This is a genomic window from Yersinia sp. KBS0713, assembly GCF_005937895.2.
Taxonomy (GTDB): Bacteria; Pseudomonadota; Gammaproteobacteria; order Enterobacterales; family Enterobacteriaceae; genus Yersinia; species Yersinia bercovieri.
Window position 1 is genome coordinate 3,446,879 of sequence record NZ_CP042173.1, and the last position, 57,671, is coordinate 3,504,549.

Below are 57,671 nucleotides of genomic sequence, written 5' to 3' on the forward strand. Positions count from 1 at the left end.
GATAGATTGATGTTATTTTTAGGAATACCCTCGATAGGCTGGCGATAATAAGAGCCCCACCCTTGATCAAAAAATGCCGCAAATGTGACTTGATTATCGGTCCCTGCCCATAAAGGAAGCGGGGGCTGCCAGCGCACGCGTAATTCAGTCGTAAAAAGCGTCCCTTTATCCACGGCCCCCTCACCAATACCATAGGCACGAACAGCCAGTGGCCCTCCCAGTAATAGCTTTTGGGAACTATCAAGATTCTTACTGGCCATTTGTCCGGTAAATTGGTTGAAGAATGAAAAATAAGCGCCAAAACCTTGATCATGACCAACACGATAATTAAAGCGGGCAAAAGTACCGCTAATTCCGGTAAGAGAATTTATACTTTGGCTAAATTCATCATCCAGCGAGAGATGCCCTGCCGTGCCGAGTAAATAGAAATCACTCACTCCCTGGGGTAACGCGCTAAATGAGCCATTAATATCAAACGCACTTGCATTAATATTACGTTTTTGCTCCGGAATAAGAATAAGTGAATCACGCATTCTGGCCTGATAATAACCGGCATTCGCATTAATACGGGCAGCAGATGTTCGTATCCACGGATGGAGCAAGTTAATACCCCAGGTATTAGAGTGTCCACGGGCATCCAATATCTCAAAAGGCCCCTTCAACGTATAATCCAGATAGCTATAATTTAGTGCTGCACGGGTTCCATAAGTATTAATAGGAAAGTTATAATCCAACAAACCATTAAAAACATCAGCGGAGCTGGATAAAATCAAGTCAGTCCGTAGTTGGTCACCCCAGCCAATCAGATTATTGAGTGCACCTCCCGCTAATAACCGATTGTGACCAGAATAATCATTGCCCTGATTATCAATACCAAAATATCCATTTGCTAATTGGCCTGGCATAATATCGGCATAAATTCGTGTGGTTCCCGACTGAGTTCCTGGTTTTAATGAGAGAGAAGCATCAACCCCAGGTATCTCATTTAAAATAAGCGCGGTACGCTCCAGGCGGGATAATTCTGCCGGAGATGCAGCACAATCTTTTTCACCGAAGAGTCCCATCTCTTGACTACAACTATTACTTTTAATCACAGCTGTTGCAAATTGCGTATTCAATCGACTCTGATTATTTACCTCTGGGTTATCTAATCTGCCTGAAATAATGCGGACTAAAATGGTTCCATCACGAACAGTTTGTGGCGGCAATATTGCCTGGGCCGCTACCCACCCTTTTTGGCGATAAAAACGCGTTATTGCCAATGTCATATTCTGCAAATCAGAAAAACTTAATAGTCGGCCTAACCAGGGGCTGACGATAGCCTGTAGATCCTTAAGGCTAGAGTTCATTAACCGTATTTCGCCCTCAAACCTAATCTCGCGCAGCATGAACTGACCTGACGCAATAGGGCTATCTAATGGAAGGGGTGGCGTTAATGGCGGTAACTGTATTTCCGCTTCATGTGGTGCAACTTGCGGTTCGACTGTCGTTTGTCTAATTTCATTTCCGATTGCCCCCGAATTCGGTACGTTGATTATTTTAGGTGCGGCAACTAGTGGTGAGATAATAAAAATTGAGAAGCAAAAAAAAACAACAATAAACAAAATAGTATTGAGGTTGAGCTTTACCTGACTTAATGATCTCTCTGTAAAGTGAAAATATCGCATAAAATAAGCCCATTTAAAATAAGAATAGCACCAGATAAAATAATACTACTCACAATTATTTAGCACTGGCCCAAAGTATTAATTATTTTTTAATTAGCAAACACATTAAGCAACATATTTAAGCCATAGAAATAAAGTCAATTTAATCATGATGAATTATTACAAAAACATGACTTTTACCTTGCTACTTAAGACTAATTGGCTAGGCTTATTTATCACAAATATTTATTTGAGTTAAATATACAACTATTAATATGGAAAAATAATAAGTTCTAATTTTAAATGAAAAATGAAAAATATTTTTATATATTATTAACTGATTAATCATATAACACATTGAAAAAACTAAGATATAAAATAGATGTTAGGCCATGTCTATAATTTGCCTAGTGAACTTGATATGCAAATAAGTTATTAAAAAAAATAAATAGGGGGAAATAATATTAAAAAACAAAATTATTGTTTTTATAAATAAGGAGGAGGCTATATTAGCTTTAATTTAAGCAGTCGCAATATAAAACCCCGCATTATTATGCAGGGTATTTATATTATAATGAAGATGCTGAAATATTACTCAGGAAAATATTTTAATTATCCATTCTGCCTAATGCGAGCAATAAAATCATCAATGCTACCAATGTGTGGTGCAGCCAATATCAAGGTAGATCCCAGACTCAGCGCATGGCGTTGGCATGCTCTGCGCATCTCATCATCAGCAATGCTATCCAGATCTGCCACATGGGCCAAACCGATGGTGCGCCTGATTAATTCACTGCCGCAATACCCCACCGCATCTTGCCATACCTGCTGTAGAAACTGCTGTGCATACCCTTGTATCGCCAGTGCTGAGTCCTGGGTTTTCTCCTCACTTAACGCCACAAAACGGTGAGCGAAGGTTTGCCAAATCAAATGGATATCCTTCAGGCGCTGCTCACGCCCCGCCGCCGCATCCCGCGGGCCTGCTAATCCGGGTAATCCGCAGTAATTGAGCAGTAAATTCCCCAGCGCAGTGCCGATATCAAACCCGATAGGGCCATAGAAACCAAATTCAGCATCAATGGTTTTTAGGCGGCCATCAGCAACGAAAATGGAACCGCTGTGAATATCACCATGCAGCAACGCCTCAGCCTTGCTAAGGAAACGATGTTTGAGCGACGCCACCGCCAATTTAAGCGCACTATCCTGCCGCAGCGCCAGCACCTCAGGTAAAAGTGCGGGGTCGAAATTATTGCGCTCATGGTCTATATAGGGATCGGTAAAGAAGAGATCTTCGGTGATTTGGCATAGCTCAGGGTTGGTATAGCGGCTCACTGCCGCCTTTTTGGCTTGCGCCGACTGATAAAAATCTGAGGTATGGAAGAGGGTTTGCGCCAGATACTCGCCCAGTTGCGAAGCCGCCTGCGGGTAATATTTTCCCTGAATCAGTTCACTACGCCAGATTTCGTGGTCGGATAGATCTTCCTGCACCATGACCGCCAGTTCCGCATCGTGATGCAGCACATTAACCGTGTGTTGTGGGCAAAATTGGCGGTGTGTCAGCAGGGTTTCGGCTTCAATGCGGGCGCGATCCAAGGTTAGGGGCCAGGACTCACCGACACAGCGCACATAGGGCAATGCCTGCTTGACAATCACCCGACTGACGCCCGCGGCATCACGGATTTTAAACACCAGATTGAGGTTACCATCCCCAATTTCATCTGCTGTGACCAAAGTCAGTGGATCAGCCACTTGACCAAATTGGCGAGCATATTCAACGGCATTCGCAGCAGTAAAGGTATAGTAGCGCGACATCTTTAACCTCTTGTTCTATCCTGATTCTGATCCACTCACCGCCAACCATTTGCTGAGCCGTGAAATTATTCTTTAGTTAGGCGTAACAATATTTACCCAAATTTATTGGTGGTACAGCTAGGCAGCAAACGAATGAATCCCGCTGAGCTGACTCGAGTCAGTGATTCGGATGAGTGAGAGCGGCTAACAACGCTGTAACTGCAAAAAAGAAGGGTATAGACGTCTATACATCCGTATGGCATGTTGGCAGAATAAGAACCCAGATGCAATAACGCAACATGGATTTAACTGATAATGCAGATGCTTAACAAGCTTGATTTACAGACAACCAGCTTAAGAATTGTTGATAACCAACTTTGGATACTTGACCAGCAAGCACTGCCCCAACGTCAGGAGTGGCTGTCAGCCGATACCCTAGAGTTGCTGATTGAGCATATTCAGACGCTGCGCGTCCGTGGCGCCCCCCTGATTGGCCTCTCCGCCAGCCTATTGCTAGCCTTGCTGGCAGAGCGCGGCTTATCGCAAGCGCAACTTGAACAGGCGTTGATTGCACTGCGGGAGTCGCGCCCGACCGCCGTTAATTTGATGAATAATCTGGCGCGGATGCAACAGGCGCTATTACAACCAAATTGGGTCGAGGCCATGACCCACGAGGCATTGCGTCTGGTGGATGAAGACCGCGAATTGTGTGAGCGCATTGCTCAGAATGGCGCGACATTGGTTAAATCGGGCAGCAACCTGCTCACCCACTGTAACACTGGCGGGCTAGCAACTGCGGGCATCGGCACCGCTATTGGCGTATTACTGCGCGCACATCAGCAAGGCAATATTCGTCAGGTATGGGTTGATGAAACCCGGCCTTTATTGCAAGGCGGGCGCTTAACCGCCTGGGAGTTGGGTGAGCTGGGCATTCCATATCAATTAATTTGTGATTCGATGGCCGCTAGCCTGATGGCTCAGGGCAAAGTGGATGCAGTTTGGGTGGGTGCGGATCGCATTGCCGCCAATGGTGATGTGGCGAATAAAATTGGCACCTACAGTCTGGCGGTATTGGCTCACTACCACCGCATCCCTTTCTATGTGGCCGCCCCCCACACCACCCATGATCCCGCCTGTCCTAATGGCGCGGCGATCCCCATTGAGCAACGTGCTGCCAGTGAGGTGATGGGCGTTACGGGGAGTTTTGGCAGTTGCCAATGGGCTCCAGAGAGTGCCCCGGTGTACAACCCCGCATTTGATGTCACTCCGGCGGCATTAATCAGTGGTTGGGTACTAGACAGCGGCGTTATCACGCCAGAACAAGTGGCCGCAGGCTTTTTCCAGCCTCAGCGCTAACTAGCCGCTGCTCTCTGGTTGATAAGAGAGTAACGGCAAAATCCGGGGCGATTAAATAGGTTTTATCTCTTTATGCTAAATGGGGATAAGCATCGGCTATTTTATCGCCAGTAAAATGTGCCACCCAACCTTCTGGATTATCAAATAGCCGAATCGCGGTGAAATTCGGCGCTGACCCCATATCAAACCAGTGGCGAGTATCCGCTGGCACTGACAGCAAATCACTCTTTTCACATAAAATTTGGTAAATTTTGCCATCGAGATGCAAGCAAAATAGCCCGCAGCCCTCAACGAAGAAACGCACTTCATCTTCGCCGTGGGTATGCTCGGACAAAAACTTCTCGCGCAACAGTTGGCGCTGCGCATTGTCGGGCCGCATGCTGATCACATCCCAGCTCTGATAGCCCTTTTCCGCCACCAGCCGGTCAATTTCATGCTGATAAGCCGCGATCACGGCCTCAGGCTGCGGGTTCTCACCCAGCTCACGATCCGCCTGCCAGCGCTCAAAGCGCACACCAATCGCCGCCAGTTGCTGCTGAATTTCATCCGCATCACGGCTCTGCCACAGTGGCTGGTCGGGCTGTTGATCACTGAAAATCGTTAATCCGCTCATGCTGTCATATCCTCTGCTCGCGATTTAAAGTCGTTAAATCAATCTGATCGAAACGGTTTACTTGGGGGTGATGGCTCTCGCTATCGGGGAGGTCACGAATTAACTGGCAGGTGTGCCAGCCCGCCAGTTGTGCCGCATCCAGCTCCTGACGAATATCGGACAAGAACAGCAAAGCTTGCGGCGCGATAGCTAACTGACTGGCGATATTCTGATAAGAGCCGATCTCACGCTTGGCCCCGACATGGGTATCAAAATAGCCACTAAACAGTGGGCGTAAATCCCCCGCATCACTGTAACCAAACAGCAATTTCTGCGCCGCGACCGAGCCGGAGGAGTAGACATACAGCCCCACGCCCTGCTGTTGCCAATCAGCCAATTGCTGAGCGACCTCCGGGTAGAGATGGCCGCGAAAATCCCCTTGCAGATAACCGGTGCGCCAGATGATGCCCTGAATGGTTTTCAGCGCGGTAGACTTGCGATCTTCATCCATAAAACCGTGTAAGGCGACAGCCAGTGTTTCAATATCAGCCTCCGGCTGCGCCAATTCGCGGCGTAAATCCGCCAGCGCCGCAGCAATATCTACATCCTGCTGATGCTCAAGCAAAAAGGGTGTCAGCCGTTGGCGGGCATAGGGGAACAGCACTTGATGGACAAAACGGATGTCAGTGGTAGTACCTTCAATATCGGTCACAATCGCCTGAATCATTTGGCCTCCACTTTTTGCACGTTAACTTCTAGCAGCCGACGTTGCAGTTCACACTGGAACAGAAACTCCAGCCCTTCTAAATGGCGGCGAGCCTCAGCCACACTCGCCCCCCAGCAATAGAGGCCATGGCCACGGACCAAAAAACCATATTGCAGCGGGCGGTTGTCTGCCAGCGCTGCAACTCGTTGCGCCAGAGCGGGAATATCCTGGTCGTTATCAAAAATCGGGATCACTACGCTATCCAAGTGGCTGCGCTGGCCCGATAACGATTTTTGCATTTCGTAGCCTTGTAACACTAATTCATTGCTGCGCTCAACCCGTGATAGCACCGTGGCATTCACCGAGTGAGTATGTAGCACAGCATTGATTTCAGGATACAGGCGATAAAGCAAGGTATGTAGGCCGGTCTCCGCCGAGGGGGTGCGACCACTGGGAACATGGTTGTTCGCGGTTGCCACCAGCAAAAAATCGTCGGCGGTCAGGCTACCTTTATCTTTACCCGACTCCGTCACCAAACATTGAGCTAAATCCAGCCGCAGGGACATATTACCGCCAGTCGCCGGGCACCAGCCCTTTTCACCGATCCAGTGGCAAGCGGCTAACAGCGCGCCAAGTTGTACATTTTCTGTCATTGCATATCCCTGTTTTGATGTTGGTGTGCCGTGCTATGTTGCCACGGCAATCAGCCCGACGATAATGCTAAGCACATTTTTATCTATGCTTAGCAAATTACATCATTTAGCCGTTTATACATCTAAGCGTCTTGATTGCCAAATCTTAACATCGTGCTATATTTACGGCAACATACAGCTGACAGCAACATGCCGCATCAGGAGTCGTCCCTGCCATGAGTAACTTATCTCTTATTCCAGACAGTAAATTGCCGGCGCAAAGCACCACAATTTTCACGCAAATGAGTGCCTTGGCGCAAAAATATCAGGCGATTAACTTGTCGCAGGGGTTCCCTGATTTTGATGGCCCAGACTACCTAAAACAGCGATTGGCCTATCATGTCAACCAGGGTGCTAACCAATATGCCCCCATGACCGGCGTGGCACCGCTACGCAGTGCTATCGCTGAAAAAACGGCTCACCTCTATGGCTGGCGGCCCGATGCTGACAGCGAAGTCACCATTACCACCGGTGCCAGCGAAGCGCTATTTGCCGCCATTACCGCGTTGGTTCGCCCCGGCGATGAAGTTATCTGCTTTGATCCGAGCTATGACAGCTATGCGCCAGTGGTGAAACTGGCGGGCGGCATCCTCAAGCGCATTGCGCTCAAGCCTCCGGCATTTGCCATTGATTGGGCGGAGTTTGCTGATCTGATTTCTGAACGCACGCGACTGGTTATCGTCAATACACCGCATAACCCGTCGGCGACCGTATGGCGCGCCGCCGATTTTGAGCAGTTGTGGCAAGTGATTGCACAGCGCAATATTTATGTGCTGAGCGATGAAGTGTACGAGCACATCTGCTTTAGCGCCTCGGGCCATGCCAGTGTCCTGGCGCATCCGCAATTGCGCCAGCGGGCGATCGCCGTTTCATCATTCGGTAAAACCTTCCATATGACCGGTTGGAAGGTGGGCTATTGCGTCGCCCCCGCCGCCATCAGTGCTGAAGTGCGCAAAATTCACCAATACCTGACCTTCTCAGTTTGTACACCAGTGCAGCTTGCGCTGGCCGATATGCTGAATGCCGAGCCTGAGCACTGGCAACAACTGCCCGAGTTCTACCGCGCCCGCCGTGACCGCTTTATCAGCGCCCTGTCCAGCAGCCGCCTGAAGATCTTACCAAGTGAGGGCACCTACTTCCTGTTGGCCGATTACAGCGCGATTTCAGATCTCAATGATGTTGAATTCTGCATATGGCTAACTGAACAGGTGGGTGTGGCCGCGATCCCCTTATCGGTATTCTGCGAAGCCCCCTTCCCCCACAAACTGATCCGGCTGTGCTTCGCCAAACAGGAGGCGACGCTGGACGCCGCAGCGGAGCGATTATGTCAACTTTAAAACTGACGCTGCTGCAACAGCCACTGGTATGGCTGGATGCGCAGGCGAATCTGCGACACTTTGAGCTGCTGCTAGCGCCACTGCACCAGCGCGATGTGATTGTGCTACCAGAGATGTTTACCAGCGGTTTTGCCATGAATGCGGCTGACAGTGCGCTGCCGGAGAGCGAAATCGTCGCCTGGCTAGCTCACTGGGCCAGCCAAACCGAGGCGTTGATCGGCGGTAGTGTAGCGCTGAAAATAGCTGGCGGTGCCGTTAACCGTTTCTTGCTGGTCGAGCCGAGTGGCAGGGTTCATCACTACGATAAGCGCCATCTATTTCGCATGGCCGGTGAACACCACTATTATCAGGCGGGCACCGAACGCAAAGTGGTGGAGTGGCGCGGCTGGCGAATTCTGCCGCAAATCTGTTATGACCTGCGCTTTCCGGTGTGGGCGCGCAATCAGCAAGATTATGATTTAGCGCTCTATGTGGCGAACTGGCCAGCCGCCCGCACCAAACAGTGGCAAACCTTGCTGGCGGCCCGGGCGATAGAAAATCAGGCTTACGTCGCGGGCTGTAATCGCGTCGGCGATGATGACAACGGCCATCACTATCAGGGCGGCAGTGTGATTCTGGATATGCAGGGCGAGGCGCTGGCAGAGGCAGAATCGGAACAAGCTGCACAATTAGATGCTGAATTGTCTTTGGAGGCCTTGCAAGCCTATCGCGAGGCATTCCCCGCCTGGCGCGATAGCGACAAATTTTTACTGCGGTAATTTTTTACTGCGGCAGTGATTAGCCCCGGCCCCATCAGCAGCCGCGCCGGTGGGTTAATCTGGCTGAACAATGAAATCTGTTGCTCTGAACGCAGCGGCGTTTCTGACATAAAAATCGGCCGCAAATCATCCCACTCATCAGCAACAACAATATCTCACTCCGCAACAATATCTCACTCCACAACAATACGAAATGTGCTATCTCGAAATGAAATGACTCAAATAGCAATTATCCCTTGGTTTATCATTCTTAATTATCTAATACTGTTCGCCTTCTCAATTTAAGAATAATTCCTCATGACACAAAAAACCGAAAACGCCGGTTTAAGCCCCGCATTGATAGTGCTGATGTCGGTCGCCACCGGACTGGCGGTTGCCAGCAACTATTATGCCCAGCCACTGCTGGAAACCATTGCGCAAGCCTTTAATCTCTCGGTCAATCAGGCGGGGTTTATCGTCACGGCAGCCCAGCTCGGTTACGCCGTCGGGTTAATGTTCCTGGTTCCACTAGGGGATATGTTTGAACGCCGTGGACTGATTGTCGGTATGACCCTGCTGGCGGCAGGTGGCATGTTGATTACCGCGATGTCACAAAATCTCACCATGATGATTGTCGGCACCGCCCTCACCGGCCTGTTCTCAGTGGTGGCGCAACTACTGGTGCCGTTGGCGGCGACACTGGCAGCACCGGAAAAACGTGGCAAAGTGGTCGGCATTATCATGAGCGGCCTGTTGCTAGGGATTTTGCTGGCACGAACGGTGGCGGGCGCGTTGGCCTCAATTGGCGGCTGGCGCACCATCTATTGGGTCGCCAGCGCCCTGATGTTTATCATGGCATTGGTGTTGTGGCGCTACCTGCCGCGCTATAAGCAACACTCCGGTTTGAATTACGGCCAGTTGCTCGGTTCCATTTTCTCCTTATTTATCCGTACTCCAGTTCTGCGCACCCGTGCGCTACTCGGCGCATTGTCATTTGCCAACTTTAGTGTGTTGTGGACCTCAATGGCCTTCCTGTTGGCCGCACCACCATTCGGTTATTCCGAGGCGACTATTGGGCTATTTGGTTTGGTGGGCGCGGCTGGCGCATTGATGGCCACCAGAGCCGGACAGTTAGCCGATAAGGGAAAAGCTCGCATCACCACCAGCGTCGGTTTGGGATTACTGCTGCTGTCGTGGATACCGATCGCCTTGGGACAACACTCTATCATCGCGCTGATTATCGGGATTGTGGTGCTGGATTTGGCGGTGCAAGGGGTGCATGTTACCAACCAAAGCGTGATCTATCGTATGATGCCGGAAGCTAGAAATCGGTTAACTGCGGGCTATATGACCACCTACTTTATTGGTGGGGCCTTGGGTTCGCTGATCTCCGCCGCAGCCTATCAACACGCGGGCTGGTATGGGGTGGCCACCGCCGGTTTGGTGCTGTGTATCTTGAATATCACCACTTGGTTGGCCGGCAAACGATTTGATCCGCCCGCTGATCAACGGGTCGAGTGATTACGGTTAGTTAGTTAGCTAACTAATAATCAATAGAGATATAAATTTGGGTTATAGGGTATTAAGACAATTCCCACTCTGTTAATGTTACATAACATGTTTTTTTACTCTGTGATCCAATAGTTATGCCAAGCCAAATCACCGATGCCCCGCCGGCGACTCAGCCGGCCGCCACCTTTATCGAAGGGATTACCGATAGCCTGCCCATCGTTATCGGCTATCTGCCCGTGGCATTCGCTTTTGGCCTCAGTTCGGTAAAACTTGGCTTTACCCCGTGGGAAGCTATTTTCTTTTCTTGCATCATATATGCCGGAGCCAGCCAATTTGTTATCACTGCGCTATTGAGCGCCGGAATGTCATTGTGGGTTTCAGCACTGACCGTGATGGCAATGGATATTCGCCATATCTTGTATGGCCCCGCACTTAAGCACCGTATTTTGAGCAAACTCTCCGGCAAAAAGAGCGCCCTGTGGGCCTTCGGCCTGACCGATGAAGTCTTTGCTGCCGCCACCACCAAACTGATGAAAGAGCAACGGCGCTGGAGCGAAAATTGGATGCTCGGCATCGCCTTTACCTCTTGGCTCTCTTGGGTGGCGGGAACCGCTATCGGGGCGATGTTTGGCAATGGCCCGCTGGAGAATTTCCCGGCAATTGAAGCTTCGCTCTCCTTTATGTTACCGGCGCTGTTCCTCAGTTTTCTGCTGGCCTCATTTAAGCGCCAATACAGTTTGACTGTGATCGCCTCTCTAAGTGGCGCATTACTGGGCGTATTGCTGTTCTCAATTCCGGTCGCCATTTTGGCTGGCATTGGCGGCGGCTGTCTGGCCGCCCTGCTTCAACCCGCCCCCGCAGCGGTCAGCGAACAACCCGAGAGTAGCCAACAGGAGTCAGCACCATGAATATGGATGTTCTGATCATTGGGTTAGTGGTGGGGACGGTAAACTATCTATTTCGTTATTTGCCTCTGCGCTTAGGGCCAGCGCGCAAACCAGCGGGCTTGCAGCGGGGGAGAGTTTCACTGCTGCTCGACAGCATCGGCATCGCCTCTATTTGCGCCTTGTTAGTGGTCTCCAGTACCCCGGAAATCATGCATAACCCGCAAAAGTTAGTGCCCACTCTTATTGGTTTTTTAGTGATCTGCGGATGCTTTTATAAAACCAACAGTATTATCTTCGCCACCTTACTTGGCGCTCTCAGCTACGGTCTGACATTCAAGCTACTCATGATTTTGGTGTAACCATTTGCCTGAATTGTGAGCTGAAACACAATACCCTTACAATTAGTGGCACTAATTACTAACAAATAGTGACTGAATAACACTAATTGCTAAATTTTTATCGAATTATACCGTTTACATTATTAGTAACTATCGTTACTGTACCATTTGAAATTAATGAGGCTCCTTATAATGGAAAGTTCATTTAGTCCCATAGAACAGATGCTTAATTTTCGTGCCAAACGCCAGAAAGATTTCCCTTATCAGGAGATCCTACTGACGCGATTGTGTATGCATATGCACAGTAAATTACTCGAAAACCGCAACAAAATGCTAAAAGCGCAAGGGATTAACGAAACCCTATTTATGGCGCTAATTACGCTGGATGCGCAGGAAAGTCGCAGTATCCAACCGTCAGAATTAAGTGCGGCACTGGGATCTTCACGGACCAATGCAACGCGCATCGCTGACGAACTGGAGAAAAAAGGCTGGATTGAGCGCCGCGAAAGTCAAAATGATCGTCGTTGCTTGCACTTGCATCTGACCGAGGCGGGCGTTGAATTTCTCAATCAACTGCTGCCCCCACAACATAAGTGTCTGCATTTTCTTTGGTCAACACTCGACGCTGACGAGCAGCAACAACTGGAAACGCTGACGCGCAAGTTACTGTCCCGTTTAGATCAAATGGAAATACCGGAACAGTAACTCCAACGTTTCATCCAGATAGCCAGGTAAATAACTATGTCATCCCCACATAGCTGGAGACTCACGCCCTTGTTCGCCATCTCTTTTACTGGCTGCTGGCGACGTTCAAGCCCCTGTCAGGGATAGTTCACAAAATAAAACAATATAAATTAAGTTTTTCCCTATAGATTTCAATGCGCTATAAGGCGACTTGAGAGATGACGGGTATAAGGCTTGGAGAACACCATGAGTACGAACGCGGAAAACCAAACCCCGCCACAACCGCAGAATAAAAAGATGCAACGTAAACGCGTGCTACTCTCACTGACGGTGATTTTTATCATTATTGGCGTGGCCTATCTGATCTACTGGTTCCTGGTGCTGCGTCATCACCAACAGACTGATAATGCTTATGTTTCAGGCAATCAGGTGCAGATCATGTCGCAAGTGTCTGGCAGCGTGGTCAGTGTCAACTTTGAAAATACTGACCTGGTCAAAAGCGGCGATGTACTGGTCGCCCTGGACCCAACAGATGCCGAACAAGCCTATGAGCAGGCAAAAACCGCGCTGGCCAACAGCGTGCGTCAAACCCACCAGCTCATCATTAATAGCAAACAGTATCAGGCCAATATTGCCCTGAAAAAAACCGAGCTGAGCAAAGCACAAAATGATCTGAGCCGCCGTGTGGTATTGGGTTCTGTTAATGCGATTGGCCGTGAAGAGCTGCAACATGCGCGCGATGCGGTAGATGCAGCACAAGCATCGCTGGATGTGGCGATTCAACAATACAACGCCAATCAAGCGCTGGTGCTAAATACGCCGCTGGAAAAACAACCGGCGATCGAGCAGTCGGCCGCCAAGCTACGTGATGCCTGGCTTGCGTTACAACGCACCAAGGTTGTCAGCCCAATCACCGGCTATGTTTCACGCCGAAGTGTGCAGGTGGGTGCCAAGATTGCTAATGGTGCGCCATTGATGGCGGTGATCCCCGCAAATCAGATGTGGATTGATGCCAACTTTAAAGAGACCCAGTTAGCCAATATGCGCATCGGCCAATCCGCGACTGTGGTGACCGATTTCTACGGCGATGATGTGGTTTATCAGGGGAAAGTGGTCGGTCTGGATATGGGAACCGGTAGCGCCTTCTCCCTGTTACCGGCGCAGAATGCCACCGGTAACTGGATCAAAGTGGTTCAGCGTCTGCCGGTTCGTATCTCACTGGATGAGCAGCAACTGGCTGAGCACCCGCTGCGTATTGGCCTATCTACCACTGTGAGAGTGGACACCGCCAATCCCGATGGTCAAGTGTTAGCGCAAATCGTGCGTAAAGATCCTGCCTTTGTCACCCATGCGTTGTCACTGAATTTAGCGCCAGTGAATCAAATGATTAGCGACATTATTCATGCGAATGCAGGTTAATGTGCATGCAAACGCAGGTTAAGTGCGGAGGCCGCTGTGGCACAAAAACCGCTTGAAGGCGCCCAACTTGCCTGGATGACGGTTGCGCTATCATTAGCGACCTTTATGCAGGTGCTGGACTCCACCATTGCTAACGTGGCGATCCCGACGATTGCAGGTGATCTTGGCTCGTCCAACTCGCAAGGCACTTGGGTGATTACCTCTTTTGGGGTGGCAAATGCTATCTCAATCCCCATTACCGGCTGGTTAGCCAAGCGCATCGGTGAAGTGCGCTTGTTCCTCTGGGCGACGGGATTGTTTGCATTGGCCTCATGGCTGTGCGGTATCTCAAACAGTCTAGGGATGCTTATCTTCTTCCGGGTGATCCAGGGCCTGGTTGCCGGGCCATTGATCCCGCTATCACAAAGTTTGCTGCTAAATAACTACCCGCCAGCGAAGCGAAGTATGGCCCTGGCATTGTGGTCAATGACGATTGTCGTGGCCCCGATATTTGGGCCGATCCTCGGCGGTTATATCAGCGACAACTATCATTGGGGCTGGATCTTCTTTATCAACATCCCGATCGGGTTGGTGGTAATTTTGATGGCGGGCAGTACCCTGAAAGGGCGAGAGACCAAAACCGAAATCAAACCCATCGATACCGTGGGGCTGGTGTTATTGGTGGTCGGCATCGGTGCCTTGCAAATCATGCTTGACCAGGGCAAGGAGCTGGATTGGTTTAACTCAACCGAGATTATCGTGCTGACGGTCATCGCGGTAATTGCCATTACCTTCCTGATCGTTTGGGAGCTAACTGATGACCATCCGGTGATCGATTTATCACTATTCAAATCGAGAAACTTTACCATTGGGTGCCTGTGTATCAGCCTCGCCTATATGTTGTACTTCGGCGCCATTGTCTTGCTGCCGCAGCTACTACAGGAGGTCTATGGCTACACTGCCACATGGGCCGGTTTGGCCTCCGCCCCGGTCGGGATATTGCCGGTGTTGCTGTCGCCGATTATTGGCCGTTTCTCCCATCGAATTGATATGCGGCAGCTAGTGACATTCAGCTTCATTATGTATGCAGTTTGTTTCTACTGGCGGGCATATACATTCGAACCGGGGATGGATTTTGGTGCGTCGGCGTGGCCACAGTTTGTGCAAGGCTTTGCCATTGCTTGCTTCTTTATGCCACTGACCGCCATTACCCTCTCCGGCTTGCCGCCAGAGCGCATGGCAGCGGCATCCAGCTTATCTAACTTCCTGCGAACCTTGGCGGGGTCGATTGGTACCTCAATCACCACCACCCTGTGGACGCAAAGAGAGTCGATGCACCATTCGCAGCTAACGGAGTTTGTTAACCCGTTCAATCCCAATGCGACGCAGAGTTATCAGGAGCTGGAGAAGCTGGGGATGAGTCAGCAGCAAGCCTCGGCTTATCTGGCGCGAGAGATAACCAATCAGGGGCTGATTATCTCAGCAAACGAGATCTTCTGGCTCTCTGCAGGGGTGTTCCTGCTACTGCTGGCGCTGGTTTGGTTCGCAAGACCACCATTCACCTCCGGTGGCAGTGGTGGCGGCGCGCACTAGTGGCGTAAACGCAGACTGACAAAAAGGGGCGCTGAAGATTAATTTCAGCGCCCCTTTTTTATGAACAAAGTGCTAGTGGCGGAGAGAACAAACAGATCGTAAAGCCGCCGTAGATCCATCCCTGGCGCGAACACTTTACTCTTCTGCCTGTCATCACCGTTCCTGCGGCGTCAAGGGCGCAGGGTATTAGTTAGCGCTATTTTGACGCCACCACTCTGCTAACAGAATCCCGGTGGCAACCGACACGTTGAGACTCTCAACCCGCCCGGTACCGCCGATAGAGACACTCATATCGCCCTGCTGCCATGCACTGTCGGTCAGACCATCACTCTCCTGACCTAATACCAACACCATTTTAGCTGGCAGTTCAGCTTTCGACAGAGTGACACCTTTATGGCTGGAGGTGGTGACTATGGTGTAACCCGCTTTACGGAAGGTATCCAGCACCGAGAGGAAATCATCAGCATTGATTGCCTTGATGTGCTCTGCACCGCCTTCCGCAGTACGCACCGCTGCACCAGACTCCAGCATCGCCGGGTCTTGTAACAGCACGCCGTTGATACCGAAATGTGCGCAGGTACGCATAATACCGCCCAGATTATGTGGATTACCCACATCTTCCAGCGCCAGCACACAATCTTTCGCCTGAGTCTGCTGTTGCAGATAGGTTTCTGCATCCAGCCCCTGACGCTTTTTAATCAGGAAACAAACGCCGCCATGGTGTTCAGTACCAGACGCCTTCGCCAGCTCATCTTCCTCAACCACATGGTAAGCCTTGCGGTTAGCCGCCATCCATTTCAGCGCTTCGCGGAAACGTGGGGTGACTGACTGCACAAACCATGCGCGGACGATCGCATCAGGACGGCTTTCGAACAGCGCCTTACAGGCGTTTTCGCCATAAACACGAGTCTCTTCAGCCCGCTGACGGCGCAACTGCGCAGGGTCAACATGGCTTTTACCGCTGATACCGCCGTGATCAAACTCTGGCTCTTCCGATGGTGCACGGGAGACGGTTTTCCACGGTGAATCGTAAGGGCCGCTACTTTCAGAACGTGCCGGACGGCTAGGACGATCACGGTCATTACGGCCTGAATCATTACGACGTGAGTCACTATTACGCGGTGAGCTGCCCCGACCAGCATTATCACCCGGACGACCTTTTGCGGCCGGACGCGGATTTTTATTACGGTTATTGCTGTTACGGTCGTCGCTGCTTTCGTCACTGCGGACGTACATCACTTTAACTTTGCCGTTTTTGCCACTAAATGAATCGTTCATTGTCTTCTCCACCAACGCGCAGGGCGCGAAGATTACCTGATGTCCGCCCGGTTAGCCATAAGCAAGCGCTAAAAGCTACCAACTATCGTATTCATCGAATAAACCTTTTTGGCACCGCCTCTATTTATACCCATAATAGATAACAACAACGAAACAATTCAGCGCCCCTTGGCTGTCTGGTTTCTTTTATCTACTCAGAGACAAAATAAAGGCTAATGTATGAATACGGTATGCACAGCTTGTATGGCGACTAATCGCCTGCCGGAAGAACGTATTGATGACGGCGCTAAATGTGGGCGCTGCGGCCACTCTTTATTTGATGGCGAAGTGATTAACGCCACCGCCGAAACACTGGATAAACTGCTGCAAGATGACCTAGCCATCGTTATCGACTTCTGGGCACCTTGGTGTGGCCCTTGCCGCAGCTTTGCGCCGATCTTTGAAGCAGTCGCTGCAGAGCGCGCCGGAAAAGTCCGCTTCGTGAAAGTCAACACTGAAGCAGAGCCTGCGCTCAGCACCCGTTTCCGTATTCGCAGCATTCCGACTATTATGCTGTATCGGAACGGGAAAATGGTCGACATGCTCAACGGTGCAGTACCGAAAGTGCCGTTTGATAATTGGTTGGATGAACAATTAGCAGCAGAGCCGGTCGCCCGCTAAGTTAGTTTAACCCATTTATCGCCGCTCGGGGCGGCTCAGTTCGACGTCCCGATAAAAACCACGCCCTGACACTTTTCTGCCGGGGCGTGGTTTTATTGTATAACTCATGGGGAGGCTTGATTAGAATAGCGCTATTTCTTAGGAGTCCGTCGTGACTGAATCATCAACCACCGACCATGAATTGCTGGCAGATATCGTTGTGCCAGCAGTCATTACGACGGAAAATGCCGTACTGCGTTTACGGCAACGGCGCTTAGCCGCCTCCACCCGTGCTTATCGCGCCCGAGGTTGCCGCGCAATTCGTTGCCAGAGCTGCCTGTTAACAGAGCGATTTTGCTTGTGTGACACCATCAAACCACAATCGGCGAGTAGTCGCTTCTGCCTAATTATGTTTGATACTGAGCCGCTAAAGCCGAGTAATACCGGCCGCCTGATTGCCGATATTCTCCCTAATACCCAAGCTTTCCTTTGGGCGCGTACTGAAGTTGACCCTGCATTGCTAGCCGCCATCCGTGATCCAGCACGTCAGCCGTATGTGGTCTTTCCAGAGAAATATGCCGAACCGCCACGGCAGGTACTCAATCAATTACCCATCAACGATAAGCCACCGCTATTTATTTTGCTGGATGGCACCTGGACCGAAGCAAAAAAAATGTTTCGCAAAAGCCCCTACCTCGCCGATTTACCTCTGCTGTCGCTGAATGTTACAACGGCTTCCGATTATCTTTTGCGCGAAGCACCGCGACCGGAACAGCACTGTACTGTCGAGGTCGCCGCGGCGCTGCTCCAGCAAGCGGGCGATATGCAAGCGGCGGAGGGGCTAACCGCCCATTTCCACTACTTCCGCCAGCAGTATTTAGCCGGAAAACCTCATCATCCAGTGGGGCGAGTCACAGCAAGCCCCGAAAAAATCGCATAAAATCATTCAAGCGGCCTTTGGCTTATCCCTAATAGATTTCAGGGTGCAGGAAGGCGGTCAATCAGTGATCCGGGTAATAAATCTGCCAGGAGCCGATTTGAATGCGGCTTACAGCGGCCTGCTAGAGGCGAGACCCATGAATGGGCTGAGTAACGAATGCAGCCAACACAGCTGCAACTTGAAAGATGACGGGGATAAATAATGAGTCAACGTGGATTAGAAGCCCTACTACGCCCGAAATCTATTGCGGTGATTGGCGCTTCTGAAAAACCTGAGCGCGCCGGTTTCCTGATGATGCGTAATTTGCTGGATGGTGGCTTCAGTGGCCCTGTTCTGCCGGTCACCCCGACTCATAAAGCCGTTTGTGGTGTGCTGGCTTACGCGGATATCGCCAGCCTGCCGATCACGCCGGATCTGGCTATCCTCTGCACTCATGATCGCCGTAATCTGACGTTACTCGAAGACTTAGGCGTTCGTGGCTGTAAGGCGGTGATTATTCTCTCTGCCGCGACGGAACAATTTGCAGAACTCAAAGCCTGCGCCCATCGTCATCATATGCGGCTGCTTGGCCCCAACAGCCTCGGCTTACTCGCCCCCTGGCAAGGGTTGAATGCCAGCTTCTCGCCGGTGCCGATTAAAAAAGGGCGACTGGCGTTTATCTCCCAGTCGGCGGCGGTAGCAAATACCATTCTGGACTGGGCGCAGCAGCGGGAAGTGGGCTTCTCATACTTTATTGCGCTGGGTGATAGCTTGGATATTGATGTCGATGACTTGCTCGATTTCCTCGCCAGAGACGGTAAAACCAGCGCCATCATGCTGTATATCGAACATATTAGCGATGCACGCCGCTTTTTATCCGCATCGCGTAGTGCTTCACGTAATAAACCGATTCTGGTGGTCAAAAGTGGCCGCAGCCAACGCGCACAGCAGTTACTGAATGGTCAACAAGGGTTGGATGCTGCTTATGATGCTGCGATTCAGCGCGCGGGTCTGTTGCGGGTGCAAGATACCCACGAGCTGTTCTCCGCCGTCGAAACCTTGAGCCACATGCACCCACTGCGAGGTGAGCGCTTACTCATTGTCAGTAACGGGGCCGCACCTGCGGCCATGGCACTGGATGAGCTGATCAGCCGTAATGGCAAGCTAGCTACACTGTCTGATACGACGCAATCCGCCCTGAGTGCAGCGCTACCCTCTTTTATTTCCTTACGCAACCCAATAGACCTGCGAGATGACGCCAGCGCTGAGCGCTATTTAGCGGCGGTTAAACCCTTATTAGACAGCACCGACTATGATGCGTTGCTGCTGATTCACTCACCGAGCGCCGCCGCACCGGGCAGTAAAACGGCCGAACTATTGATCTCCGCCATTCGTCAGCATCCACGAGGTAAACGCATCACCCTGTTAACTAACTGGTGCGGAGAGTATTCATCGCAAGATGCCCGCCGTCTGTTCACTGAAGCAGGGATACCCACCTACCGCACACCGGAAGGGGCCATTACCGCCTTTATGCATATGGTGGAGTATCGCCGTAACCAGAAACAGTTGAAAGAGACCCCCGCACTGCCACTGGATCTCACCGCCAATACCGCGCATGTGCATCAATTGATCCGTCAGGCGCTGGCTGAAGGTACTACCCAGCTCGACACCCATGAAGTGCAGCCGATACTGGAAGCTTATGGCCTGAGTATGCTGCCGACCTGGATTGCCAGCGATAGCGTCGAAGCGGTGCATATCGCCGAACGCCTGGGCTATCCGGTCGCCATTAAACTGCGCTCACCTGATATTCCGCACAAATCTGAAGTTCAGGGGGTGATGCTCTACCTGCGCACCGCGATTGAAGTACAGCGGGCCGCAGACGATATTCTTGATCGAGTCAAGCGCACCTATCCGCAAGCCCGCATCCACGGTTTGCTGGTGCAAAGCATGGCGAACCGCGCCGGAGCGCAGGAGCTGCGAATTGCGGTAGAGCAGGATGCCATTTTCGGTCCGCTGATTATGTTGGGCGAAGGTGGCATCGAGTGGCATCATGAAACACAGGCCGCAGTAGCGCTGCCGCCACTCAATATGGCACTGGCCCGCTATCTGATCATACAAGCAGTCAAAGGCGGGAAAATCCGCAGCCGTGGATCACTGCAACCTCTGGATATTCCAGGATTAAGCCGCCTGCTGGTGCAAGTTTCCAACTTGATTCTCGATTGCCCCGAGATCACCCGCTTAGATATTCACCCGGTGCTTGCTTCTGGCAGTGAGTTTACTCTGCTGGATGTTTCAATGCAGTTGGCACCGGTCAGCGGCGATCCACAGGCGCGCTTAGCTATTCGTCCCTACCCCCACGAGCTAGAAGAAACTGTGGTGCTAAAAGATGGCTCTCAATGCCTATTCCGCCCAATCTTGCCGGAAGATGAACCGCTACTAAAACTGTTTATTGATCAGGTCACTAAAGAAGATCTCTACTATCGCTACTTCAGCGAAATCAATGAATTCAGCCACGATGATTTGGCGAATATGACGCAAATTGACTATGATCGGGAAATGGCTTTTGTTGCTGTGCGCCAGAGTACGACGGGGCCGGAAATCATCGGCGTGACACGAGCGCTGTCAGATCCGGATAATATCGATGCTGAGTTTGCCGTACTGGTGCGTTCAGACCTCAAAGGGCTAGGGCTGGGGCGGGAGTTGCTAGAAAAGATGATTCAATATACCCGCAGCCATGGATTAACACGACTAACGGCGATCACCATGCCCAACAACCGTGGCATGATCGGTTTGGCTAAAAAGCTCGGTTTTAGTATTGATGTACAGATGGAAGATGGGATCGTTAATCTGGAACTGACACTGTGATTTCAGTTACATGAATCGCCGTGATATACGCCACAACCCCAAACGATTAGGCCATTAACCGGCAAAACTTGCGCACAATCCGGAAAAGTAGTGGTATTATCGCCGACTCTATGGATTAGTGTTTTTTTGCATATGGCGGTTTTGCCATTAAATAACAAGAGAAGAAGCGCACTGTGATGTTGTCAAAATTCAAACGTAGTAAACATCAACAACACCTTGCACAACTGCCCAAACTCCCCCAGCCAGTTGATGATGTCCAAACGCTTTATTGCCCCAAGGTTTTCCGCTCCACTCTCTTGGAATTGATAGGTCAGGCGACCAAACGTATCTATCTGGTGGCACTTTACCTTGAGCAGGATGATGCGGGCCGTGACGTGATGAACGCCCTCTATCAAGCCAAACAGCAGCGTCCAGGGCTGGAAATCTGTGTGCTGGTAGACTGGCACCGCGCTCAACGTGGTCGTATCGGGGCCGCCGCAGTCAATACTAATGCTGATTGGTATTGTGAAATGGCCGCACAGCATCCCAATGTCTGCGTGCCAATTTATGGTGTTCCGGTCAATACCCGCGAAGCCCTTGGCGTACTGCATCTGAAAGGTTTTATCATTGATGACACCGTGATTTACAGTGGTGCTAGCATCAATGATGTCTATCTCCATCAAAACGATAAATATCGTTATGATCGCTATCAGCTCATCACTAATTCATCACTAGCCGATATCATGGTTGATTACGTGAAACAGCGGGTACTGAGTGCCGGTGCCGTTCAACGCCTTGATCGTACAGATAGGCCAACTAATCCTGAAATCAAAAATGAAACACGCCAGTTCCGCTCATCACTGCGCGATATCGGATATCAATTTCCAGCGCAAGCTGGTAACGATGAATTGGCAGTCACACCGCTGGTTGGATTAGGCAAAAAAAGTCAGCTAAACAAAACGATTCATCATCTAATGGCTTCCGCTGATGAGCGCCTGACGATTTGTACGCCATACTTTAATTTGCCCGCACTGTTAGTTCGTAACATCATCTATTTGCTGCGGGAAGGTAAACAAGTTGAGATTATTGTCGGCGACAAAACGGCAAATGACTTTTATATCCCAGAAGATCAACCGTTTAAAATTATCGGCGCATTACCCTACTTATATGAAATTAACTTGCGCCGTTTTCTCAGTCGCTTACAGCGCTTTGTTGATAACGGACAACTCATTGTTCGTTTGTGGAAAGATGGCGACAATACCTATCATCTAAAAGGGATGTGGGTCGATAATAACTGGCAATTGATTACCGGTAATAATCTGAATCCACGTGCATGGCGTTTAGATCTGGAAAATGCCATTTTGATCCACGATCCTAAGCATGAGATGCATGAGCAACGTACTAAAGAGTTAGATTGCATTCGTACCCATACCAAAGTGGTCTCACACTACCTTGAGTTAGAGAATATTCAGCAGTATCCCGTCAAAGTACGTAAACTGATCCGCCGTTTACGTAGAATTCGTATCGACCGCCTAATTAGCCGCATACTCTAAATCTGAAATATAAAACTCGGCTTATATGTCGAGTTGATGAGATGGCCCCCTGTGAGCAATAAGCTGGCAGGGTGTTTTTTAGGGGAGTGACACTCAGCGGTATCAATCTTGTTAAGCCCCTTTCACTTTCGTTTTCAACAGAAATTTGGCAACCCATTGTTGTAACAGAAATTTCCCCTTATGTAATTCACTCAGAACCTTCCTGCCCCAGCCAGAACTTGATACAAGAGTATAAAACTAATCAATTATCCTCACTGATATCCAAAACCACTGATGCGGTTGAAGATCAGATATCCACAAGAACGATCCCTTCCACCGTTCCAAAAACACAGTTCTTTTTCAGCGGCTGGTATACGACAGCTTACAGTTCAGTGAGCATAGAAAATCCGGGAGGATCTGAGTAATAAGTTGTTAGTTACTGATTTAGATGAGCTTATGGATGATTGAATGAGTGGTTGAGTGGTTGAGTGAATGGTCACTTTTAATTTATTCGATGGCAATGATAAAAGATGATTATTTTTCCATTTATATAATGCAAAAAACCCCTGAATCATTGATTCAGGGGTTTTGCAATAAGTGGCGGAACGGACGGGGCTCGAACCCGCGACCCCCTGCGTGACAGGCAGGTATTCTAACCAACTGAACTACCGCTCCACCGATTCTTTTACGTGTATCTTCCCGATACTTACCCCTTACAGGGCCAGCGCTCCGCGCTGTGCAAAACCGCTTCTGGCGATTTTGTCAGTTACCAGATGTCACTCTGATAACTCGTGTTTGATGCCTGGCAGTGTCCTACTCTCGCATGGGGAGACCCCACACTACCATCGGCGCTACGGCGTTTCACTTCTGAGTTCGGCATGGGATCAGGTGGGACCACCGCGCTATGGCCGCCAGGCAAATTCTGTTTTAACTCACCCGCTTCACAATAATATATCGTGCAGCCAGTCAGTCCAATCTCGGAACTTCGCTGAAAATCTCTCTCTCAAACCACCAAAACACCTTTGGTGTTGTAAGGTTAAGCCTCACGGATCATTAGTACTGGTTAGCTCAATGCATCGCTGCACTTACACACCCAGCCTATCAACGTCATAGTCTTTAACGTTCCTTCAGGGGGCTTAAAGCCCCAGGGAAGACTCATCTCGAGGCAAGTTTCCCGCTTAGATGCTTTCAGCGGTTATCTCTTCCGAATTTAGCTACCGGGCAATGCCATTGGCATGACAACCCGAACACCAGTGATTCGTCCACTCCGGTCCTCTCGTACTAGGAGCAGCCCCTCTCAATCTTCCAACGCCCACGGCAGATAGGGACCGAACTGTCTCACGACGTTCTAAACCCAGCTCGCGTACCACTTTAAATGGCGAACAGCCATACCCTTGGGACCTACTTCAGCCCCAGGATGTGATGAGCCGACATCGAGGTGCCAAACACCGCCGTCGATATGAACTCTTGGGCGGTATCAGCCTGTTATCCCCGGAGTACCTTTTATCCGTTGAGCGATGGCCCTTCCATTCAGAACCACCGGATCACTAAGACCTACTTTCGTACCTGCTCGAGCCGTCACTCTCGCAGTCAAGCTAGCTTATGCCTTTGCACTAACCTCACGATGTCCGACCGTGATTAGCTAACCTTCGTGCTCCTCCGTTACTCTTTGGGAGGAGACCGCCCCAGTCAAACTACCCACCAGACACTGTCCTCACCCCAGATTATGGGGCCGAGTTAGAACATCAAACATTAAAGGGTGGTATTTCAAGGTTGGCTCCATGCAGACTGGCGTCCACACTTCAATGCCTCCCACCTATCCTACACATCAAGGCTCAATGTTCAGTGTCAAGCTATAGTAAAGGTTCACGGGGTCTTTCCGTCTTGCCGCGGGTACACTGCATCTTCACAGCGAGTTCAATTTCACTGAGTCTCGGGTGGAGACAGCCTGGCCATCATTACGCCATTCGTGCAGGTCGGAACTTACCCGACAAGGAATTTCGCTACCTTAGGACCGTTATAGTTACGGCCGCCGTTTACTGGGGCTTCGATCAAGAGCTTCGCCTTGCGGCTGACCCCATCAATTAACCTTCCAGCACCGGGCAGGCGTCACACCGTATACGTCCACTTTCGTGTTTGCACAGTGCTGTGTTTTTATTAAACAGTTGCAGCCAGCTGGTATCTGCGACTGGCTTCAGCTCCGAGAGCAAGTCTCTTCACCTAGCGCCAGCGTGCCTTCTCCCGAAGTTACGGCACCATTTTGCCTAGTTCCTTCACCCGAGTTCTCTCAAGCGCCTGAGTATTCTCTACCTGACCACCTGTGTCGGTTTGGGGTACGATTTAATGTTACCTGATGCTTAGAGGCTTTTCCTGGAAGCTTGGCATCAACTACTTCACCACCGTAGTGGCTCGTCATCACACCTCAGCGTTGATAAGCAACCGGATTTACCTGGTCACTCCGCCTACATGCTTAAACCGGGACAACCGTCGCCCGGCTAGCCTAGCCTTCTCCGTCCCCCCTTCGCAGTAACACCAAGTACAGGAATATTAACCTGTTTCCCATCGACTACGCTTTTCAGCCTCGCCTTAGGGGTCGACTCACCCTGCCCCGATTAACGTTGGACAGGAACCCTTGGTCTTCCGGCGTGCGGGTTTTTCACCCGCATTATCGTTACTTATGTCAGCATTCGCACTTCTGATACCTCCAGCAACCCTCACAGGTCACCTTCAACGGCTTACAGAACGCTCCCCTACCCAACAACACCTAAGTGTCGCTGCCGCAGCTTCGGTGCATGGTTTAGCCCCGTTACATCTTCCGCGCAGGCCGACTCGACCAGTGAGCTATTACGCTTTCTTTAAATGATGGCTGCTTCTAAGCCAACATCCTGGCTGTCTGTGCCTTCCCACATCGTTTCCCACTTAACCATGACTTTGGGACCTTAGCTGGCGGTCTGGGTTGTTTCCCTCTTCACGACGGACGTTAGCACCCGCCGTGTGTCTCCCGTGATAACATTCTTCGGTATTCGGAGTTTGCATCGGTTTGGTAAGTCGGGATGACCCCCTAGCCGAAACAGTGCTCTACCCCCGAAGATGAGTTCACGAGGCGCTACCTAAATAGCTTTCGGGGAGAACCAGCTATCTCCCGGTTTGATTGGCCTTTCACCCCCAGCCACAAGTCATCCGCTAATTTTTCAACATTAGTCGGTTCGGTCCTCCAGTTAGTGTTACCCAACCTTCAACCTGCCCATGGCTAGATCACCGGGTTTCGGGTCTATACCTTGCAACTAGACGCCCAGTTAAGACTCGGTTTCCCTACGGCTCCCCTATTCGGTTAACCTTGCTACAAAATATAAGTCGCTGACCCATTATACAAAAGGTACGCAGTCACACCACGAAGGTGCTCCCACTGCTTGTACGTACACGGTTTCAGGTTCTATTTCACTCCCCTCGCCGGGGTTCTTTTCGCCTTTCCCTCACGGTACTGGTTCACTATCGGTCAGTCAGGAGTATTTAGCCTTGGAGGATGGTCCCCCCATATTCAGACAGGATGTCACGTGTCCCGCCCTACTCATCGAGTTCACAGAATATGCATTTTTGTGTACGGGACTATCACCCTGTACCGTGCGACTTTCCAGACGCTTCCACTAACACATAAACTGATTCAGACTCTGGGCTCTTCCCCGTTCGCTCGCCGCTACTGGGGGAATCTCGGTTGATTTCTTTTCCTCGGGGTACTTAGATGTTTCAGTTCCCCCGGTTCGCCTTGCATGGCTATGTATTCACCATGCAATAGTGCAACGAATTGCACTGGGTTTCCCCATTCGGGTATCGTCGGTTGTAACGCTTCATATCAGCTTACCGACGCTTTTCGCAGATTAGCACGCCCTTCATCGCCTCTGACTGCCTAGGCATCCACCGTGTACGCTTAGTCGCTTAACCTCACAACCCGAAGGTGTCTTTGCAGACCCTTTGCGTTGCGATTATTTGAGAGACTCTAATACAGGCTACTCTTTATCTCAGTCACTCTACGGAGAGATAAGTTTCAGCTGTATTGTTTCAATTTTCAGCTTGTTCCAGATTGTTAAAGAGCAATATTTCACAACACACTGTGTCTTGCGACCGCAGTACGTTTTGAAATAGTTTTTTATATGGTGGAGCTAAGCGGGATCGAACCGCTGACCTCCTGCGTGCAAGGCAGGCGCTCTCCCAGCTGAGCTATAGCCCCATATAAAAAGCAAATCACCTTATTGCTGCAACTCAACAGGGAATGGTGAGTTGGTGGGTCTGAGTGGACTTGAACCACCGACCTCACCCTTATCAGGGGTGCGCTCTAACCACCTGAGCTACAGACCCAACAAGGTACTAAAGCCCGGCTAATCTCTCAGCCCGGCCTTATTTGCTCGTTACTTTCTATCAGACAATCTGTGTGGGCACTGCGCAATGCGTATCGTGAGGTAAGGAGGTGATCCAACCGCAGGTTCCCCTACGGTTACCTTGTTACGACTTCACCCCAGTCATGAATCACAAAGTGGTAAGCGCCCTCCCGAAGGTTAAGCTACCTACTTCTTTTGCAACCCACTCCCATGGTGTGACGGGCGGTGTGTACAAGGCCCGGGAACGTATTCACCGTAGCATTCTGATCTACGATTACTAGCGATTCCGACTTCATGGAGTCGAGTTGCAGACTCCAATCCGGACTACGACAGACTTTATGTGGTCCGCTTGCTCTCGCGAGTTCGCTTCACTTTGTATCTGCCATTGTAGCACGTGTGTAGCCCTACTCGTAAGGGCCATGATGACTTGACGTCATCCCCACCTTCCTCCGGTTTGTCACCGGCAGTCTCCCTTGAGTTCCCACCATTACGTGCTGGCAACAAAGGATAAGGGTTGCGCTCGTTGCGGGACTTAACCCAACATTTCACAACACGAGCTGACGACAGCCATGCAGCACCTGTCTCACAGTTCCCGAAGGCACCGAAGCATCTCTGCTAAGTTCTGTGGATGTCAAGAGTAGGTAAGGTTCTTCGCGTTGCATCGAATTAAACCACATGCTCCACCGCTTGTGCGGGCCCCCGTCAATTCATTTGAGTTTTAACCTTGCGGCCGTACTCCCCAGGCGGTCGACTTAACGCGTTAGCTCCGGAAGCCACGCCTCAAGGGCACAACCTCCAAGTCGACATCGTTTACAGCGTGGACTACCAGGGTATCTAATCCTGTTTGCTCCCCACGCTTTCGCACCTGAGCGTCAGTCTTTGTCCAGGGGGCCGCCTTCGCCACCGGTATTCCTCCAGATCTCTACGCATTTCACCGCTACACCTGGAATTCTACCCCCCTCTACAAGACTCTAGCTTGCCAGTTTCAAATGCAGTTCCCACGTTAAGCGCGGGGATTTCACATCTGACTTAACAAACCGCCTGCGTGCGCTTTACGCCCAGTAATTCCGATTAACGCTTGCACCCTCCGTATTACCGCGGCTGCTGGCACGGAGTTAGCCGGTGCTTCTTCTGCGAGTAACGTCAATCAATCGTGCTATTAACACGACTGCCTTCCTCCTCGCTGAAAGTGCTTTACAACCCGAAGGCCTTCTTCACACACGCGGCATGGCTGCATCAGGCTTGCGCCCATTGTGCAATATTCCCCACTGCTGCCTCCCGTAGGAGTCTGGACCGTGTCTCAGTTCCAGTGTGGCTGGTCATCCTCTCAGACCAGCTAGGGATCGTCGCCTAGGTGAGCCATTACCCCACCTACTAGCTAATCCCATCTGGGTTCATCCGATGGCGTGAGGCCCGAAGGTCCCCCACTTTGCTCTTACGAGGTCATGCGGTATTAGCTACCGTTTCCAGTAGTTATCCCCCTCCATCAGGCAGATCCCCAGACATTACTCACCCGTCCGCCGCTCGCCGGCGAAGTAGTAAACTACTTCCCGCTGCCGCTCGACTTGCATGTGTTAGGCCTGCCGCCAGCGTTCAATCTGAGCCATGATCAAACTCTTCAATTTAAGATTTGTTTGATTTGCTACCGAAGTAGCGATGCTCAAAGATTACTTTCTGCAAATATGCATTCGAACCGAAGTTCAAATGTGTACTGCTTTGGTCACTCTTCAAGACTTTGATATTGCTTCTGTCTGCCAAAACAGGCTTCGATATCGTCTTGCGAGTGCCCACACAGATTGTCTGATAAATTGTTAAAGAGCGTTCGTTACCCGTTGGCCTTTCAGCGAATCTTACGGTAACGCGGGAGGAAGATAATACGCTTTCCCGCTGAAGAGTCAAGGTGTTATTTGATTTCTTTCGAACTCAAACGCGTTCTTTTCTCTTCCTGACCCGGCGAAGTTTGTTTCGTTGTTCCCGGTCAGTGGAGGCGCATTATAGGGAGTTCCTGACAGGCTGCAACCCCTAATTTGAAAAAACTTTTCAACCGCTCATTAATGCGGCAAAAATACCAAATACGGTGAAAAAGGAAACAAAAGGGGGCGATTTCTCGCCCCCTCAAAGGATTAGCTATTACTGTTTGGCAACGATATGCCCATTTTCTACATCCAGAGTCACAGGTACTCCCGGTATTAATTTGCCGGAAAGTATCTGTTGTGACAGTGGGTTCTCGATCTCCTGCTGGATAGCACGTTTCAATGGACGTGCACCATAGACAGGGTCAAAACCAGCTTCGCCCAAGAACTCCAACGCAGGCTGAGTAATTGTGACTTGGTAGCCACGCTCTTCCAGACGTTTGTACAACCGCTCCAGTTGGATGCTGGCAATTGAAGCCAAGTGCGCCCGACCCAATGGATGGAAGACCACAACCTCATCTATACGGTTAATGAATTCAGGGCGGAAGTGATGGCTAACAACTTCCATCACCATATTTTTCATTTCGGCATAACTTCTTTCACCGAAACGCTCCTGAATCAGATCTGAACCCAGGTTAGAGGTCATAATGACGACAGTGTTACGGAAATCGACCGTTCTACCCTGCCCGTCAGTCAAGCGCCCATCATCCAACACCTGCAAGAGTATGTTGAAGACATCCGGATGCGCTTTTTCCACCTCATCCAGCAGAATCACAGAATAAGGGCGACGGCGTACAGCTTCCGTCAGGTAGCCACCTTCTTCATAGCCAACGTAGCCCGGAGGCGCACCCACCAACCGAGATACGGAGTGTTTTTCCATAAACTCGGACATATCAATACGCACCATGGCATCGTCGCTGTCGAACAAGAAGGTTGCCAGCGCTTTACACAGTTCGGTTTTACCCACCCCGGTTGGCCCTAAGAATAAGAAGGAGCCAATTGGGCGGTTTGGATCTGACAACCCAGCGCGACTACGGCGGATAGCATTGGATACTGCTTCAACCGCTTCATCCTGCCCTATTACCCGCTTATGGAGATCTTGTTCCATGCGCAGCAGCTTATCTCGCTCACTTTCCAACATGCGAGCTACCGGGATACCAGTCCAGCGAGCCAGCACATCCGCAATCTCTACCTCAGTGACGCGGTTACGCAGCAGCTTCATGGTTTTCCCTTCCAGCGCAGTTGCCGCTGCCAGCTGTTTTTCCAGCTCAGGAATTTTACCGTACTGGAGTTCTGACATTCGCGCTAAGTCACCCACACGACGCGCCTGCTCTAAGGTGATCTTGGCTTGTTCCAGCTCAGTTTTAATATTCTGAGTCCCGGTGAGCGAGGCTTTTTCAGCTTTCCACTCCTCTTCCAGCTCAGAGTATTCACGCTCTTTCTGCTCTAATTCGGTATTGAGCATCTCCAGCCGTTTTTTACTGGCATCATCAGACTCTTTCTTCAGCGCCTGTTGCTCCAACTTCAACTGGATAATCCGGCGTTCCAATCTGTCCAAAGATTCTGGTTTTGAATCCATCTGCATACGAATGCTGGAACCCGCTTCATCGATAAGGTCGATGGCCTTATCCGGTAATTGACGATCCGCAATATAGCGGTGCGACAGTGTTGCCGCTGCAACAATGGCCGGATCAGTTATCTGCACATGGTGATGCAGCTCGTAGCGCTCTTTCAACCCACGCAAAATGGCAATGGTGTCTTCTACGCTCGGCTCTGCAACGTAAACTTTCTGGAAGCGCCGCTCCAGCGCCGCATCCTTCTCTATATACTGACGATACTCATCAAGTGTTGTTGCACCCACGCAATGCAATTCACCACGCGCTAATGCAGGTTTCAGCATATTACCGGCATCCATTGCCCCGTCGCCTTTACCGGCACCGACCATGGTATGCAATTCATCAATGAACAAGATCACACTGCCTTCTTGTTTTGATAAATCGTTCAATACGCCTTTCAAGCGCTCTTCAAACTCACCACGATATTTAGCACCCGCAATCAGTGCGCCCATATCTAATGAGAGCACACGTTTATGTTTCAAGCCTTCAGGCACTTCGCCATTCACGATACGTTGCGCCAAACCTTCCACAATGGCCGTTTTACCGACACCAGGCTCACCAATTAGCACCGGATTATTTTTGGTACGGCGCTGTAACACCTGAATAGTACGGCGAATCTCTTCATCACGGCCAATGACCGGGTCGAGCTTGCCTTGCTCCGCGCGCTCAGTCAGGTCGATAGTGAATTTTTTCAATGCCTGGCGCTGGTCTTCAGCCCCTTGGTCATCGACTTTGTCACCACCACGCATATTTTCAATTGCCTTATCTATATTGTCAGTTGTTGCACCCGCGGCCTTTAACATGTCAGTTAAGGTGCCGCGATCCTCAAGCGCTGCCAGAACGAACAGCTCTGAAGAGATAAATTTATCTGAGCGCTTTTGCGCTAATTTGTCACAAAGATTGAGTACCCGGACCAGCTCATTTGATGGTTGAACATCACCGCCGGTGCCCTCAACTTGTGGAAGACGACCTAACGCTTGCTCAATCTCGCTACGCAAAGTGGCGACATTAATACCCGCCGAGGTCAACAATGGGCGAACCGTTCCCCCATCCTGATTGAGCAGTGCGCTCATCAAATGTATTGGTTCAATGAATTGATTGTCGCGCCCAAGTGCTAAAGACTGGGCATCGGCGAGGGCAAGCTGGAATTTACTGGTAAGACGATCCAGACGCATAACACCTCCAATATTGGTCAAAATTGCTACTGGAGATTAGATGAGGTCATCCCTCAAATTTTCAAGGTTATTTTGACACTATATTTAAAGTAATACGTTATGCGTCAGCGGATCGTCCTAATTCAATAGGTTATATCAGCCAGACTAAACTTGCCATACGTCCGGTGATCCCATCGCGCCGATAAGAGAAAAATTGCTGTTTTTCACTCACAGTACAGCGATCGCCGCCATAAATAGCATGAATACCCGCAGCCTGTAGCCGCAAGCGAGCCAATAAATAGATATCCGCAAGATATTTGGAGCCGGAGGGGGTAAAGGCAGTCGTGGATTGAACATCAAGGGCGCTAAACGCCTGTTTGACATCTTCTCCCACTTCAAACTGTTGTGGGCCAATCGCCGGGCCTAACCAGGCCATAATAGAGGAGGGGGCCGCCTTGAACTGCGCCAGAGTCTGTTCAAGGACGCCAGCACATAGGCCACGCCAACCCGCATGGGCGGCGGCAACTTCATCACCTGCTAATGAGCAAAACAGCACGGGTAGGCAATCGGCAGTCATCACTGCACAAACTTGCCCGGCGACACGGCTATAGACCGCATCGGCCCGCACATCAGAGATTGCCTTGCCCTCCAGATGCAAGACACGAGTACCGTGTACCTGATCTAGCCAGATAGGTATTTGCGGTAAGCCCGCCTGTTCCACCAAACGTTGGCGATTGGCGACTACACTGGCAGTGATATCGCCCACATGAGTGCCAAGGTTTAATGAATCATAAGGCGAGACGCTGATACCGCCATGACGAGTCGTGCTGCATGCCTTGACACCAGCAGGTATCGGCCAGTCGGGGAGTATCAGCTTGCTCATTACCAATCCATCTGGTCTTTGAATTCCAGAGTATCGGCCTTCAGCGCATTAATGAGCTCAACCATATCTTCTGGTAATGCTGCATGCCATTCCATTTGAATGCCACTGATGGGGTGATACAAACGCAGCATGGTTGCATGCAGTGCCTGGCGATCAAAACCGCGTAAAATCGTGATAAAGGAGTCAGAAGCCCCTCTTGGCGGACGCGGGCGGCCACCATAAAGCTGATCACCCACCAGCGGATGGTTAATATGCGACATATGCACACGGATCTGATGCGTACGACCCGTCTCTAAACGCAGGCGCAGACGAGTATGGGCACGGAAATGCTCCATAATGCGGTAGTGAGTGGTTGCCGGTTTGCCCATTGGGTGCACGGCCATATGGGTACGTTTAGTGGAGTGACGAGAAATCGGTTCGTCTACACGGCCACCCGCAGTCATATTGCCGATAGCGACGGCTTCATATTCACGTGTGATTTCACGCGCTTGCAGTGCTTCGACCAAACGAGTTTGTGCCGGAACCGTTTTCGCGACCACCATCAAGCCAGTGGTATCTTTATCCAGACGATGTACGATACCTGCTCGAGGCACATCAACGATTTCTGGATAATAATAGAGCAACGCATTCAGGACAGTACCATCTGGATTACCTGCGCCGGGATGTACCACCAAACCGCGGGGTTTATTAATAACCAAAATATCGCTATCTTCGTAGACGATATCCAGTGGGATTTCTTGAGGCGCCCAGCGAGCATCTTCCTCAATTTGCGCGTCAATTGTGACGAGCTCACCACCCAACACTTTTTCTTTAGGCTTGTTAATTGTTTTACCGTCGACTGTGACCCTGTCTTCCAAAATCCACTCTTTTATGCGAGATCTTGAATAATCAGGGAACAATTCGGCCAAAGCCTGATCTAACCGTTGACCGAGTTGTGATTCGGCCACCGTTGCGCTGAGTTGTACTTGTTGTGCCATATGCAGCTTCTTGTTCGTTAACGTTGGGTTTTGACGGCGATGCCGTTTAATATAATGTGCTATTGTATCTAGATCTTTGTCGGGAGCTTAACGGACAGTCTCCCGGAATAACACTTCGAGGATAATCAAAACGTCATGACGCGTATGAAATATCTGGTGGCTGCCGCCACGTTGAGCCTGGTGCTGACCGGTTGCTCCAGTAACAAGGACGTGGTTCCCGATAACCCGCCTTCTGAGCTCTATGCTACCGCTCAGCAAAAACTGCAGGACGGTAACTTTAAGGGAGCAATTACGCAACTAGAAGCGTTAGATAACCGCTATCCTTTCGGGCCTTACTCCCAACAGGTTCAGCTTGATTTGATTTATGCCTATTATAAATCAGCTGATCTGCCGTTGGCACAAGCCTCAATTGATCGCTTTATGCGCCTTAATCCCACACATCCTAACATCGATTACGTATTATATATGCGTGGTTTGACTGACATGGCTCTGGATGACAGCGCATTGCAAGGCTTCTTCGGGATTGATCGTTCAGATCGCGATCCGCAACATGCTAAGGCCGCATTCCGCGATTTTAGCCAGTTGATTCAAAGCTATCCGAACAGCCAATATGCAACGGATGCGCAAAAGCGCCTGATGTTCCTGAAAGATCGTCTGGCCAAGCATGAACTGGCCGTGGCGCAATATTACACTAAACGAGGCGCCTACGTCGCGGTAGTTAACCGTGTTGAACAGATGTTGAGAGATTATCCTGATACTAAAGCAACCCGCGATGCGTTGCCATTGATGGAAAATGCTTACAAACAGCTGCAACTGAATGCTCAAGCAGACAAAGTTGCCAAGATAATTGCGGCGAATCCAGCCTGATATTATCTGAACCACTAAAATACCAAACGGCAGCCTAGGCTGCCGTTTTCAATTCTGCCTTTTATGAGCACAAACTCAGGAGTTTGGTGGCTTCAGACTATTGCACTGACATTGTATTTAAGATAGAAAAATAACGCTGTTTTTAACTATGCGTAGACAATATAACTTATCGATAATGCGGCATTACAATCAATGATTCAAGCCCTCATCCCCTATTCCTGAGGTTAAATCACAGTTCCCATGACCTTTGCAAAAAGTGACAAAAAAAAGTGATCTTGATCATCCATTTTACGAAAAACCGAGGTATGCTGAAGTTATCCAAGACGGAGCAGACAGAGAGGTAAGTCATATGACAGTCAACATTACCAGTAAGCAAATGGATATCACCCCAGCAATTCGCAAGCATGTTGAAGACCGTCTCACCAAACTGGATAAATGGCAGGCCCAGTTGATAAACCCACATATTGTACTGTCCAAAGATCCGCAGGGATTTGTTGCCGATGCAACTATCAGTACGCCGATGGGCCCCTTGGTTGCCAGTGCCAAACATGACGATATGTATGCTGCAATTAACGAACTAATCACCAAACTAGAGCGTCAATTAAATAAAGTTCAACACAAAGGTGAAGCTCGTCGCGCAGCAAGCAGTGTTAAAGAGACCAATCTGGAGCCAGTAGATGTAGAGGAAGAAGAGTCCGAGCAGCAGCAATAGCCGGGTAAATCCATCTCATTTCGGATCTAACGCGCTTTCGGGCGCGTTTTTTATTGACAGCAATTCAGGCGCGTGGTTAGTTTAGGGGTGAGTGACTTTTACCCGTAACTTTATCCGTACAAAAAAAAAAGGCCACAGTAACGATGATCAATAAAGTGTTTTTCTTCGCATTCTTTTTTACCTTCCCCTGATTGGGAGGCGTTTCGTCGTGTGATAAAGAATGCGAAGACGAACAATAAAGCCTCCCCAGCGGGAGGTTTTTTTTATGCATAAATACCCGTCATACTTCAAGTTGCATGTGCGTTGACCATCCTCCTGCAACTCGAATTATTTAGGGTGTAATCATTCAGAATGATAATTAAGGCAGATCCCTATGAGCGATAATCCGTTACTGGTGCTACGTGAGCGCATCAGCGCACTAGACTTAAAACTACTGGCATTACTGGCAGAGCGGCGTGAATTAGCGGTGGATGTTGCTAAGGCAAAGCAACTTCATCATCGTCCGATTCGCGATAAAGAACGTGAACGTGACTTGCTGGAAGCGCTAGTTGCAGCGGCTAAACCGTATGACCTTGATGGATTCTATGTCACACGTCTGTTCCAACTGATTATCGAAGACTCTGTACTGACGCAGCAGGCGCTGTTACAGCATCAGCTTAATCAAACCACGCTACACTCTGCCCGCATCGCCTTCCTCGGCCCAAAAGGTTCCTATTCACACCTTGCCGCTCGCCAATATGCCGCCCGTCATTTTGAGCAGTTGATTGAGTGTGGTTGCCAGAAATTCCAGGATATCTTTACTCAGGTAGAAACTGGGCAAGCTGATTACGCCGTGTTACCAATAGAGAATACCAGTTCCGGTTCGATTAATGATGTGTATGATTTGCTGCAACACACCAGTTTGTCTATTGTCGGCGAAATCACCAATCCGATTGACCATTGCGTCTTGGTAGCAACCGAGACTGACCTGAATCGAATTGAAACGGTGTACAGCCACCCACAGCCTTTCCAGCAATGTAGCCAATTCATTAATCGCTTCCCCCACTGGAAAATCGAGTATTGCGAAAGTACCGCTGCGGCAATGGAAAAAGTCGCGCAAATGAACTCACCGACAGCTGCTGCATTAGGCAGTGAGGCCGGTGGTGCACTGTATAATTTACAGGTGCTGGAACATAATCTGGCCAATCAGCAGCAAAACATTACCCGCTTCATCGTCCTTGCCCGCAAAGCCATTGAGGTCTCTGAACAGATCCCCGCCAAAACCACCTTAATTATGGCTACAGGCCAGCAGTCTGGGGCATTGGTTGAAGCACTCTTAGTGCTGAGAGATCAAGGTATCATCATGACGAAGCTCGAATCCCGACCCATTAATGGTAATCCGTGGGAGGAGATGTTTTATATTGATGTGCAGGCGAATTTACGTGCTGAAGCGATGCAAAAGGCATTGGCAAATCTGACGCCCATTACCCGCTCATTAAAAGTATTAGGCTGCTACCCTAGCGAAAATGTGGTGCCAGTTAACCCAAGCTAAAATGCAAAAAAGTCATCCCAATGCTTGGGATGACTTTTTAATCACGCCAGACGAATGGCTGACTCAGATTACTGGCGGTTATCGTTGGCCTGACGCAGTAGTGAACGGCTCTCGACCAAGAAGCGCTCCGCATAATCACCAAACCAATGCTCAACTTTCTGGAAGCTTTGGACAAAGGCTTTTTTATCACTCTGCTCCAGCAGTGTAATCGCCTCGCCGAAACGTTTGTAGTAACGCTTAATCAGCGCCAAATTATCTTCTGATGACATAATAATATCGGCGTAAAGCTGCGGGTCCTGCGCGAACAGCCGCCCTACCATCGCCAGCTCCAGGCGGTAAATCGGCGAAGAGAGCGCCAGCAATTGCTCCAATTGCACATTTTCCTCAGCCAGATGCAAGCCATATGCGAAGGTCGCAAAGTGACGCAATGCCTGAATAAATGCCATGTTCTGGTCATGCTCGACGGCACTTGTCCGGTGTAATCTCGCGCCCCAAACTTGCAACTGCTCCAGCAACCACTGGTAGGCTTGTGGATCACGGCCATCGCAGTAGACTACAACTTGCTTCGCCAGACTACCGACATCAGGGCCAAACATGGGATGCAGGCCAACAACCGGCCCATCATGAACGGCCAACATCGCTTGCAGTGGCCTACTCTTCACTGACGCCAGATCCAACAAAATGCAATCTGACGGCAATTTAGGCAACCGACCAATAACCTCTTCCGTGATATGGATTGGCACACTGACAATTACCATCCCAGCATCCGCCAGAATAGATTCAGCCTGCGGCCACTCATCTTGTTCCAGCGTTTTCACCTGATAACCCGACAGATTCAGCATCCGCGTAAATAAGCGCCCCATCTGCCCCTGCCCGCCAATGATGACCACAGGGCGCAAGTTCGGACACAAGGTTTTGAAACCTTTGTCATTTTCGCTGGTATAAGACTCTCGCATTATCCGACGCAGTACGTCTTCAATCAAATCCGGCGGTACACCTAAAGCCTCGGCTTCTTGTCGACGTGAGGCCAGCATCAAAGCTTCACGATCTGGAACATAAATAGGCAAGCCATAACGACTTTTAACTTCACCTACTTCGGCCACCAAATGCAGGCGTTTAGCCAGCAAATCCAACAGTGCTTTATCGACTTCATCAATTTGATCGCGCAACGCGGTCAGTTCAGCCACCATACTTACTTTTCCTCTACAGTCCGGGCCGCCAGCGCTGAACGTAACTCCTCATGCATGCTACGTAACAGGGTCTCAGTGCTTTCCCAGTTAATGCAGGCATCGGTCACTGAAACACCGTAGCGCATATCGGCACGCGGTTGCTCAGATGATTGATTACCTTCGTGGATGTTACTTTCCAGCATTACACCCGTGATAGAGCGATTGCCAGCCTTGATCTGTTCAACCACAGATTCAGCGACGGCAACCTGGCGGCGGTAGTCTTTATTCGAATTACCATGGCTGCAATCTATCATTAAGGATGGAATGAGTCCCGCATCCTGCATCTGTTTTTCACACTGAGCGACATCTTGGGCGCTGTAGTTAGGGGTTTTACCGCCACGTAAAATCACATGGCCGTGCGGATTACCCTGAGTTTGCAGTAAGCAAACCTGACCCGATTGGTTAATCCCCATAAAGCGATGTGGCATGGCCGCAGCACGCATTGCATTGATTGCCGTACCTAAGCTGCCATCGGTTCCATTTTTGAACCCGACCGGCATGGACAAACCTGAAGCCATTTCACGGTGAGTTTGTGATTCTGTGGTGCGAGCACCAATAGCTGACCAGCTGAATAGGTCACCCAAGTATTGTGGGCTGTTAGGATCCAATGCTTCAGTTGCCAGTGGCAGCCCCATGCCGACTAAATCGAGTAGTAATCGACGAGCAATATGTAACCCAGTTTCCACATCGAATGACCCATCCATTGCCGGATCATTGATAAGCCCCTTCCAGCCGACTGTGGTTCTCGGTTTTTCAAAATAGACGCGCATAACGATATACAGGCTATCACTTAGTTCGGCAGAGAGTTTTTTCAAATTACGCGCATAATCCAGAGCAGCATCCACATCGTGGATCGAACATGGGCCACACACGACTAATAAGCGAGGGTCTCGCCCCTGAACAATATCAGCAATGGTTTTGCGTGCGCTGGCAATCGCATACTGATCATTGTCGCTCAAAGGAAACTGATTTTTCAGTTCTTCCGGGGTTATCAGTATTTGTTCAGCACTGATATGGACATTATTGAGCGCATCTTTTTGCATGATCATATTCTTTACCTGTCTCTATTTAGCGGATGTCGTTTAAGCGTGTTTATCGTTTGAGGGCTTCACAATACCATGCCGTGTAAAGTTTTCAATCCATATGTGTAAATAAATAATTACCACTAACTTTACAGGCACATTTCAGTTGGAGTTTTGCGGTGAGTCGCAGTTTCTACAGATGGTCCTAACCTCCCTTTGAGGTCATGATAAGATGCGGGAAATTTGTGGAGGCTGTATGTTAAGAGTCATCATCGTCGACGATGAACAACCCGCGCGCGAAGATTTACGCGAAAGATTGAGTGAAGAACAAGATATTGAGATCGTCGCCGAATGCAGTAACGCATTGGAAGCCATCCCCGCTATCCAGCGCCTGCAACCTGATGTGCTGTTTCTCGACATCCAGATGCCTAGAATTAATGGGCTGGAACTGGCCTCAATGCTAAACCCAGAAAGTATGCCACATATCGTTTTCGTCACGGCTTACGATGAATACGCCATCCGTGCTTTTGAAGAGCACGCCTTTGACTATCTGCTAAAACCGCTCGACCATCAACGGCTAGCAAAAACGCTGATTCGCTTAAGACGCGGCACCAGTGTAAATAATAATTTACATAAAATCACCGAGTCCATGCTGCGGCATATCCCCTGCTCCGGCCACAACCGCATTTTTTTACTGAAAATCGAAGAAGTAGAATATCTCAGTTCCGAGCTTAGCGGGGTGCATGTCGTCGGGACAATACAGTCTGGCTATACCCAGTTATCACTCAAAACATTGGAAGAAAAAACTCCGTTTATCCGCTGCCATCGACAATATATGGTGAATACCGAACAGTTAGGGGAAATTCAGCTTATGGATAATGGTTCAGCTGAAGTTATTACCCGCAGCGGTAAGCATATCCCTGTGAGTCGCCGTTACTTGAAATCTCTAAAAGAGAAATTGGGAATTAGCTGAATCAGCTTCTCCCCCAAATAGCTAAAACAGAAATAGCCAAATCAATAGACGTTTTCTGGGGATTAATTCATCAATTGAAAAACAATATCAATACAATTTTTTTACAATCAATCCCTATATTCTATTTCCCACTTCCAATACCACTTTAATTAATTAGAAAAGTCTGAGCTGATATAAAAATAGAGACAGATCTCAGATTTATTTAATTACATAACTAAACAATGCTCCCTTGATATTAGCCAAGTTTTAATCAATGCGATCTGTGCTTTGATAGAGAAAATCAAGTAAGAGCCATGCTCATTGCTTAAAACCAGCGAATACATAACCGAATTTTATTCATGTTGGAAGCAAGGTAATATTATGATAACACTACAATTTATAATTATAATTCTATGCCTATTAGCCGGTACACGCTACGGAGGGATGGGGCTGGGGTTAATAAGTGGTATTGGCTTATTTATTTTGACCTTTATCTTTGGCCTCGAACCCGGTAAACCACCCGTTGATGTTATGCTGACAATATTAGCCGTAATTGGCTGTGCGTCTGTATTACAAACTGCCGGTGGATTAAATGTCATGATGCAATTTGCTGAGCGATTATTACGTCGACACCCTCAGCATATTACGCTACTGGCTCCATTCACAACCTGGTCATTAACCTTTTTATGTGGTACTGGGCATGTTGTTTATACCATGTTCCCTATTATTTCAGATATCGCGATTAAAAAAGGAATTCGCCCCGAACGACCAATGGCAGTGGCATCTGTCGCGTCACAAATGGCGATTACTGCATCTCCAGTTTCAGTAGCTGTAGTTTCCTTGGTATCAATTATTGGTGCCAATCACGGTATTGGTCATGCGTATAGCATATTGGAAATTCTGGCTGTTTCAGTCCCAGCCTCTTTAGTTGGGGTGCTGATGGCAGCATTATGGAGCCTGCGCCGCGGTAAAGATCTGGATAAAGATCCTGATTTCCAAGAAAAAATCAAAGATCCAGAGCAACGCTCCTTTATCTATGGCTCAACAGATACATTATTAAATCAAGTTTTTCCGAAACAAGCTTACTGGTCTACCTGGATATTCTTCGCCGCTATTATCATCGTGGTATTACTCGGTGCCTTTGCTGACCTGCGCCCTGCTTTTGAGGTTAAAGGTAAGATGCAATCGCTGTCGATGAATCTGGTTATTCAGATGATGATGCTAATTGCCGGTGCAGTTATTCTTATTGGCTGTAAAGTTAAACCTAGTGATATCTCTAACGGCGCCGTATTCAAAGCCGGCATGGTCGCTATCTTCTCAGTATTCGGCGTTGCCTGGATGAGTGATACCTTCTTCCAAGCCCATATGGGCGATTTGAAATTGGTATTGGAAGATGTCGTGAAAAGTCAGCCATGGACATATGCCATTGTTCTATTCTTGGTCTCTAAATTAGTTAACAGTCAGGCAGCTGCATTGGCGGCCATCGCACCAATGGGCTTACAGCTCGGTGTTGATCCGAAAATGCTGATTGCATTCTTCCCGGCAGCTTATGGTTATTTTGTTCTGCCAACCTATCCAAGTGACCTGGCTTGTATCGGTTTTGACCGTTCCGGTACAACTAAGATTGGTAAATTCATTATTAACCATAGCTTTATCATTCCGGGGCTTATCGGTGTCATCTGCTCTTGTATCACCGGTTACCTGTTGGTGACGACTTTTATGTAATCGCAAGATGAAGCTGTCATGGATGACTTGCAGGGAGACCAGATTATATTTCTGGTCTCTCTATTTATGACGCGCCAACATTTTAATCTGCCGACAAAAGCCTCTTTTTTATTAGCTTTTAAGAATGAACTCTTCGCTAAAACCCTCTTATTATAATTAATTATTCAATCCGAAATATCTTCTGAATAAGTTAGATCACAACTGCTACAATGCGAGCCGCATCACAATCATCATTTTTTTCACCATGGACCTATTATGTTTTCTTTGCGTCATACCAGGGCGTTGCCGTTTCAAATCAGCACACTCGCTTTATCCCTAGTCAGCCTTTCAGTTCTTGCTGATGCCACTGTTTTTACTGCCTTAGACGATCCAGCCACAGCCAAAAAGAGCTTCGATGGTACAGTCGAGGCCGGTTATACCGCCCAGTCAGGTAATACGACCAACTCAACATTGACCGCTAACTCAACGTTAACTTGGTTCCAACCCAATACTGCTTACAGTTTGTGGGGTGCTGCACGCAATACCAGTGCTAATGATCAACGCTCCTCCGAACGTTATCAGTTAGGCGGGCGTACTCGTTATAATCTGACTGATCGTAACTATCTGTTTGGACAAGCTAGTTGGTTGAATGACCGTTACAACGGTTTTGATTCGCGCTCGGTATTAACCACGGGTTATGGTCGCCAGATTATGACCACGCCGTTGCATAACTTGCGGGTGGAGTTTGGTCCTGGTGTTCGCCATGATGAATTTTATGGCGGTGGCCGTGCGACAAAAGCATTGGCTTATGGCGGTGCAAACTATACTTATCAGTTAACGGATAATACCGTATTCAGTGAAGGGGTCTCTGCATTAGCGAACGAGGAAACTACGCTGAACTCAGAAACTGCGTTAAATGTCGCCATCAATAAAAGCTTCGCGCTGCGTTTAGCCTATGTTGTGACCTATAACACCAAACCACCTGCCAGTGCGCCAAAAAACACGGATACGACAACGTCAGTCACTCTGGTTTATGGCCTGTAACTATTCATAAGTCTCTTTAGCGTGGTGAGATGCCACGCTACTTCCCTTCGATCTCGTTCTTCTCCCCAACACTGGCCTTCTTAGCTGAAATCTCTATCGCCATTTTGTAGCCACAAAAAAAGGGGCTAGCCCATGGCTAACCCCTTCATAACTATTAACTTTTGGATGCAGCGCTAGCTGTATCTTAGTTAAGACGCTCTTTAATACGAGCAGACTTACCAGTACGCTCACGCAGATAGTACAGTTTCGCTTGACGAACGGCACCACGACGTTTCACAGTAATGCTGTCGATTACTGGGGAGTGAGTTTGGAATACACGCTCAACACCTTCGCCGTTGGAAATTTTACGAACGGTGAACGCAGAATGCAGACCGCGGTTACGAATAGCGATAACCACGCCCTCGAATGCCTGCAGACGCTTTTTAGCACCTTCAACAACCCATACCTTAACTTCCACGGAATCACCCGGACGGAATGCAGGTACGTCCTGTTTCATCTGCTCTTGTTCGATTTGCTTGATAATATTGCTCATAATAAGTCTCTTACCCTAGGTAAACTGATATATCAGGATCATTGACACGTAGTGCAATGTTCCTTCATAGTTCTGTTGCTCAGGGCTTATGTTCCCGTTGGAACTCAGCCAGCAACACCATTTGCTCGTCAGTCAGAGCTAGGCTTTCTAGAAGTTCAGGTCTTCTAAGCCAGGTACGGCCCAGCGACTGCTTTAAGCGCCAGCGACGAATCTCGGCATGGTTACCCGACAGTAATACTGGCGGAACCTCCATCCCTTCTAACACCTCAGGACGAGTGTAGTGTGGGCAATCCAGCAACCCATCAGCAAAAGAATCTTCCTCAGCTGAAGCCTGATGACCCAGCACTCCCGGGATAAAGCGGGATACTGAGTCGATCAACGTCATTGCCGGCAGCTCGCCACCGCTGAGAACGTAATCACCAATTGACCACTCTTCATCAATTTCGGTTTTAATTACGCGCTCATCAACTCCTTCGTACCGACCACAAACCAGAATCATTTTCGGGTTCATAGCCAGTTCGCAAACACCCTGTTGGTCCAGTTTGCGCCCTTGAGGTGACAGATAGATCACCTTTGCTCCCTCGCCTGCCGCTGCTTTTGCTGCATGAATGGCTTCCCTTAACGGTTGCACCATCATCAACATTCCCGGGCCACCGCCGTATGGGCGATCATCCACGGTACGATGCCGATCGTAGGTAAAGTCACGAGGACTCCAACACTGCACGCTCAGCAGGCCATTTTTTACTGCCCGGCCAGTTACCCCGTAATCGGTTATTGCGCGGAACATCTCTGGAAACAGGCTAATAACACCGATCCACATTGTTTTGTTCCACTCACTTTTGCCGTTTAATTCGGAGGTCAAAAACCAGGATCCCAATCTACTTCAACACGTTGAGCAGTGAGATCGACACTCTTGATAACCTGCCCATGAAGAAACGGGACCAACCGCTCCTTCATACCGAATGCATCTTTCAGGTTTGCTTTCACTACCATCACATCGTTAGAGCCGGTTTCCATCATATCGATGATTTTACCCAGTTCGTAACCCGTGGTTGTTACTACCTGACAGCCCATAAGGTCTTTCCAGTAGTAATCATCCTCTTCCAGTGTGGGTAGCTGCTTAGAATCTACGATAATTTCGCAATTAGTCAGTAAATTAGCGGCATCCCGATCATCAACACCTTTAACTTTGATGATCAGATCCTGACTGTGGCGCTTCCAGTCTTCCAACTCGACATGCTGCCACTTACCGGCCTGCTGGATAAACCACGGCTGGTAATCGAAAATGCTTTCGGCGTTCTCGGTGGATGAAAATACTCTGAGCCAACCGCGAATGCCGTAAGTCGAACCCATTTTACCGAGAACAATCGGCTGGTCGGGAACGACTGGATTGAGTTGCTTGCTCATAATAACCACCACCGCGACAGATTAAGCTGCTTTCTTAGCGTCTTTGATCAGCGCAGATACGCGATCAGAAACGGTAGCACCCAGGCCGATCCAATGTTCGATACGGTCCAGGTCTAAACGCAGAGCTTCAGCCTGACCAGATGCGATCGGGTTAAAGAAGCCTACACGTTCGATGAAACGACCGTCACGAGCATTACGGCTGTCGGTCACTACTACTTGATAAAACGGACGCTTTTTAGCGCCGCCACGAGCCAAACGAATTGTTACCATAACATCCTCTTTAGTTAATAAAACAACTGGACCCCATCGGGGAACGGGGTCCAGTTGCAATATAAAAAGCCCGAAAATTTTACTCATTTTGGCGCAAAAAGCAATCTAAAGCGTAGATTCCTGTGCGCTAGTTTTGGAATGAGTGCAATTTCCTTCGTTTACCGCCGTTTTCAGCGGGAAATCTTTACTCATCTCACACTGGCGACCCCCGCAGCGTGAAATGACGTTTAGCGGCCTGGGAAACCCGGTGGCATCATGCCTTTCATGCCACGCATCATCTTGGCCAACCCGCCATTTTTCATTTTCTTCATCATGCGCTGCATTTCATCGAACTGCTTAAGTAAGCGGTTAACGTCCTGCACTTGCACGCCAGAACCGGTAGCAATGCGGCGCTTACGTGAGCCTTTGATGATTTCTGGTTTAGCACGCTCTTTCAGCGTCATCGAGTTGATGATCGCCTCCATGCGCACGGTCACTTTGTCATCCATTTGCGACTTCACGTTTTCTGGCAACTGACCAGCACCCGGCATTTTGCTTAGCATGCTAGCCATGCCGCCCATGTTACGCATCTGCTTGAGCTGATCGAGGAAATCATTTAGATCGAAACCGTCGCCTTTTTTCAGCTTGGTTGCCAGCTTTTCCGCCTGCGCGCGGTCAACTTTGCTCTCAATGTCTTCAATCAGGGAGAGAACGTCGCCCATCCCCAGAATACGTGAGGCTACGCGATCTGGGTGGAACGGCTCAAGCGCTTCGGTTTTCTCACCGACACCGAGGAATTTAATCGGTTTACCGGTGATATGGCGGATAGACAACGCAGCACCGCCACGAGCATCACCATCAACTTTGGTCAGTACCACACCCGTGAGAGGTAGTGCTTCGTTAAAGGCTTTTGCCGTATTCGCGGCATCCTGACCGGTCATGGCATCGACGACAAACAGTGTTTCGACCGGATTGATCGCCCCATGAATCTGTTTGATCTCATCCATCATCGCTTCATCGACGTGTAGACGACCAGCGGTATCGACAATCAGAACATCATAAAACTTGAGCTTCGCCTGTTGCAGAGCGCGATTAACGATATCAATCGGTTTTTCTTGCACATCAGACGGGAAGAAATCAATGCTAACCTGTTGTGCCAGCGTTTCTAGCTGTTTGATCGCCGCAGGGCGATAAACGTCGGCAGAGACTACCAGCACTTTTTTCTTATGTTTTTCTTTAAGGAACTTACCCAGCTTGGCCACACTGGTGGTTTTACCCGCACCTTGCAGGCCAGCCATTAACACCACTGCTGGCGGTTGCGCGGCCAAGTTCAGTTCGTTATTGACCTCGCCCATCGCGGCAATAAGTTCATTTTTAACTATTTTGACGAACTCCTGCCCTGGCGTGAGGCTTTTATTCACCTCATGCCCGACAGCGCGCTCTTTAACCCGGTTGATAAAGTCACGAACAACCGGCAGAGCAACGTCAGCTTCCAATAACGCCATGCGAACTTCACGCAGCGTCTCTTTAATATTTTCTTCGGTCAGCCGGCCACGGCCGCTGATATTGCGCAGTGTGCGCGACAATCGATCAGTTAAGTTCTCAAACATTGTCTCATACTCAACGTGGAAACAGGCCGCTCTGGCGACACAATGGGGGGATTATAACACGAAGCGTAAACGATCTCTGCCTTCACGTCGGAGAACGGTTGGAGCGAGACGCGCTCAACGCTATACTGGCAATCTAATTCACTTAGCCGATGCTTATATAACGCTATGCCCGTGTTCTCCATTTTGGCTTTGATCGCTTATTCGCTCAGCCTGGGCTTGATTGTCCCAAGCTTGGTGCAAAAAAATAGTGCTTACCGGCGGTTAGCGCTGATTTCTGCCGTCGTAGCGCTAGTGTGCCACGCTATTGCGCTGAAGCATCAGATATTTGACGTTGGTGGTGGCCAAAACCTCACTTTATTGAATATCGGCTCTATCGTCGGGCTGATGATCTGTACAATTATGACTATCGTCGCCTCACAGGGGCGAGGCTGGTTCCTACTGCCTATCGTCTATAGTTTTGCCATGATCAATCTGGCCCTTGCCAGCTTGCTGCCCGGCGAATTTATTACCCATTTAGAAGCCAGCCCGGCAATATTCGTTCACATTGGGCTGGCGCTTTTTGCTTACGCGACACTGATCATCGCGGCACTCTATGCGCTACAGCTAGCTTGGCTCGACTATCAGCTAAAGAATAAGAAAGTGACCTTTAATGCCGATATGCCGCCATTAATGAGCATTGAGCGCAAAATGTTCCATATCACTCAAATTGGCGTGGTATTGCTCACACTGACCCTGTGCACTGGTTTGCTTTATATGGACAATATATTTAGCAAAGAAAATGTCCATAAAGCGGTGTTATCGATCATGGCCTGGTTTGTCTATATTGTCTTATTGTGGGGCCATTACCATGAAGGCTGGCGCGGGCGCAGAGTGATTTGGTTCAGTTTTGCTGGCGCATTTCTGCTTACACTGGCTTATTTTGGTAGCCGGCTGGTTCAGGAAATCATGGTTCCTTAGTCATTCCTCAGCCATTCGCACATGGCCCTGTTGAACTAACAGGGTCCTTATCGCAATAAGGAATACTGCGTTGGATCATGTATCAACTAGCACGCTGATCATTATTCTGGTCATTATGATCGTGGTTTCGGCTTATTTTTCAGCTTCCGAAACCGGTATGATGACACTTAATCGCTATCGTCTACGCCATTTGTCCAAGCAAGGAAATCGCGCCGCACGCCGGGTTGAGAAGCTGCTACGTCGCCCCGACCGATTAATAAGTTTGGTCCTGATTGGCAATAATCTGGTGAATATTCTGGCTTCAGCACTTGCGACTATCGTCGGTATCCGGTTATACGGAAATGCAGGGGTCGCCATTGCAACTGGGGTGCTTACCTTTGTGGTGCTGATTTTTGCTGAAGTGATGCCGAAAACTATCGCGGCCCTTTATCCTGAACGTGTTGCGTTCCCCAGTAGTGTGTTGCTGGCTCCTTTGCAGAAAATCATGCTACCTCTGGTATGGTTGCTCAATACTATCACTCGTGGGTTGATGCGCATGTGCGGTATACGTGGGAATGTGCACCGCAGTGATGCAGTCAGCAAAGATGAATTGCGCAGTATTGTGAATGAATCCCAATCACAAATTTCCCGCCGTAATCAAGATATGTTGATATCCGTGCTGGATCTGGAAAAGGTCACGGTCGACGATATCATGGTGCCGCGCAATGAGGTGGTAGGCATTGATATCAATGATGATTGGAAGTCAATCATGCGCCAGCTCACCCACTCTCCCCATGGTCGTATCGTGTTGTATCGCCAGTCATTAGATGATGCTATTGGCATGTTGCGGGTGCGGGAAGCCTATCGACTCATGACTGAAAAGAGAGAGTTTAATAAAGAGAATCTGCTACGTGCAGCCGATGAAATCTACTTTATCCCCGAGGGAACACCGCTGAATGTGCAACTAGTGAAATTCCAGCGGAATAAAGAGAAAGTCGGGATGATTGTCGATGAATATGGCGATATCCAAGGGTTGGTGACGGTTGAAGATATTTTGGAAGAGATTGTTGGCGACTTCACCACCTCAATGTCCCCTACGCTCGCCGAAGAGGTCAATCCGCAAAGTGATGGTTCAGTACTAATTGATGGCAGCGCCAGTGTCCGTGAACTCAACAAAGCCTTTAATTGGTCACTACCGGTCGATGCCCGCACGATTAATGGCATGCTACTGGAAGCACTGGAAGAGATTCCGCAGGTAGATGCTCAAGTCCGTGTCGGTCATTATTTGATTGATGTGCTGGATGTGCAAGAAAATATGATTAAGCGGGTACGTGTGAAGCCGATCATAGCTCAGGATCATTCATCGCTATAAAGAACTGTTGAAAACGTGCAGCGCAGATGACCCAGTAAAAAATAGAAAAGACGCCTTTTTAGCGTCTTTTGAGGTTATTGACAAAGTGCCGATTGCGGAGAGAACAGGTAGAACGTAAAGACGCCGTAAATCCCTCCCTGGAGGCCCGAGCCGCGCCATCGGGTTTGTCAGTAGTCTGAAAAACAAATAGATAGAATCTGCACGCTAGATATGCAACTCAGTCAGTTTCTCTTTCGGCAATGCCAGCTCTTCGTTGTGGTTGATACGTACACCACGGTCAATAATGCCTTTGGCAATTTCCTGTGCTTCTTCCAACGAGTGCATATGATAAGTCCCGCACTGGTATTCATTCAGCTCAGGAATTTTCCGTTGATCAGTGACCTTCAACACATCGGCCATTGCCGCTTGCCAGGCATCGGCTACTCGTTGCTCATCAGGCGTACCAATTAGACTCATATAGAAACCAGTACGGCATCCCATAGGGGAGATATCGATGATTTCAACACCGTTACCATTGAGGTGGTTACGCATGAAACCCGCAAACAGGTGTTCTAACGTATGAATCCCGCGCTCTGGCATCACTTCTTTGTTCGGCACACAGAAGCGTAAATCAAATACAGTTATCTCGTCGCCATGAGGGGTTTTCATCGTCTTAGCAACACGTACTGCCGGGGCTTTCATAATGGTATGATCTACAGTAAAGCTATCCAGTAATGGCATTTAGTTACCTCCTCATAAAAAAAGTCATTTTTATTCGATCTTTTTTCGCAACCTGTGAAACTTTTTTCTATCCCACGCGTCTTAATATGTGAAAGACGCGCATTTGTTATCATCATCCCTGTTTTACCAGAGATGTTAATTTGGCCACAGAAGTTATGTGGCCTTTTCTTTTTACTGCCCGCCGTGAAGCAACAAGTACTCTTCAAAGCTTAGCTTATCTTTGAGTTCCAGCTCACGTTGGCGCTGCCATGACGCCTCGCCCTCTGCGGCCAACTGCTCTTCTGTCAGCAACTCCAATGGCTCACTTTGCAGCATTGTCCTGTAGCGCTCAGCTAACTCAAGACCGACACCACCAATACCACCTTCTTTCATCGCTTGCAAAATACGCGCGGAGAATGTCAGGCTCGGGTCATCAAACGAGGCGACTAATTCGTCACAAACCTGTTGATACTCCGTGCTCTCTTTGCCATCTAATACTTCTGCAACGCGGCGTAAGTCTGCAAACAGATCTTTGCCCACCTTCTCTAGCGGCTCACGGGTATCGTTACATCCCATACCGATGGTTTGCCCAGGTTTACGCCCTTCCAAAATGACCCGATTCCAGTTCTTACGGGTACACAGCAATTCGTCACTGCTCATTTCAGGCGCATCCGCCAGCACACACCAAATCAGGAACAGATCGAGGAAACGCGCCTGAACCGCATCAACACCAATTGGTGAGAATGGGTTAATGTCCAGCGAACGCACTTCGATATATTCAATACCGCCACGCAATAAAGCATCAGAAGGTGATTCACCGGCACGGGTAACCCGTTTAGGTCGGATCGGCGCATAGAGCTCATTTTCAATCTGCAACACATTGGTATTCAGTTGCAGGTGACGATCACCCTCTTTAAGCCCCAGAGCCGCATACTCTTCTGATGGCGTTTGAATCGCCCGCTTCAGCCCAGCAACATAGGTGTTTAGATCATTAAACGTAATGCCCAAGTTGCTTTGCGATTTATTGGTATACCCCAGATCACTCAAGCGCAATGAGGTGGCATAAGGTAAATAGCACATCCCTTTATCGTTGCGTTCAAATGGCAATGCGGTCTCACGCCCTTGCAGGAATGATGAGCAAATCGCCGGAGATGCCCCAAACAGGTAAGGAATAACCCAACCAAAGCGATAGTAGTTGCGAATCAGGCGGAAATAGCCCGCTGAAATCTCTTCTTTACCACTTTTTTCATCGGTGACACCTGCCCATGCCTGCCAGAACTCCAGCGGCAAAGAGAAGTTATAGTGCACACCTGAAATAGTTTGCATCAACGCACCATAACGGTTTTTTAAGCCCTCACGGTAAAGTGTTTTGAAGCGACCAATATTAGAAGAGCCATATTTAGCCAGTTCAATATCCTGCTCAGCCCCGATAAAGCAAGGCATGCTGAGTGGCCACATGCGCTCGTCACCCAATTTACGTGCGGTATAACGGTGGATATCACGTAAAAACGTCAGTAGATGGTCAATATCACCATCTACTGGCGTAATGAACTCCAGCAATGCCTCAGCAAAATCAGTGGTAATCCATTGATGTGTTAGTGCTGCACCCAATGATTCTGGATGACCCGTCGAGGCTAATTGGCCATCGGCAGTCACTCTCAATGTTTCCCGCTCGATACCGCGACGGATCCCTTTCAGGGCTTTAGGGTGCGCTTCCAACCAAGTCAGCGCGTGTGATACATCCGGGATCAAATCGACCTCCCGCTCTTGAAAACCATAACTCGTCAGCATACTGAAACTGCATAGATGTGACTACGTAAGTTTGTCACACGTTTTACTGCCACCAGGCAACTCCTTGCAGCGTAATCACCGTTAACACGATATAACGCAATGCTTTTCCCAGACACAGAAAAAAAGCGACAAGACCCCAGGGCATACGCAACCAGCCTGCCAACACACACATCAAATCGCCCACTATCGGTAGCCAGCTCAACAACAAAGCTGCCGGGCCAAAACGTTGAAGCCAGCCGAGTGCTGTACTCATCCCACGCTGTGGCTTTAACTCCGGTAATAAACGCCCTATAACAACATTTGTTAGCCCCCCCAAAGTATTTCCGACGGTGGCAGACAACACCAGCATCATGGCGGGCGCACTGCCTGCCATTAATAGGGTGACTAACAGAATTTCAGAATTTCCGGGTAAGAGCGTCGCGCTGAGAAAACTACTCCCAAACAATGAAGCTATGGCTAGCGTACTACTCACAGTAGACGCACATCAACTATTGCCATATTCGCCCTTTTCGCGGCCTCGACACCAAAGTCTGCATCTTCAAAGACCACGCATTGATCTGCACGCACGCCGAGTAACTCTGCACAACGCAAGAATGTCTCAGGCTCTGGTTTATGTTTGGCGACATCATCAGCACCAACAATTACATCGAAATAGCCTCGTAGGCCCAGATGCCGTAAAAGCATCTCAGCCATAGCGTGCTCGCTTCCAGTGCCGACAGCCATAGGTTTACGCCCATGGTAGGCTTTAACCACCTCTATGAGCGGCAGAGGCTTCACATTATCCAGCAGCATCGTTTTCACCAGCGCGGTTTTCTCCGCAGCCAGTAAATGAGGATCCAGATCCGATTGGTGATTAGCGATGATTACGCGGGCAATTTGCCAGGTAGGCGAACCATTCAAAGCGACCATGGCTTGCTCGTCAAAATGCATCCCGTAAGGTGTGAGCACCTGACGCCATGCCTGACGATGGGTGGACTCTGTGTCCAGGATGGTGCCATCCATATCAAAGATCAGGCCATCATAATGATCGTACATCGTGACCCCACGACCAGGCAGAAAATGAAAAGCTACTTTATCGCAAACTAACTAAATTGTCGCTGACTGTATAATTACATGAATTTAATAAAGAAAAAGTAGTTTCCATCAAGATAAGCTCGCATTTACCATCAGGGAAACAGGTGAGTTTGGCCGTTAAAGTAAGAGAGGAGAGTTAAAAGATTTCAAGCGGTTGAATGGCGCAAAGCCAAAAAGCAGAAAACCCCGCCATAGCGAGGTTTCTTAATATGGTGCACCCAGGAAGATGACTCGGCTTCGCCTCGCCCTGCGGGCCGTTGCTAAAGCAACGTTGTCTCGCTACGCTCGGCTCGAACTTCCGACCGCTCGCTTCTTTGGTTATCCGAAGCTCAAAAGCAGAAAACCCCGCCATAGCGAGGTTTCTTAATATGGTGCACCCAGGAAGATGACTCGGCTTTGCCTCGCCCTGCGGGCCGTTGCTAAAGCAACGTTGTCTCGCTACGCTCGGCTCGAACTTCCGACCGCTCGCTTCTGTGGTTATCCGAAGCTCAAAAGCAGAAAACCCCGCCATAGCGAGGTTTCTTAATATGGTGCACCCAGGAAGATTCGAACTTCCGACCGCTCGGTTCGTAGCCGAGTACTCTATCCAGCTGAGCTATGGGTGCGATTTTGTATTTCTAATTTTACGGAGGCGTTTCAACAAGTGAAACTTAACAACAAGATGTATGACCTAGAAGATGGTGCACCCAGGAAGATTCGAACTTCCGACCGCTCGGTTCGTAGCCGAGTACTCTATCCAGCTGAGCTATGGGTGCAATTAATTCTTTGACACTACCTGATGTTCATTTGACTATTTCACCATACTGCAAAATATGGTGCACCCAGGAAGATTCGAACTTCCGACCGCTCGGTTCGTAGCCGAGTACTCTATCCAGCTGAGCTATGGGTGCATAGTAAATGGCGGTGAGGGAGGGATTCGAACCCTCGATACAGCTTTTGACCGTATACTCCCTTAGCAGGGGAGCGCCTTCAGCCTCTCGGCCACCTCACCATACGCTTCTTTCGAATTGTGCCTAACTTGCTTTTGAAGAAGCTCATCGGCACTGCGTGGCGCACATATTACTTTCCCGCACTTATAAGTCAAACAATTTTTCCCAACTCACGTTCATTTGCACAATTCACACGCAACATGACTAGTTTGACGTCGAAAAGAGTGTTTTATCAACAGGCAAGATAGTGCTTATTGATACGCAATTTGCATCGGGACAAAAAAGAAATTATTCCGATAGCTCGTTAAATAGGCCGAAAACAGGGGTGAGGACTGAGGAGAAAACGCAAAAAGGAAATAAGGTGGCATAACAAGGGGGAATAAACAGCAGTAGCGCCTCGTTTGACACGAGACGCTGCTTCAAAATCAGTAAGTCGTCGGTTGAGACTTTTCTGCTTGGATGCGCTGGTAGATTTCTTCACGGTGAACAGAAACCTCTTTCGGAGCATTTACACCAATTCGAACCTGGTTGCCTTTAACTCCTAATACAGTAACCGTAACCTCATCGCCAATCATGAGTGTTTCACCAACTCGACGAGTCAGAATAAGCATTCTTTGCTCCTTGAAAAATTAAAAGAGTCGGGTCTCTCAGTTTCCCCGCCATTATCCATCATACACCGTGAAAACGTAAGCCATCACATTCACATAAAATGTAAGTAGCTTGGTCGAGTCTTTAACTAATACCTAAAACAAGTTTAGCTGAAGCAAACAACTTTGCGTTTAACTTTGTTATCGAACTATGACAGGAAAATTGAAAAACGCCATATCCAACACAGAGATATGGCGTATTGATTTAATAGATATTACTTGTTTATAGCCGGGATGCTACCCATGCCTCTACGCTTGCTAATGCCGATGGCAATGCCTGCACATCAGTACCGCCTGCTTGAGCCATATCAGGGCGTCCGCCGCCTTTACCGCCTACCTGTTGGGCAATATCAGCGATTAGCTCACCCGCTTTTACTTTGCCCGTAAGATCTTTGGTTACGCCAACAATCAGGCTGACCTTATCATCTGCTGTCGTTGCCAGCACAATAATAGCCGAACCCAGTTGATTCTTAAGATCATCAACCATGGTACGCAGCATCTTTGGCTCTACATTGTCCAACTGGCTAACTAAAAGTTTCACGCCATTGACCAGTTTTGCACTGGATGACAAAGAGGCACTCTCCTGGGCTGCCTGCTGATCTTTTAGCTGCTGGAGTTCACGTTCAAGCATTTTACTGCGATCGAGCACCGCACGAACTTTATCTGCCAGATTATGGGTATCAGCCTTCACCAGATGAGCAACATCCTGAAGCAAGTCACTTTGCTGATGCAACAGCGCTATTGCGCCCTCGCCTGTCACAGCTTCAATACGGCGAATACCCGCAGCAGTGCCTGACTCTGACAATATGCGGAACAAGCCAATATCACCAGTACGACTAGCGTGGATACCACCACAGAGTTCGGTTGAGAAATCACCCATGCTCAAAACGCGCACTTGGTCATCATATTTCTCGCCAAACAGAGCCATGGCACCTTTTTCTTTCGCTGCATCCAGTTCCATCACTTCAGTCTGGATTGGTAAGTTACGGCGAATCTGCTCGTTAACTAAATCTTCTACTAAGCGAATTTGCTCTGGCTTCATTGCTTCAAAATGCGAGAAATCGAAACGCAGATATTTATCATTCACCAAGGAGCCTTTCTGCGCCACATGCTCGCCCAACGTTTTACGCAATGCAGCATGCAGTAAATGAGTTGCAGAGTGGTTCAGACGAATACGGTCACGTCGTGTGGCATCAACCTGAGCATCAATACTGTGGTTAACCCGTAACGTGCCATGAGTTAATTTCCCCAGATGCCCGATAGCCTGACCATATTTCTGAGTATCAGCGACAACAAAAGTTGCTGTCGCATTTTTCAGCTCACCGGTATCACCAACCTGCCCGCCAGATTCACCGTAGAATGGCGTTTGATTCAGTACGACAACTGCTTCTTCACCTGCATGAATTTCATCAACGGCCTGGCCATTACGGAATAGCGCGGTAACCGTTGCTTGCTGATGAACATGGTCATAACCAGAGAATTGGCTCGCACTATCAACACGGATCAGGCTGTTATAGTCTGCACCAAAGCCACTGGATTCACGAGCACGGCGGCGCTGAGCTTCCATTGCTTGCTCAAAACCAGCTTCATCTACTTTAAGATTGCGCTCACGGCAAACATCCGCGGTTAAATCAACCGGGAAGCCGTAGGTGTCATACAAACGGAAGGCGGTTTCCCCGTCGAGAGTGTCACCAGTCAGTTTGTTGAGCTCCTCATCCAGCAGTGCTAAACCGCGCTCTAATGTCCGTGCAAACTGCTCTTCTTCGGTTTTCAGAACTTGCTCAACCATGGCCTGTTGTTGTTTCAATTCATCAGCGGCGGAGCCCATTACGGCGATCAGCGGAGCAACCAATTTATAGAAGAAGGTATCTTTAGCACCCAACATATTGCCATGACGAATTGCACGGCGAATGATACGGCGTAAAACATAGCCACGGTTTTCATTTGATGGAATCACACCATCAGAGATAAGGAAGGCACAAGAGCGGATATGGTCAGCAATAACACGTAGTGACTTACTTGAAAAATCAGTAGCGCCGGTGACATCTGCCACCGCAGTAATCAAATCGCGGAACAGGTCAATCTCGTAGTTAGAGTTAACGTGCTGCAATACCGCTGCAATACGCTCAAGCCCCATACCGGTATCAACTGACGGCTTAGGCAGTGGCAACATTGTGCCATCAGACTGTCGGTTAAACTGCATGAAGACGATATTCCAGATCTCAATATAGCGGTCGCCGTCTTCTTCTGCCGAGCCTGGAGGCCCCCCCCAGATATGATCACCATGATCAAAGAAAATCTCTGTGCACGGGCCACAAGGGCCGGTATCACCCATTTGCCAGAAGTTATCTGAGGCAAAGGCACCGCCTTTATTATCACCAATACGGATGATACGTTCATGAGGAATACCAACGTCGTTAGCCCAGATCTCATAGGCTTCGTCGTCAGTCTCATAAACAGTTACCCAAAGCTTTTCTTTCGGTAAATTGAACCACTGTTCGCCGGTTAATAGTTCCCATGCGAAGCTGATAGCGTCATGTTTGAAGTAATCACCAAAGCTGAAGTTACCCAACATTTCAAAGAAGGTATGATGACGTGCGGTGTAGCCTACATTTTCAAGGTCATTATGCTTACCACCCGCCCGCACGCAGCGCTGAGAGGTCGTCGCACGGGAATAAGCCCGCTTATCTAAACCTAAGAATACGTCCTTAAACTGGTTCATCCCGGCATTGGTAAACAGCAGCGTAGGGTCGTTATTAGGGACCAAAGAGCTGCTTGATACAACCTGATGTCCCTTGCTATGGAAGAAATCGAGAAACGCTTGGCGAATCTCAGCGGTGCTCTTACTCATAATTGTCCCGGAAACAAGCTAAAAGAATAGTCCGTGAGCATATCGCATACCTATAACTGGTAACACACTGGGTAAGCTCACGAGCAAAAAGTGGGAATAAGATAAATTTTCTTCGAGGGGAAGTAAAATCCCGTGTGCATTCATTCGGAAAAATCATTGTAAATCGACTGAATTTCTTCTTGGAAGAAGCCACGATAGAGGAGATAACGCTGAACTTTGGCCTTTTCCTTCCATTCAACAGGCAAAATTTCACTAAATTTACGCTGTGCAATCTCTTTTGCGAGGATACACCAGTCGATTTCACTGATTTCGAATGCCGCTTGAATTATCTCTTTATCGACACCTTTTTGCATCAATTCTGAGCGGATACGTTGTGCACCATATCCTTTGCGACTGCGGCTATTTATATAGCTGGTAGCAAACCGAGAATCGTCCAGCCAATCATGTTGGTAGCAATACTCAATTACCTGATCGATAACTTTTGGATCGATATCGTCAGTGATTTTGTCACACTCACTATTAGTGCGTTTTCCCCAATTTCCTTTGGCTGAAAATGGCTGTGCCGCAAGTTTCCGACGCAATTCAGATTCGCTATGATCACGTTGGGAGAGCAGTCTCATGGCGCGACTTAGCAGGTCATTCATATATCCTTCTTACTTGAAGTGACAACTGTGTTAGCAGCTCTCGCTCACTCGAATTACTGACTGATGTCTGCTCATCGGGATTCATTCTCGCGTGTGCCGCATCTCCAATAACGTTGGGTATGGGTATAAGTGGAGGACTGTATACCAACCGCTATCTATTAAAATGGCCCACTCTCAGGGCCATTTGCTAACTAATTAACGTGCTAACACTATTGACGGTTAAACCTACGAATTAAAACTCTTCGCTGGTTTCATCAGTTTCATCGGCAACGGTTGCGGTGACTACAGGTTGTTCACCATTGCCGCCATTGAGCAGCATTTCACGCAGTTTTTTATCCAACTCAGCAGCAACGGCTGGGTTTTCTTTTAAGTAGTTGCTGGCATTCGCTTTACCCTGACCAATCTTGTCACCGTTATAGCTATACCATGCGCCAGCTTTCTCGATCAGTTTGTGTTTAACACCCAAATCAAC

45 protein-coding genes, 7 tRNA genes, 3 rRNA genes, 2 other RNA genes and 1 other annotated feature (2 of these 58 running past the window's edge) are annotated in these 57,671 nt (G+C 49.1%); of the genes, 21 read left to right on the forward strand and 36 right to left on the reverse strand.

Translation table 11 applies throughout. The features are described 5' to 3' along the window. On the reverse strand, positions 1–1,667 hold the 5' portion of the coding sequence (locus FFE93_RS16510; protein ID WP_049602046.1) for a ShlB/FhaC/HecB family hemolysin secretion/activation protein. 139 nt of this gene lie to the left of the window's left edge; only the first 1,667 of its 1,806 coding nucleotides appear in the window; it begins with the start codon at positions 1,665–1,667; its stop codon lies beyond the left edge, outside the window. A gap of 591 nt (positions 1,668–2,258) precedes the next feature. Then, complete coding sequence (mtnK, locus tag FFE93_RS16515; protein ID WP_049602043.1) at positions 2,259–3,458, reverse strand: S-methyl-5-thioribose kinase; 1,200 nt, start codon at positions 3,456–3,458, stop codon at positions 2,259–2,261. Positions 3,459–3,752: 294 nt separating this feature from the next. Between mtnK and mtnA the strand changes: the two genes are divergently transcribed. After that, the gene (gene mtnA, locus FFE93_RS16520; protein ID WP_138775606.1) at positions 3,753–4,793 is read left to right on the forward strand and encodes an S-methyl-5-thioribose-1-phosphate isomerase; all 1,041 of its coding nucleotides are present in this window, start codon (positions 3,753–3,755) and stop codon (positions 4,791–4,793) included. Positions 4,794–4,863: 70 nt separating this feature from the next. Here mtnA and FFE93_RS16525 read toward each other — a convergent pair whose 3' ends face one another. From FFE93_RS16525 to FFE93_RS16535, 3 genes are read right to left on the reverse strand one after another with little or no spacing between them, the layout of a single operon-like run. After that, positions 4,864–5,406, reverse strand: coding sequence for a 1,2-dihydroxy-3-keto-5-methylthiopentene dioxygenase (locus tag FFE93_RS16525; protein ID WP_005274985.1), 543 nt, complete (start codon positions 5,404–5,406; stop codon positions 4,864–4,866). Between the two features lie 4 nt (positions 5,407–5,410). Continuing rightward, positions 5,411–6,112: an acireductone synthase gene (mtnC, locus tag FFE93_RS16530; RefSeq protein WP_049602037.1), complete on the reverse strand. Its 702-nt coding sequence runs from the start codon at positions 6,110–6,112 to the stop codon at positions 5,411–5,413. Further along, on the reverse strand, positions 6,109–6,744 hold the full coding sequence (locus tag FFE93_RS16535) for a methylthioribulose 1-phosphate dehydratase (RefSeq protein WP_049602032.1): 636 nt from the start codon (positions 6,742–6,744) through the stop codon (positions 6,109–6,111). Before FFE93_RS16535 ends, mtnC begins: the two co-directional genes overlap by 4 nt. Before the next feature lie 215 nt (positions 6,745–6,959). On the opposite strand from FFE93_RS16535, the gene FFE93_RS16540 reads away from it, so the two are divergent. The 8 genes from FFE93_RS16540 (at position 6,960) to emrB (ending at position 15,269) form a co-directional block, all read left to right on the forward strand. Then, positions 6,960–8,120, forward strand: coding sequence for a pyridoxal phosphate-dependent aminotransferase (locus tag FFE93_RS16540; protein WP_005274991.1), 1,161 nt, complete (start codon positions 6,960–6,962; stop codon positions 8,118–8,120). Continuing rightward, positions 8,108–8,878 carry an amidohydrolase gene (locus FFE93_RS16545; protein ID WP_032898040.1) on the forward strand — a complete coding sequence of 257 codons (771 nt, stop codon included), beginning with the start codon at positions 8,108–8,110 and terminating at the stop codon, positions 8,876–8,878. The genes FFE93_RS16540 and FFE93_RS16545 overlap by 13 nt, the downstream gene beginning before the upstream one ends. Positions 8,879–9,175: 297 nt before the next feature. Continuing rightward, entirely contained in the window at positions 9,176–10,378 is a 1,203-nt protein-coding gene (locus FFE93_RS16550; protein WP_005274997.1) for an MFS transporter, read from the forward strand. Positions 10,379–10,503: 125 nt separating this feature from the next. Continuing rightward, positions 10,504–11,277: an AzlC family ABC transporter permease gene (locus FFE93_RS16555; protein ID WP_005274999.1), complete on the forward strand. Its 774-nt coding sequence runs from the start codon at positions 10,504–10,506 to the stop codon at positions 11,275–11,277. After that, positions 11,274–11,615: an L-valine transporter subunit YgaH gene (gene ygaH / locus FFE93_RS16560; protein ID WP_032898041.1), complete on the forward strand. Its 342-nt coding sequence runs from the start codon at positions 11,274–11,276 to the stop codon at positions 11,613–11,615. The genes FFE93_RS16555 and ygaH overlap by 4 nt, the downstream gene beginning before the upstream one ends. Before the next feature lie 171 nt (positions 11,616–11,786). Then, complete coding sequence (gene mprA, locus FFE93_RS16565) at positions 11,787–12,299, forward strand: transcriptional repressor MprA (RefSeq protein WP_032898043.1); 513 nt, start codon at positions 11,787–11,789, stop codon at positions 12,297–12,299. A 225-nt stretch (positions 12,300–12,524) separates the two neighbouring features. Continuing rightward, positions 12,525–13,697 (forward strand): multidrug efflux MFS transporter periplasmic adaptor subunit EmrA, encoded by a 1,173-nt coding sequence (emrA, locus tag FFE93_RS16570; RefSeq protein ID WP_005275005.1) that lies wholly within the window; start codon positions 12,525–12,527, stop codon positions 13,695–13,697. 36 nt (positions 13,698–13,733) lie between these two features. Continuing rightward, a complete protein-coding gene (gene emrB / locus FFE93_RS16575; protein WP_005275007.1) occupies positions 13,734–15,269 on the forward strand; it encodes a multidrug efflux MFS transporter permease subunit EmrB in 1,536 nt (511 codons plus the stop codon). A gap of 186 nt (positions 15,270–15,455) precedes the next feature. Here the strand turns inward: emrB and FFE93_RS16580 are convergent, their stop codons facing one another. Further along, positions 15,456–16,547 carry a tRNA/rRNA methyltransferase gene (locus FFE93_RS16580; RefSeq protein ID WP_005275009.1) on the reverse strand — a complete coding sequence of 364 codons (1,092 nt, stop codon included), beginning with the start codon at positions 16,545–16,547 and terminating at the stop codon, positions 15,456–15,458. A gap of 219 nt (positions 16,548–16,766) precedes the next feature. Here FFE93_RS16580 and trxC point away from each other — a divergent pair, with 219 nt between their 5' ends. The 4 genes from trxC to pssA all read left to right on the forward strand — a co-directional run bounded on the left by trxC (position 16,767) and on the right by pssA (position 22,502). After that, positions 16,767–17,207 carry a thioredoxin TrxC gene (gene trxC, locus FFE93_RS16585; RefSeq protein ID WP_032898045.1) on the forward strand — a complete coding sequence of 147 codons (441 nt, stop codon included), beginning with the start codon at positions 16,767–16,769 and terminating at the stop codon, positions 17,205–17,207. Between the two features lie 151 nt (positions 17,208–17,358). Then, positions 17,359–18,126, forward strand: coding sequence for a tRNA-uridine aminocarboxypropyltransferase (locus tag FFE93_RS16590; protein ID WP_049602025.1), 768 nt, complete (start codon positions 17,359–17,361; stop codon positions 18,124–18,126). Between the two features lie 201 nt (positions 18,127–18,327). Next, positions 18,328–20,970 (forward strand): bifunctional acetate--CoA ligase family protein/GNAT family N-acetyltransferase, encoded by a 2,643-nt coding sequence (locus tag FFE93_RS16595; protein ID WP_005275017.1) that lies wholly within the window; start codon positions 18,328–18,330, stop codon positions 20,968–20,970. Between the two features lie 179 nt (positions 20,971–21,149). Next, complete coding sequence (pssA, locus tag FFE93_RS16600) at positions 21,150–22,502, forward strand: CDP-diacylglycerol--serine O-phosphatidyltransferase (protein ID WP_409994339.1); 1,353 nt, start codon at positions 21,150–21,152, stop codon at positions 22,500–22,502. 577 nt (positions 22,503–23,079) lie between these two features. Here the strand turns inward: pssA and FFE93_RS16605 are convergent. The 9 genes from FFE93_RS16605 to rluD form a co-directional block, all read right to left on the reverse strand. Continuing rightward, positions 23,080–23,156, reverse strand: a tRNA-Asp gene (locus FFE93_RS16605). A 125-nt stretch (positions 23,157–23,281) separates the two neighbouring features. Then, positions 23,282–23,397: ribosomal RNA gene (gene rrf, locus FFE93_RS16610) — 5S ribosomal RNA — on the reverse strand. Positions 23,398–23,513: 116 nt separating this feature from the next. After that, a 23S ribosomal RNA gene (locus tag FFE93_RS16615) occupies positions 23,514–26,420 on the reverse strand. Between the two features lie 210 nt (positions 26,421–26,630). Next, positions 26,631–26,706 (reverse strand) — tRNA-Ala (locus FFE93_RS16620). A 51-nt stretch (positions 26,707–26,757) separates the two neighbouring features. Next, positions 26,758–26,834: transfer RNA gene (locus tag FFE93_RS16625), tRNA-Ile, on the reverse strand. Positions 26,835–26,936: 102 nt separating this feature from the next. Next, positions 26,937–28,479, reverse strand: a 16S ribosomal RNA gene (locus FFE93_RS16630). Together the 16S, 23S and 5S rRNA genes with 3 tRNA genes alongside form the textbook arrangement of a ribosomal RNA operon. Before the next feature lie 505 nt (positions 28,480–28,984). Continuing rightward, the gene (gene clpB, locus FFE93_RS16640) at positions 28,985–31,558 is read right to left on the reverse strand and encodes an ATP-dependent chaperone ClpB (RefSeq protein ID WP_005278374.1); all 2,574 of its coding nucleotides are present in this window, start codon (positions 31,556–31,558) and stop codon (positions 28,985–28,987) included. Positions 31,559–31,688: 130 nt separating this feature from the next. Then, the gene (yfiH, locus tag FFE93_RS16645; protein WP_032898729.1) at positions 31,689–32,420 is read right to left on the reverse strand and encodes a purine nucleoside phosphorylase YfiH; all 732 of its coding nucleotides are present in this window, start codon (positions 32,418–32,420) and stop codon (positions 31,689–31,691) included. Beyond that, entirely contained in the window at positions 32,420–33,397 is a 978-nt protein-coding gene (gene rluD, locus FFE93_RS16650; protein WP_005278378.1) for a 23S rRNA pseudouridine(1911/1915/1917) synthase RluD, read from the reverse strand. The genes yfiH and rluD overlap by 1 nt, the downstream gene beginning before the upstream one ends. Positions 33,398–33,532: 135 nt before the next feature. Between rluD and bamD the strand changes: the two genes are divergently transcribed. From bamD to pheA, 3 genes are all read left to right on the forward strand, one after another. After that, positions 33,533–34,264, forward strand: a complete 732-nt coding sequence (bamD, locus tag FFE93_RS16660; protein ID WP_032815376.1) for an outer membrane protein assembly factor BamD — start codon at positions 33,533–33,535, stop codon at positions 34,262–34,264. 349 nt (positions 34,265–34,613) lie between these two features. Then, entirely contained in the window at positions 34,614–34,976 is a 363-nt protein-coding gene (raiA, locus tag FFE93_RS16665) for a ribosome-associated translation inhibitor RaiA (protein WP_005278381.1), read from the forward strand. 142 nt (positions 34,977–35,118) lie between these two features. After that, positions 35,119–35,243: a sequence feature (Phe leader region), on the forward strand. 106 nt (positions 35,244–35,349) lie between these two features. After that, complete coding sequence (gene pheA, locus FFE93_RS16670; protein ID WP_005278396.1) at positions 35,350–36,507, forward strand: bifunctional chorismate mutase/prephenate dehydratase; 1,158 nt, start codon at positions 35,350–35,352, stop codon at positions 36,505–36,507. A 68-nt stretch (positions 36,508–36,575) separates the two neighbouring features. Here pheA and tyrA read toward each other — a convergent pair whose 3' ends face one another. Both tyrA and FFE93_RS16680 read right to left on the reverse strand, forming a co-directional pair. After that, entirely contained in the window at positions 36,576–37,697 is a 1,122-nt protein-coding gene (gene tyrA / locus FFE93_RS16675) for a bifunctional chorismate mutase/prephenate dehydrogenase (RefSeq protein WP_005278399.1), read from the reverse strand. 2 nt (positions 37,698–37,699) lie between these two features. Next, positions 37,700–38,779, reverse strand: a complete 1,080-nt coding sequence (locus tag FFE93_RS16680) for a 3-deoxy-7-phosphoheptulonate synthase (RefSeq protein ID WP_032898737.1) — start codon at positions 38,777–38,779, stop codon at positions 37,700–37,702. 235 nt (positions 38,780–39,014) lie between these two features. On the opposite strand from FFE93_RS16680, the gene btsR reads away from it, so the two are divergent. The 3 genes from btsR to FFE93_RS16695 all read left to right on the forward strand — a co-directional run bounded on the left by btsR (position 39,015) and on the right by FFE93_RS16695 (position 42,458). Beyond that, the gene (gene btsR / locus FFE93_RS16685) at positions 39,015–39,731 is read left to right on the forward strand and encodes a two-component system response regulator BtsR (protein WP_005278415.1); all 717 of its coding nucleotides are present in this window, start codon (positions 39,015–39,017) and stop codon (positions 39,729–39,731) included. Positions 39,732–40,091: 360 nt separating this feature from the next. After that, positions 40,092–41,435, forward strand: coding sequence for an anaerobic C4-dicarboxylate transporter (locus FFE93_RS16690; RefSeq protein ID WP_032898730.1), 1,344 nt, complete (start codon positions 40,092–40,094; stop codon positions 41,433–41,435). A gap of 255 nt (positions 41,436–41,690) precedes the next feature. Further along, on the forward strand, positions 41,691–42,458 hold the full coding sequence (locus tag FFE93_RS16695) for a YdiY family protein (protein WP_005278419.1): 768 nt from the start codon (positions 41,691–41,693) through the stop codon (positions 42,456–42,458). A 184-nt stretch (positions 42,459–42,642) separates the two neighbouring features. On the opposite strand, the gene rplS is transcribed toward FFE93_RS16695, so the two are convergent. The 5 genes from rplS to ffh all read right to left on the reverse strand — a co-directional run bounded on the left by rplS (position 42,643) and on the right by ffh (position 46,256). Next, positions 42,643–42,990 (reverse strand): 50S ribosomal protein L19, encoded by a 348-nt coding sequence (gene rplS / locus FFE93_RS16700; RefSeq protein ID WP_005278421.1) that lies wholly within the window; start codon positions 42,988–42,990, stop codon positions 42,643–42,645. A 79-nt stretch (positions 42,991–43,069) separates the two neighbouring features. After that, positions 43,070–43,810 carry a tRNA (guanosine(37)-N1)-methyltransferase TrmD gene (trmD, locus tag FFE93_RS16705; RefSeq protein ID WP_005278423.1) on the reverse strand — a complete coding sequence of 247 codons (741 nt, stop codon included), beginning with the start codon at positions 43,808–43,810 and terminating at the stop codon, positions 43,070–43,072. Between the two features lie 38 nt (positions 43,811–43,848). Further along, on the reverse strand, positions 43,849–44,397 hold the full coding sequence (gene rimM / locus FFE93_RS16710; RefSeq protein ID WP_032898732.1) for a ribosome maturation factor RimM: 549 nt from the start codon (positions 44,395–44,397) through the stop codon (positions 43,849–43,851). Positions 44,398–44,418: 21 nt separating this feature from the next. After that, positions 44,419–44,667, reverse strand: coding sequence for a 30S ribosomal protein S16 (rpsP, locus tag FFE93_RS16715; RefSeq protein WP_004877236.1), 249 nt, complete (start codon positions 44,665–44,667; stop codon positions 44,419–44,421). Positions 44,668–44,894: 227 nt separating this feature from the next. Further along, a complete protein-coding gene (gene ffh / locus FFE93_RS16720) occupies positions 44,895–46,256 on the reverse strand; it encodes a signal recognition particle protein (protein WP_005278428.1) in 1,362 nt (453 codons plus the stop codon). A gap of 165 nt (positions 46,257–46,421) precedes the next feature. Between ffh and FFE93_RS16725 the strand changes: the two genes are divergently transcribed. Both FFE93_RS16725 and FFE93_RS16730 read left to right on the forward strand, forming a co-directional pair. After that, positions 46,422–47,213 (forward strand): inner membrane protein YpjD, encoded by a 792-nt coding sequence (locus FFE93_RS16725; protein WP_005278430.1) that lies wholly within the window; start codon positions 46,422–46,424, stop codon positions 47,211–47,213. A gap of 70 nt (positions 47,214–47,283) precedes the next feature. Beyond that, a complete protein-coding gene (locus FFE93_RS16730; protein WP_138775610.1) occupies positions 47,284–48,564 on the forward strand; it encodes an HlyC/CorC family transporter in 1,281 nt (426 codons plus the stop codon). A gap of 204 nt (positions 48,565–48,768) precedes the next feature. Here the strand turns inward: FFE93_RS16730 and luxS are convergent, their stop codons facing one another. From luxS to recA, 14 genes are all read right to left on the reverse strand, one after another. Continuing rightward, positions 48,769–49,284 (reverse strand): S-ribosylhomocysteine lyase, encoded by a 516-nt coding sequence (luxS, locus tag FFE93_RS16735; RefSeq protein WP_005278434.1) that lies wholly within the window; start codon positions 49,282–49,284, stop codon positions 48,769–48,771. 171 nt (positions 49,285–49,455) lie between these two features. After that, positions 49,456–51,054: a glutamate--cysteine ligase gene (gene gshA, locus FFE93_RS16740; protein WP_172678500.1), complete on the reverse strand. Its 1,599-nt coding sequence runs from the start codon at positions 51,052–51,054 to the stop codon at positions 49,456–49,458. 43 nt (positions 51,055–51,097) lie between these two features. Then, entirely contained in the window at positions 51,098–51,526 is a 429-nt protein-coding gene (locus tag FFE93_RS16745; protein WP_032898735.1) for a YqaA family protein, read from the reverse strand. After that, complete coding sequence (gene yqaB / locus FFE93_RS16750; protein WP_054872254.1) at positions 51,523–52,089, reverse strand: fructose-1-phosphate/6-phosphogluconate phosphatase; 567 nt, start codon at positions 52,087–52,089, stop codon at positions 51,523–51,525. The genes FFE93_RS16745 and yqaB overlap by 4 nt, the downstream gene beginning before the upstream one ends. A 249-nt stretch (positions 52,090–52,338) precedes the next feature. After that, positions 52,339–52,458: non-coding RNA, RtT sRNA (locus FFE93_RS16755), on the reverse strand. 39 nt (positions 52,459–52,497) lie between these two features. Further along, positions 52,498–52,616: non-coding RNA, RtT sRNA (locus FFE93_RS16760), on the reverse strand. Positions 52,617–52,656: 40 nt separating this feature from the next. Next, positions 52,657–52,733 (reverse strand) — tRNA-Arg (locus tag FFE93_RS16765). A gap of 73 nt (positions 52,734–52,806) precedes the next feature. Continuing rightward, positions 52,807–52,883, reverse strand: a tRNA-Arg gene (locus tag FFE93_RS16770). A gap of 58 nt (positions 52,884–52,941) precedes the next feature. Next, a tRNA-Arg gene (locus FFE93_RS16775) sits at positions 52,942–53,018 on the reverse strand. 8 nt (positions 53,019–53,026) lie between these two features. Next, positions 53,027–53,119: transfer RNA gene (locus FFE93_RS16780), tRNA-Ser, on the reverse strand. Between the two features lie 363 nt (positions 53,120–53,482). After that, entirely contained in the window at positions 53,483–53,668 is a 186-nt protein-coding gene (gene csrA / locus FFE93_RS16785) for a carbon storage regulator CsrA (protein ID WP_002209449.1), read from the reverse strand. 259 nt (positions 53,669–53,927) lie between these two features. Further along, complete coding sequence (gene alaS / locus FFE93_RS16790) at positions 53,928–56,555, reverse strand: alanine--tRNA ligase (protein ID WP_005273981.1); 2,628 nt, start codon at positions 56,553–56,555, stop codon at positions 53,928–53,930. 140 nt (positions 56,556–56,695) lie between these two features. Beyond that, complete coding sequence (gene recX, locus FFE93_RS16795; RefSeq protein ID WP_005273983.1) at positions 56,696–57,199, reverse strand: recombination regulator RecX; 504 nt, start codon at positions 57,197–57,199, stop codon at positions 56,696–56,698. 232 nt (positions 57,200–57,431) lie between these two features. Beyond that, positions 57,432–57,671, reverse strand: partial view of a recombinase RecA gene (gene recA / locus FFE93_RS16800; RefSeq protein ID WP_005273986.1) — the 3' end only. It continues 825 nt past the right edge of the window; the window shows 240 of its 1,065 coding nt (coding positions 826–1,065); its start codon lies off the right edge, out of view — the gene reads right to left on this strand; its stop codon occupies positions 57,432–57,434.

Excerpts from the sequence above, each read along its gene's own strand:
- clpB (WP_005278374.1), bottom strand. The coding sequence starts at position 31,558 with ATGCGTCTGGATCGTCTTACCAGTAAATTCCAGCTTGCCCTCGCCGAT.
- rplS (WP_005278421.1), bottom strand. The coding sequence starts at position 42,990 with ATGAGCAATATTATCAAGCAAATCGAACAAGAGCAGATGAAACAGGAC.
- FFE93_RS16695 (WP_005278419.1), top strand. The coding sequence starts at position 41,691 with ATGTTTTCTTTGCGTCATACCAGGGCGTTGCCGTTTCAAATCAGCACA.
- FFE93_RS16725 (WP_005278430.1), top strand. The coding sequence starts at position 46,422 with ATGCCCGTGTTCTCCATTTTGGCTTTGATCGCTTATTCGCTCAGCCTG.
- bamD (WP_032815376.1), top strand. The coding sequence starts at position 33,533 with ATGACGCGTATGAAATATCTGGTGGCTGCCGCCACGTTGAGCCTGGTG.
- rpsP (WP_004877236.1), bottom strand. The coding sequence starts at position 44,667 with ATGGTAACAATTCGTTTGGCTCGTGGCGGCGCTAAAAAGCGTCCGTTT.
- emrA (WP_005275005.1), top strand. The coding sequence starts at position 12,525 with ATGAGTACGAACGCGGAAAACCAAACCCCGCCACAACCGCAGAATAAA.
- mprA (WP_032898043.1), top strand. The coding sequence starts at position 11,787 with ATGGAAAGTTCATTTAGTCCCATAGAACAGATGCTTAATTTTCGTGCC.
- rimM (WP_032898732.1), bottom strand. The coding sequence starts at position 44,397 with ATGAGCAAGCAACTCAATCCAGTCGTTCCCGACCAGCCGATTGTTCTC.
- mtnC (WP_049602037.1), bottom strand. The coding sequence starts at position 6,112 with ATGATTCAGGCGATTGTGACCGATATTGAAGGTACTACCACTGACATC.
- FFE93_RS16595 (WP_005275017.1), top strand. The coding sequence starts at position 18,328 with ATGAGTCAACGTGGATTAGAAGCCCTACTACGCCCGAAATCTATTGCG.
- FFE93_RS16535 (WP_049602032.1), bottom strand. The coding sequence starts at position 6,744 with ATGACAGAAAATGTACAACTTGGCGCGCTGTTAGCCGCTTGCCACTGG.
- luxS (WP_005278434.1), bottom strand. The coding sequence starts at position 49,284 with ATGCCATTACTGGATAGCTTTACTGTAGATCATACCATTATGAAAGCC.
- tyrA (WP_005278399.1), bottom strand. The coding sequence starts at position 37,697 with ATGGTGGCTGAACTGACCGCGTTGCGCGATCAAATTGATGAAGTCGAT.
- csrA (WP_002209449.1), bottom strand. The coding sequence starts at position 53,668 with ATGCTTATTCTGACTCGTCGAGTTGGTGAAACACTCATGATTGGCGAT.
- btsR (WP_005278415.1), top strand. The coding sequence starts at position 39,015 with ATGTTAAGAGTCATCATCGTCGACGATGAACAACCCGCGCGCGAAGAT.
- FFE93_RS16545 (WP_032898040.1), top strand. The coding sequence starts at position 8,108 with ATGTCAACTTTAAAACTGACGCTGCTGCAACAGCCACTGGTATGGCTG.
- FFE93_RS16550 (WP_005274997.1), top strand. The coding sequence starts at position 9,176 with ATGACACAAAAAACCGAAAACGCCGGTTTAAGCCCCGCATTGATAGTG.
- alaS (WP_005273981.1), bottom strand. The coding sequence starts at position 56,555 with ATGAGTAAGAGCACCGCTGAGATTCGCCAAGCGTTTCTCGATTTCTTC.
- ffh (WP_005278428.1), bottom strand. The coding sequence starts at position 46,256 with ATGTTTGAGAACTTAACTGATCGATTGTCGCGCACACTGCGCAATATC.
- FFE93_RS16540 (WP_005274991.1), top strand. The coding sequence starts at position 6,960 with ATGAGTAACTTATCTCTTATTCCAGACAGTAAATTGCCGGCGCAAAGC.
- mtnA (WP_138775606.1), top strand. The coding sequence starts at position 3,753 with ATGCAGATGCTTAACAAGCTTGATTTACAGACAACCAGCTTAAGAATT.
- mtnK (WP_049602043.1), bottom strand. The coding sequence starts at position 3,458 with ATGTCGCGCTACTATACCTTTACTGCTGCGAATGCCGTTGAATATGCT.
- trxC (WP_032898045.1), top strand. The coding sequence starts at position 16,767 with ATGAATACGGTATGCACAGCTTGTATGGCGACTAATCGCCTGCCGGAA.
- recX (WP_005273983.1), bottom strand. The coding sequence starts at position 57,199 with ATGAATGACCTGCTAAGTCGCGCCATGAGACTGCTCTCCCAACGTGAT.
- yqaB (WP_054872254.1), bottom strand. The coding sequence starts at position 52,089 with ATGTACGATCATTATGATGGCCTGATCTTTGATATGGATGGCACCATC.
- rluD (WP_005278378.1), bottom strand. The coding sequence starts at position 33,397 with ATGGCACAACAAGTACAACTCAGCGCAACGGTGGCCGAATCACAACTC.
- FFE93_RS16555 (WP_005274999.1), top strand. The coding sequence starts at position 10,504 with ATGCCAAGCCAAATCACCGATGCCCCGCCGGCGACTCAGCCGGCCGCC.
- FFE93_RS16525 (WP_005274985.1), bottom strand. The coding sequence starts at position 5,406 with ATGAGCGGATTAACGATTTTCAGTGATCAACAGCCCGACCAGCCACTG.
- yfiH (WP_032898729.1), bottom strand. The coding sequence starts at position 32,420 with ATGAGCAAGCTGATACTCCCCGACTGGCCGATACCTGCTGGTGTCAAG.
- pheA (WP_005278396.1), top strand. The coding sequence starts at position 35,350 with ATGAGCGATAATCCGTTACTGGTGCTACGTGAGCGCATCAGCGCACTA.
- trmD (WP_005278423.1), bottom strand. The coding sequence starts at position 43,810 with ATGTGGATCGGTGTTATTAGCCTGTTTCCAGAGATGTTCCGCGCAATA.
- FFE93_RS16690 (WP_032898730.1), top strand. The coding sequence starts at position 40,092 with ATGATAACACTACAATTTATAATTATAATTCTATGCCTATTAGCCGGT.
- FFE93_RS16580 (WP_005275009.1), bottom strand. The coding sequence starts at position 16,547 with ATGAACGATTCATTTAGTGGCAAAAACGGCAAAGTTAAAGTGATGTAC.
- FFE93_RS16680 (WP_032898737.1), bottom strand. The coding sequence starts at position 38,779 with ATGCAAAAAGATGCGCTCAATAATGTCCATATCAGTGCTGAACAAATA.
- ygaH (WP_032898041.1), top strand. The coding sequence starts at position 11,274 with ATGAATATGGATGTTCTGATCATTGGGTTAGTGGTGGGGACGGTAAAC.
- raiA (WP_005278381.1), top strand. The coding sequence starts at position 34,614 with ATGACAGTCAACATTACCAGTAAGCAAATGGATATCACCCCAGCAATT.
- gshA (WP_172678500.1), bottom strand. The coding sequence starts at position 51,054 with ATGCTGACGAGTTATGGTTTTCAAGAGCGGGAGGTCGATTTGATCCCG.